The 57,671-nt window shown below is 40.6% G+C and carries 47 protein-coding genes (1 of these 47 only partly in view); 19 read left to right on the top strand and 28 right to left on the bottom strand.

Going from position 1 to position 57,671, the window contains the following annotated elements; translation table 11 throughout:
* The 5 genes from WAA15_RS11455 to WAA15_RS11435 form a co-directional block, all read right to left on the bottom strand.
* On the bottom strand, positions 1 to 1,655 hold the 5' portion of the coding sequence (locus WAA15_RS11455; RefSeq protein ID WP_337042883.1) for a RagB/SusD family nutrient uptake outer membrane protein. The gene continues 91 nt to the left of window position 1, outside the view; only the first 1,655 of its 1,746 coding nucleotides appear in the window; the start codon lies at positions 1,653 to 1,655; its stop codon lies off the left edge, out of view.
* 66 nt (positions 1,656 to 1,721) lie between these two features.
* On the bottom strand, positions 1,722 to 4,943 hold the full coding sequence (locus WAA15_RS11450) for a SusC/RagA family TonB-linked outer membrane protein (protein ID WP_337042882.1): 3,222 nt from the start codon (positions 4,941 to 4,943) through the stop codon (positions 1,722 to 1,724).
* An 802-nt stretch (positions 4,944 to 5,745) separates the two neighbouring features.
* On the bottom strand, positions 5,746 to 6,972 hold the full coding sequence (locus tag WAA15_RS11445; RefSeq protein WP_337042881.1) for a dipeptidase: 1,227 nt from the start codon (positions 6,970 to 6,972) through the stop codon (positions 5,746 to 5,748).
* Positions 6,973 to 6,999: 27 nt separating this feature from the next.
* Positions 7,000 to 8,106 carry a glycosyltransferase gene (locus WAA15_RS11440; RefSeq protein ID WP_337042880.1) on the bottom strand — a complete coding sequence of 369 codons (1,107 nt, stop codon included), beginning with the start codon at positions 8,104 to 8,106 and terminating at the stop codon, positions 7,000 to 7,002.
* Positions 8,107 to 8,178: 72 nt separating this feature from the next.
* Positions 8,179 to 9,180 carry a lysylphosphatidylglycerol synthase domain-containing protein gene (locus tag WAA15_RS11435; RefSeq protein ID WP_337042879.1) on the bottom strand — a complete coding sequence of 334 codons (1,002 nt, stop codon included), beginning with the start codon at positions 9,178 to 9,180 and terminating at the stop codon, positions 8,179 to 8,181.
* A gap of 3 nt (positions 9,181 to 9,183) precedes the next feature.
* Here WAA15_RS11435 and ruvC point away from each other — a divergent pair, with 3 nt between their 5' ends.
* Positions 9,184 to 9,744 (top strand): crossover junction endodeoxyribonuclease RuvC, encoded by a 561-nt coding sequence (gene ruvC / locus WAA15_RS11430; RefSeq protein ID WP_337042878.1) that lies wholly within the window; start codon positions 9,184 to 9,186, stop codon positions 9,742 to 9,744.
* A 49-nt stretch (positions 9,745 to 9,793) separates the two neighbouring features.
* On the opposite strand, the gene hisB is transcribed toward ruvC, so the two are convergent.
* Together hisB and WAA15_RS11420 are read right to left on the bottom strand one after the other, a co-directional pair.
* On the bottom strand, positions 9,794 to 10,909 hold the full coding sequence (gene hisB, locus WAA15_RS11425) for a bifunctional histidinol-phosphatase/imidazoleglycerol-phosphate dehydratase HisB (RefSeq protein WP_337042877.1): 1,116 nt from the start codon (positions 10,907 to 10,909) through the stop codon (positions 9,794 to 9,796).
* Between the two features lie 75 nt (positions 10,910 to 10,984).
* A complete protein-coding gene (locus WAA15_RS11420; RefSeq protein WP_337042876.1) occupies positions 10,985 to 11,947 on the bottom strand; it encodes an ABC transporter ATP-binding protein in 963 nt (320 codons plus the stop codon).
* Positions 11,948 to 12,080: 133 nt separating this feature from the next.
* Here WAA15_RS11420 and WAA15_RS11415 point away from each other — a divergent pair, with 133 nt between their 5' ends.
* Positions 12,081 to 12,788, top strand: a complete 708-nt coding sequence (locus WAA15_RS11415; protein ID WP_337042875.1) for an NUDIX hydrolase — start codon at positions 12,081 to 12,083, stop codon at positions 12,786 to 12,788.
* A 313-nt stretch (positions 12,789 to 13,101) separates the two neighbouring features.
* On the opposite strand, the gene WAA15_RS11410 is transcribed toward WAA15_RS11415, so the two are convergent.
* The 3 genes from WAA15_RS11410 to hpf all read right to left on the bottom strand — a co-directional run bounded on the left by WAA15_RS11410 (position 13,102) and on the right by hpf (position 15,649).
* Complete coding sequence (locus WAA15_RS11410) at positions 13,102 to 13,587, bottom strand: hypothetical protein (RefSeq protein ID WP_337042874.1); 486 nt, start codon at positions 13,585 to 13,587, stop codon at positions 13,102 to 13,104.
* A 106-nt stretch (positions 13,588 to 13,693) separates the two neighbouring features.
* Positions 13,694 to 15,097 carry an AAA family ATPase gene (locus WAA15_RS11405; protein ID WP_337042873.1) on the bottom strand — a complete coding sequence of 468 codons (1,404 nt, stop codon included), beginning with the start codon at positions 15,095 to 15,097 and terminating at the stop codon, positions 13,694 to 13,696.
* A 192-nt stretch (positions 15,098 to 15,289) separates the two neighbouring features.
* Positions 15,290 to 15,649, bottom strand: a complete 360-nt coding sequence (gene hpf, locus WAA15_RS11400; RefSeq protein WP_337042872.1) for a ribosome hibernation-promoting factor, HPF/YfiA family — start codon at positions 15,647 to 15,649, stop codon at positions 15,290 to 15,292.
* Between the two features lie 710 nt (positions 15,650 to 16,359).
* Between hpf and WAA15_RS11395 the strand changes: the two genes are divergently transcribed.
* Positions 16,360 to 18,816 carry a TonB-dependent receptor plug domain-containing protein gene (locus WAA15_RS11395; RefSeq protein ID WP_337042871.1) on the top strand — a complete coding sequence of 819 codons (2,457 nt, stop codon included), beginning with the start codon at positions 16,360 to 16,362 and terminating at the stop codon, positions 18,814 to 18,816.
* Positions 18,817 to 18,958: 142 nt separating this feature from the next.
* Positions 18,959 to 19,393, top strand: coding sequence for an RrF2 family transcriptional regulator (locus WAA15_RS11390; RefSeq protein ID WP_337042870.1), 435 nt, complete (start codon positions 18,959 to 18,961; stop codon positions 19,391 to 19,393).
* 85 nt (positions 19,394 to 19,478) lie between these two features.
* Here the strand turns inward: WAA15_RS11390 and WAA15_RS11385 are convergent, their stop codons facing one another.
* From WAA15_RS11385 to WAA15_RS11375, 3 genes are all read right to left on the bottom strand, one after another.
* Positions 19,479 to 19,832, bottom strand: coding sequence for a hypothetical protein (locus tag WAA15_RS11385; protein ID WP_337042869.1), 354 nt, complete (start codon positions 19,830 to 19,832; stop codon positions 19,479 to 19,481).
* A 154-nt stretch (positions 19,833 to 19,986) separates the two neighbouring features.
* Complete coding sequence (locus WAA15_RS11380) at positions 19,987 to 20,868, bottom strand: M23 family metallopeptidase (protein WP_337042868.1); 882 nt, start codon at positions 20,866 to 20,868, stop codon at positions 19,987 to 19,989.
* Between the two features lie 272 nt (positions 20,869 to 21,140).
* Positions 21,141 to 22,433 (bottom strand): Gfo/Idh/MocA family protein, encoded by a 1,293-nt coding sequence (locus WAA15_RS11375; protein ID WP_337042867.1) that lies wholly within the window; start codon positions 22,431 to 22,433, stop codon positions 21,141 to 21,143.
* An 89-nt stretch (positions 22,434 to 22,522) separates the two neighbouring features.
* Here WAA15_RS11375 and WAA15_RS11370 point away from each other — a divergent pair, with 89 nt between their 5' ends.
* The 4 genes from WAA15_RS11370 to WAA15_RS11355 all read left to right on the top strand — a co-directional run bounded on the left by WAA15_RS11370 (position 22,523) and on the right by WAA15_RS11355 (position 26,493).
* Complete coding sequence (locus tag WAA15_RS11370; RefSeq protein WP_337042866.1) at positions 22,523 to 23,830, top strand: NCS2 family permease; 1,308 nt, start codon at positions 22,523 to 22,525, stop codon at positions 23,828 to 23,830.
* Positions 23,831 to 23,842: 12 nt separating this feature from the next.
* Positions 23,843 to 24,649, top strand: coding sequence for a 5'-methylthioadenosine/adenosylhomocysteine nucleosidase (locus WAA15_RS11365; protein WP_337042865.1), 807 nt, complete (start codon positions 23,843 to 23,845; stop codon positions 24,647 to 24,649).
* Between the two features lie 15 nt (positions 24,650 to 24,664).
* Entirely contained in the window at positions 24,665 to 25,810 is a 1,146-nt protein-coding gene (locus WAA15_RS11360) for a MalY/PatB family protein (RefSeq protein WP_337042864.1), read from the top strand.
* A 119-nt stretch (positions 25,811 to 25,929) separates the two neighbouring features.
* Entirely contained in the window at positions 25,930 to 26,493 is a 564-nt protein-coding gene (locus WAA15_RS11355; protein ID WP_337042863.1) for a hypothetical protein, read from the top strand.
* Positions 26,494 to 26,594: 101 nt separating this feature from the next.
* Here the strand turns inward: WAA15_RS11355 and WAA15_RS11350 are convergent, their stop codons facing one another.
* Positions 26,595 to 28,619, bottom strand: coding sequence for an OmpA family protein (locus WAA15_RS11350; protein WP_337042862.1), 2,025 nt, complete (start codon positions 28,617 to 28,619; stop codon positions 26,595 to 26,597).
* 173 nt (positions 28,620 to 28,792) lie between these two features.
* Here WAA15_RS11350 and WAA15_RS11345 point away from each other — a divergent pair, with 173 nt between their 5' ends.
* Both WAA15_RS11345 and WAA15_RS11340 read left to right on the top strand, forming a co-directional pair.
* Positions 28,793 to 29,602 carry an MOSC domain-containing protein gene (locus tag WAA15_RS11345; RefSeq protein WP_337042861.1) on the top strand — a complete coding sequence of 270 codons (810 nt, stop codon included), beginning with the start codon at positions 28,793 to 28,795 and terminating at the stop codon, positions 29,600 to 29,602.
* Positions 29,603 to 29,631: 29 nt separating this feature from the next.
* On the top strand, positions 29,632 to 30,459 hold the full coding sequence (locus tag WAA15_RS11340; RefSeq protein ID WP_337042860.1) for a hypothetical protein: 828 nt from the start codon (positions 29,632 to 29,634) through the stop codon (positions 30,457 to 30,459).
* On the opposite strand, the gene WAA15_RS11335 is transcribed toward WAA15_RS11340, so the two are convergent.
* Together WAA15_RS11335 and WAA15_RS11330 are read right to left on the bottom strand one after the other, a co-directional pair.
* Positions 30,446 to 30,688, bottom strand: coding sequence for a hypothetical protein (locus WAA15_RS11335; protein ID WP_337042859.1), 243 nt, complete (start codon positions 30,686 to 30,688; stop codon positions 30,446 to 30,448). The genes WAA15_RS11340 and WAA15_RS11335 overlap by 14 nt on opposite strands.
* Positions 30,689 to 30,797: 109 nt before the next feature.
* The gene (locus WAA15_RS11330; protein WP_337042858.1) at positions 30,798 to 31,040 is read right to left on the bottom strand and encodes a cytochrome b5 domain-containing protein; all 243 of its coding nucleotides are present in this window, start codon (positions 31,038 to 31,040) and stop codon (positions 30,798 to 30,800) included.
* Between the two features lie 226 nt (positions 31,041 to 31,266).
* Here WAA15_RS11330 and WAA15_RS11325 point away from each other — a divergent pair, with 226 nt between their 5' ends.
* From WAA15_RS11325 to WAA15_RS11305, 5 genes are all read left to right on the top strand, one after another.
* Positions 31,267 to 31,704: a hypothetical protein gene (locus WAA15_RS11325; RefSeq protein WP_337042857.1), complete on the top strand. Its 438-nt coding sequence runs from the start codon at positions 31,267 to 31,269 to the stop codon at positions 31,702 to 31,704.
* Between the two features lie 109 nt (positions 31,705 to 31,813).
* The gene (thiL, locus tag WAA15_RS11320) at positions 31,814 to 32,836 is read left to right on the top strand and encodes a thiamine-phosphate kinase (RefSeq protein ID WP_337042856.1); all 1,023 of its coding nucleotides are present in this window, start codon (positions 31,814 to 31,816) and stop codon (positions 32,834 to 32,836) included.
* 10 nt (positions 32,837 to 32,846) lie between these two features.
* Positions 32,847 to 34,028 carry a C40 family peptidase gene (locus tag WAA15_RS11315; RefSeq protein WP_337042855.1) on the top strand — a complete coding sequence of 394 codons (1,182 nt, stop codon included), beginning with the start codon at positions 32,847 to 32,849 and terminating at the stop codon, positions 34,026 to 34,028.
* 84 nt (positions 34,029 to 34,112) lie between these two features.
* Positions 34,113 to 37,121, top strand: a complete 3,009-nt coding sequence (locus WAA15_RS11310) for a PVC-type heme-binding CxxCH protein (RefSeq protein ID WP_337042854.1) — start codon at positions 34,113 to 34,115, stop codon at positions 37,119 to 37,121.
* 66 nt (positions 37,122 to 37,187) lie between these two features.
* On the top strand, positions 37,188 to 37,472 hold the full coding sequence (locus tag WAA15_RS11305; RefSeq protein ID WP_337042853.1) for a SelT/SelW/SelH family protein: 285 nt from the start codon (positions 37,188 to 37,190) through the stop codon (positions 37,470 to 37,472).
* A gap of 19 nt (positions 37,473 to 37,491) precedes the next feature.
* Here the strand turns inward: WAA15_RS11305 and WAA15_RS11300 are convergent, their stop codons facing one another.
* The 6 genes from WAA15_RS11300 to WAA15_RS11275 form a co-directional block, all read right to left on the bottom strand.
* Positions 37,492 to 38,091: a dioxygenase family protein gene (locus WAA15_RS11300; protein WP_337042852.1), complete on the bottom strand. Its 600-nt coding sequence runs from the start codon at positions 38,089 to 38,091 to the stop codon at positions 37,492 to 37,494.
* 12 nt (positions 38,092 to 38,103) lie between these two features.
* Positions 38,104 to 38,859 (bottom strand): LytR/AlgR family response regulator transcription factor, encoded by a 756-nt coding sequence (locus tag WAA15_RS11295; protein WP_337042851.1) that lies wholly within the window; start codon positions 38,857 to 38,859, stop codon positions 38,104 to 38,106.
* A complete protein-coding gene (locus WAA15_RS11290; protein WP_337042850.1) occupies positions 38,856 to 39,923 on the bottom strand; it encodes a sensor histidine kinase in 1,068 nt (355 codons plus the stop codon). The genes WAA15_RS11295 and WAA15_RS11290 overlap by 4 nt, the downstream gene beginning before the upstream one ends.
* 306 nt (positions 39,924 to 40,229) lie before the next feature.
* A complete protein-coding gene (locus WAA15_RS11285) occupies positions 40,230 to 41,300 on the bottom strand; it encodes an SO2930 family diheme c-type cytochrome (protein ID WP_337042849.1) in 1,071 nt (356 codons plus the stop codon).
* 42 nt (positions 41,301 to 41,342) lie between these two features.
* Positions 41,343 to 42,524, bottom strand: a complete 1,182-nt coding sequence (locus WAA15_RS11280) for a parallel beta-helix domain-containing protein (RefSeq protein ID WP_337042848.1) — start codon at positions 42,522 to 42,524, stop codon at positions 41,343 to 41,345.
* Between the two features lie 195 nt (positions 42,525 to 42,719).
* Entirely contained in the window at positions 42,720 to 43,298 is a 579-nt protein-coding gene (locus WAA15_RS11275; protein WP_337042847.1) for a Crp/Fnr family transcriptional regulator, read from the bottom strand.
* Positions 43,299 to 43,409: 111 nt separating this feature from the next.
* Between WAA15_RS11275 and WAA15_RS11270 the strand changes: the two genes are divergently transcribed.
* Entirely contained in the window at positions 43,410 to 44,327 is a 918-nt protein-coding gene (locus tag WAA15_RS11270) for an alpha/beta hydrolase (RefSeq protein WP_337042846.1), read from the top strand.
* A gap of 87 nt (positions 44,328 to 44,414) precedes the next feature.
* Here the strand turns inward: WAA15_RS11270 and WAA15_RS11265 are convergent, their stop codons facing one another.
* The 6 genes from WAA15_RS11265 to WAA15_RS11240 all read right to left on the bottom strand — a co-directional run bounded on the left by WAA15_RS11265 (position 44,415) and on the right by WAA15_RS11240 (position 53,123).
* Positions 44,415 to 45,470, bottom strand: a complete 1,056-nt coding sequence (locus WAA15_RS11265; protein ID WP_337042845.1) for a 3-oxoacyl-ACP synthase III family protein — start codon at positions 45,468 to 45,470, stop codon at positions 44,415 to 44,417.
* A 232-nt stretch (positions 45,471 to 45,702) separates the two neighbouring features.
* A complete protein-coding gene (locus WAA15_RS11260; protein WP_337042844.1) occupies positions 45,703 to 48,813 on the bottom strand; it encodes an efflux RND transporter permease subunit in 3,111 nt (1,036 codons plus the stop codon).
* Positions 48,814 to 48,885: 72 nt separating this feature from the next.
* Positions 48,886 to 50,169: a carbohydrate porin gene (locus WAA15_RS11255; protein ID WP_337042843.1), complete on the bottom strand. Its 1,284-nt coding sequence runs from the start codon at positions 50,167 to 50,169 to the stop codon at positions 48,886 to 48,888.
* Positions 50,170 to 50,221: 52 nt separating this feature from the next.
* On the bottom strand, positions 50,222 to 51,325 hold the full coding sequence (locus WAA15_RS11250) for an efflux RND transporter periplasmic adaptor subunit (RefSeq protein WP_337042842.1): 1,104 nt from the start codon (positions 51,323 to 51,325) through the stop codon (positions 50,222 to 50,224).
* A 41-nt stretch (positions 51,326 to 51,366) separates the two neighbouring features.
* Positions 51,367 to 52,659, bottom strand: a complete 1,293-nt coding sequence (locus tag WAA15_RS11245; protein WP_337042841.1) for a TolC family protein — start codon at positions 52,657 to 52,659, stop codon at positions 51,367 to 51,369.
* Between the two features lie 119 nt (positions 52,660 to 52,778).
* On the bottom strand, positions 52,779 to 53,123 hold the full coding sequence (locus WAA15_RS11240) for a hypothetical protein (RefSeq protein ID WP_337042840.1): 345 nt from the start codon (positions 53,121 to 53,123) through the stop codon (positions 52,779 to 52,781).
* 368 nt (positions 53,124 to 53,491) lie between these two features.
* Between WAA15_RS11240 and WAA15_RS11235 the strand changes: the two genes are divergently transcribed.
* From WAA15_RS11235 to WAA15_RS11225, 3 genes are all read left to right on the top strand, one after another.
* Positions 53,492 to 54,946: a TonB-dependent receptor gene (locus WAA15_RS11235; RefSeq protein ID WP_337042890.1), complete on the top strand. Its 1,455-nt coding sequence runs from the start codon at positions 53,492 to 53,494 to the stop codon at positions 54,944 to 54,946.
* Positions 54,947 to 55,020: 74 nt separating this feature from the next.
* Entirely contained in the window at positions 55,021 to 56,586 is a 1,566-nt protein-coding gene (locus tag WAA15_RS11230) for a hypothetical protein (protein WP_337042839.1), read from the top strand.
* A gap of 101 nt (positions 56,587 to 56,687) precedes the next feature.
* Entirely contained in the window at positions 56,688 to 57,584 is an 897-nt protein-coding gene (locus tag WAA15_RS11225) for a DUF4349 domain-containing protein (RefSeq protein WP_337042838.1), read from the top strand.
* Positions 57,585 to 57,671 lie beyond the last annotated feature (87 nt).

Below are 57,671 nucleotides of genomic sequence, written 5' to 3'. Positions count from 1 at the left end.
TGGTAAACAGAGCCACCTAGTGTATTAGGAAGTTTTTTGCTTTCATAAGTTAAGTAAGCATTAACTTCTTGTACATCAACACCCCAACGAACTAGGTCGAAGAAGCGGTATCCTTCACCAGAAAGCTCAAGTTTACGTTCGAAACGAACAGCAGTACGAGCTTGTGCTTGGCTTGTCCAAGGAGTGTCATAAGTAGCAATTACATATTTAGCAGCCGGAGCACCATTTTTCGTTACGAAGCCAGCTGGATTAGCAGCTCTTGAACGAATCATGTTTACATATTGGCGTGCTTTTTCAAGGCTTCCTACTTCAACTTCAGCTTCAGCTGCCATTAACAATACATCAGCAAAACGGATGATAGTAAAGTTGATAGCTGTATAACCAGGAGTCCATGAGCTGTTATCTTGGTTTTTACCTATGTCAGTTCTGTAATAAGCATATTTTTTGTTTGAATACGGGCCACCGTTAGGTTGGTTACGAATCCAGTCAGCACCTGGGTGATCGATCCAGTCTAGGTAAGGGATACCACGACGACCAATTGAGTGGTCGATACGAGGGTCAAGGTTACCTGCATCTGGAGTGAATGGGTCTTTTGACAAGATACCCATGTCAGTTTTAACTTCGTTACCTGCGCTGTTATATGAACCATCTAATAATGGTAAACCTTTAGCATCTGTACGGAAAGAGTTTCCTAACTCAAAGCTTGGTTGGAAGAAACCGCAGCAGTTACCAGGGCCATTAGGACCAGTGTTGTAAGGCCAGTTAAGGTCAAACTCAGGGTTAGCATTGTTTACGCTACCTGTGTTAGCAGCAGCTTGGATAGCGAATACAGACTCAGCGTTGTTATCGTTATCAGCTCTGAAGATATCAGCATATTTTGCATTCAAGGCATATTTTTTACCGTTAGTAGTTTGCCCGTTTGCAATGATTAGGTCAAACAATGCTTTAGCATCGTTGAATTTCTTCTGGAACATATATGCTTTAGCTAATAATGAAGCAGCAGCCCATTTGTTAGCACGACCTACCGAAGTTTGTGTTTCAGGAAGGTTGTCATAAGCATATTTCAAATCAGCTTCGATTTTAGGCCAAAGGTCTTGGTCATTTTTCACTTTTTCGATACCTGAACCGTAGTCAAGAGTTTCGTCAACGTAAGGAGCGTTTTTGAAAAGTTTGTTTAGTTCAAAGTAGTAGTGACCTCTCAAGAAACGAGCTTCAGCAGAAATTCTTTTCTTATCGGCATCAGTTACATCAGCCTGAGCTGTTTTTAAAAGGTTCAATACTGAGTTAGCACGAGCTACACCTTCATAGATACCACCCCACGCATCGCTGATAACACCTTGTGTTGTAAGGTATTCGAAGCGTTGGATTGGGTTGATATCACTGAAGTCACCCGGGTCAGTACCTTTGTTAGCATCACCACCACGAATACTACCCCATACCCAGTTGGTTGGGCTGGCCATACGGTTGGCACGACCATTCAATTGCGCATATACCGCAATTAAAGCCCCCTCGATACCTTTTTTAGAAGACAATTGTGCTTGAGCCAATGAAGCCGTAGGCTTTATGTTCAAGAAATCATCATTACAGGCAAAAACCAGACCCATCGTAGTGACAGTTCCCAAGATTGCCCATTTTAAATTTTTAATTTTTTTCATGATATTTTTAATAAAATATTTTTTTTAGAATGTAAATTGAATGATTAGCAACTTAATTGTTTGACATTAGAAACCAATATTCAAACCAACGTTCCAGCCTGGTGTAATAGGCGCATTACCTAGGTCAATACCGAATTGAGTATCCGCGTTACCACCTACACCTGGGTCTAAGCCTTGGTATTTAGTAATAGTAAATAAGTTGTTAGCTGCTGCATAGATTCTCAATCTTTCCATTTTCCATTTTGAAACAAGGTTTCCTGGAAGTGTGTAACCGATTGCGATGTTTTGCATTCTTAGGTAGCTACCATCTTCAATATAGAATGAGTTAGATTGAGTGTTTGAGCTAAATCCAGAGTAACTTTCAAAGATAGGTATAGTAGCACCTAGGTTTGTTGGAGTCCAAGAATCTTTTACGCGTTCGCTGATAGCTGCACCACTAAATGTTGGGTAGAAATCAGTGAATAGTTTAGATACGTTGAAGATTTTGTTACCGATTGAGGTATATAAGTAAGTTGACAAGTCAAAGTTCTTATATGTAAAGGTAAGGTTCAAACCACCAGTAAATTTAGGAACCGGGCTACCTAAGTAAGTACGGTCAGCATCATCAATTTTGTTATCACCGTTGATATCAGCATAACGGAAACGGCCAGGAGCTTTACCATCTTGTGCAGGAGCAGCGTCAACTTCAGCTTTGTCTCTGAAAAGACCTACTACTTTGTAACCATAGAAAGATGATAGTGAGTAGCCCAATTGGTTTCTGATTGGGTTGATGTTACGGTAACCTGGGTTGATGTTAGTCAGGTAAGTAAGACCCGGAGCAATTGAAACGATTTTGTTATCAAGGAAGCTACCAGTTAAGTTGATTTCATAACCAACTTCTTTATGGATTTTACCACGGTTGATTACTTGGAAGTCGATACCTTTGTTTACCATTTTACCGATGTTAACTAGAGGCGCAGTAGCTCTGTAACCTGCAGTTTGTGTAATTGGTAACTGAGTTAACAAGTCTTTAGTATCTTTTTGCCACAATTCAAAGATAACGTCTAATTTACCATTGAAGAATGAACCATCAAAACCTAAGTTTTTAGTGATTGAAGTTTCCCATTTAGCATCTGGGTTACCGATACGTGTACGGTAGTAACCTTCAGCTACGCTTGAGTTAGTACCGTTGATATCATATACTGACTCACCGATGTTTGTACCATACAAGCTGAATTGGTTGTTAGGGTTAACGTTGTTAGAGTTACCCATTAAACCGTAACCACCACGGATTTTCAAGTCGTTGATCCAAGGTAGAGCTTTCATGAAGCTCTCAGACGAGATTCTCCACGCTGCTGAGAACGCTGGGAACACCCCGTAACGATTGTTGATACCGAAACGAGAAGAACCGTCACGACGAATCGTTGCAGATAACAAGTATTTATCGTTGAATGAATAGTTAGCACGAGCAAATAATGAATAGAAATTCACGCCTTTGTCATAACCACTATTTACAATTCTTGAACCTACTGTTGTCATGGTGATGTAATCAAGGTCAGTAGAGAATGGGTTCTGACCAGTTGCATCTATGTTACGGCCTTTACCTGTATTCAATGCTTCCTGACCAGCTAACAGGTCGATACCATGTTTACCAAATTTCTTTTTATAGTTAGCTGTGTTAGTGAATGTCCAGCCAAAGCCGAATCTTGCACCTTCACCATAACCAAATGCTGAGTTATTTTCAGAGTTTTCGTATTGTAGACGGCTATAGTTCCAGTAATATTGGTTACTGAATGTAGTACCGATATTACTACGTAGTGTTAAACCTGGAATTGGGTCGTACTCAACATAAACGTTACCAGAACCAATCATATTAAATCCACGGTTGTTTTTGATACCGTCACGAGCAGCAACTGGGTTACGTGGGTTGTTGAAACCTTTAGCAGCAGTACCAGCGTATCCGCCGAACTCATCATAAACCGGAATGATTGAAGGCATACGGAAAGCTGCAAGGAATTCGTTTTCGTCGTCAGCTACCCCTTTACCACCTTCGTCACCTTGTTGGCCTAATACTTCACGATAAGTTAACTGGAAGTTTTCACCGATACGTACATTTTTAAATACGTCGAATTCTGAGTTAGCGCGTAAGCTATAACGGTTGAATTGGTTATAAATCATAACCCCGCCTTGTTGTTGTGCAGCTAAGCCAAAATAGAAACGGCTTCTGTCACCACCACCTGAGAAACCTAAAGTATGACGGTGCATAGGAGCTACGCGAGTAATTTCTTTGTACCAGTCAGTACCTGCTTTGTTAGCTTTTACAACCTGATAGATAGGACCAGCCGCTGGGTTAACATTGTATTTTAGTTTTTCAGCTGCTAAATCAACAGTACCAATTACACCTGAACGGCCACCTACGTTGATATAGTCAGGGATAACAGGAGTTGCACCTGTACCGAACTGAGGGTGTGTTAATGGCTCGCCTGAGTTTCTTTTAGCGTTCCAAGTCCAGTCAGCGAAATCTTGTGGATTCATCATTTTCTGACCAGGGCCAGGTAATGTTGCACCATAAAGACCATCATAAGTAATGCTTAATTTTTTAGCACCTTTTTTACCTTTTTTGGTAGTATAGATGATTACACCGTTGGCAGCACGCGCACCATAGATTGAAGCTGAAGCAGCATCTTTTAGTACGGTTGTTGTTTCGATGTCATCAGGGTTAAGGAATTCAGTATTTCCCATTGGAACCCCGTCAACAACGTATAGAGGCTCGTTACCACCGAATGCACCAAAACCACGCACACGAACCTGGCTGGCAGTACCTGGCTGACCGTTGGTGATAACTGTAACCCCAGCTACTTTACCTTGTAACTGTTGCTCAACGTTACCTGATGGTACAGCTGATAAATCTTTTGTTTTTACGGTAGAAACAGAACCCGTAGTTTCACGTCTGCTGTCGATGGTATAACCAGTTACAACAACTTCATCAAGAGAAGAAGCATCGTCTTCAAGTGTAACATTGATTACGCTCTGACCTGATAAGGCCAACTCAACTGTTTTATAACCAATTGAGCTAACTACCAATCTACCTCCTGAATTAGGAACATTGATTTTGAAATTTCCTTCTGCATCTGAGATTGTTCCGGCAGTTGTTCCTTTTACAGAGACACTGGCACCAGGAATACCTTCTCCTTTTGAATCACTTACTTTACCACTAACAGATTTTTGTGCAAACGCTACTATAGACATAATCCAAAGTAGTCCACAAATCAGAGCACCCCGTATGGGCACAAAGTAGTTTTGTTTCATAGTTTTGTTTTTGTTAAAAAAAAGTAAAAAATAAATTGTAATTAAAGTTTTTATTTTTACACAATATCAAGATTTTCTTGTTTTTTCCTGATAAGTGTATCGAATACAATTATAAATGATATAACTCAGATTGTTGCAAATTTTTCTGTCTTTTTTTATAATTTTCACTATTCATAGTGACACTATTATGGCTTTATATCCAAAATAATTTTATACAAATACTACTTTCTTATTTTTTGAAATGGAAATTGTCTTTAATAAAAAAAACTAACTGAAGCCATGTGAAGTAAAATATACTGGTGTTATGTTGTATTTTCAGATTTGAAATAACCTTCATTGTTACGCTACAATTTTTCTTTAAAATATGCTAATCCCAAAGGGGTAAAAATTAATAATTTACTTTTTTGTGCGGATTCTTTCAGAATGAATCTAGTTATTTTTATGATGAAGTGACTTGAGTAATGTAAAGCTTTTTAATAGCCATGAACCAGCGGTTAACTTATAGTTTGATTGTGACAACAACTGTTTTTCGGGTTAGTTTGTAATATTGTATCAATCAGATACAATATTAAACAGTTTGGGTAATGCTTCCAAATTTTTCTACGTTTTTTTATATATTAACCCAACAGGCGTTTGTTTTATTATATTTAATATCAATAATATTATACTTTGCAAATATAAAGGTTTTACTTCGTAAAAGCCAAGTGTGGGCTTTTTTTTGCACAAAAAAATATAATATTGTACTACTTTAGGCTAAAATTGTACAATTCATATAGGTTCTGTCTTGTGTTTGCTGAAATGCTTATGGCTTGGTATTCAGTTCTTTTGCCACTTTTTCGGCGGCGGCCAGTACGCGCATGGTGTTTTCGCCCCAGATTTTACGTATATCCTTTTCCGAATATCCGCGTCGTAGTAACTCTATGGTAACGTTCTTAATTTTACTTACATCTTCACAGCCAACCACATCGCTTCCGCCGTCCATGTCCATACCTATGCCTACGTGGTCAATGCCGGCTATTTTAACTACGTGGTCTATGTGGTCAACAACGGTTTTGACAGAAGGGGCCTCCCCTGGAAATTTATATTTTAACTGGCGTAGTTCTGCATTGATTTTCTTTTTATCCTCAGGTGTTGCGTCTGCTTTCATGGCTTGCATCCGAAGTGTTTTGATCGAAATTGCTACTTCTTCGGAAGGTTTTTTGAGGAAGTCGGCAACAAAGTTAATCTGAATAACCCCGCCTTTTGAAGCCATGAGTTTTATCATGTCGTCGGTCATATTACGTTTTACATCACTTAAAGCCCGACACGATGAATGCGACGCAAAAACCGGAGCTTTACTCAGGCGCATTACATCATAAAAAGCCGAGTCTGAAATATGCGATACATCAACTACAATACCGAGCCTGTTCATTTCGGCAATACATTGCTCGCCTAGTTTGCTTACGCCTCCGTGTTCGCTACCCTGTGGGTCGCCCGATGAGTCGCTCAAATCATTATTAAATGAATGTGCCAGCGTAATGTAACGCAAGCCCAAGTCATAATATAATTTAAGGTTCGATAAATCATGACCTACCGGCCAGCCGTTTTCCATTCCTATAAATACACCTAGCTTACCTTTTTTATGGGCGACAAATCCTTCTTTGGCAGTTGTAACCAGTTCGGCGGTTTCAGGATATTTTTTTACGGCATCGTGTATGGCCTGAAATATCTTTAGTGCTTTTTGTTTGGCTTCGGCATCTCCCTCAGGAGTTCTTTTTCCTTGCGCCATGTATACGGCAAAAAACATGGCATCCATTCCGCCTTCTTTCATACGCGGGAAATCAATCTGCGTACCGTCTTCATTATAATTATGTTTAACGCCCACATCGAAACTCTCCATTTCGAGCATATTAATTGGCACATCGGCGTGTGTATCTACTGTGTAGGCGCGGGCATGAATTTTATCGGCTTTTTTTAATAAACGTTGCTCTTTTTTGCTTTGAGCCAAAACTAATACAGGTAAGCAGAGGAGTAGGAATAATTGTTTCATGAGATACAGTCTGGTGATGCTGGTAGTTTATTGAAGTTTTCGTCCTTTCCAGATATACTCATTTTTGCCCTGAGCTATGAAGCCAAAAAATGTAACGTAACAAGGATAGATGAGTTGAACCAAAGGAATGAGCCAAATTAACCTTTTTTTATTCAAAAAGCTAAGAACAAGGCTTAAAAAAAGTAATTCGGCCGAAAGTTTCAGGAGCAGAATCAAACATAGCTGTACTTTATTCATTTCATAAAAAAAATACAGCAATGGTGCCAGAATTACGGCAAAATTGGCCAAGAAAATAAACACGGCCAATGCCGTGGTAGTGTAACTACTATAATGTTTCCATTTACTGGCCCAGCGTTTGCGCTGATAATAAAACGATTTTATTGAAGTGTGGGCTTGGGTTTCAACAATTGCTGAGCAATTTTTCAGAAACCGAATTTTATCAGGATATAGGCCTGCAATCTTGTGCATCAGGAATTCGTCATCGCCGGAGGCAAGGTTTTCATTACCAGCAAACCCTCCTACCTCTTCAAATACTGTTTTCAGGTAGGCCAGATTAGCCCCGTTACACATATTGGGTTTCTTGGCAAGCATGGCACAGGCTCCTGTGCCTATCAGGCTACTGAATTCAATGGTCTGGATGTTTATCCAGAGGCGTTGTATCCAAGTGGGGGTTTCATTGGTAAATGTTACAGGTGAGCTAATCAGAAAAGCACCTGTGGTAGCCTGAAAGTCAGCTATGGTCATTAGCCAGCGTTCATTCACTCGGCAATCGCCGTCGGTAGTTACTATTAACTCTCCGTTCGCTAATTGGATTGATGACTGAATGGCCCGTTTTTTGGGTGATGTATTGTTTTCTTTAGGCGGCAGGCTATTTATCAATAATTGCAAAGAGGTAAGTTTCTGAAATTGTTGAAGCAGGGTAATGGTATTATCGGTTGAGTCATCGTCGGCCACTATCACTTCAAATTTATCCTTCGGATATTGCTGTTTTTCCAAATCCTTCAACAGACTGATGATGTTGCTGGCTTCATTCCGTACAGGAATAATAACTGAAATTCTGAGTAAGTTATCCTGATTGGCTTGTAAACGGTAAGGTTTATTACTTAACCAGATGCTTATCAGCGCGATATTCATCACGCAGTAAAATCCAACAATCAATATGAGAGTAATAACAAGCACTTATATCTTTCTATTTATAAGGTTTACTTATTTGGCCGAAACCTCGGCTTTTCTGGCAGAAAACCTCAAAGTTAAAATAAACAGGCTTCCGATTAATATAGGAACGAGTACATTCAGAAACCAGATTACAAAAGTAGCTATTGTAATAACTGAAAGTTGTATGCCAAAATAACCGAAGTAATAAACCGAGGTGATAGCCCGAAGGCTTAAATCGCCTAAAAAATTGAACGCCGCACCTACCGTCTTTGTCAGGAAAATGATACTTATCCCTGCCAATAGCACTACCAATGGCAGGTTTATCTGAAACCATTGCAAAACAAGCAGAAATTGAATACTGAATATAAGGTATCTGCCTGTGGCTATCAGAAATACATCTCTGATTTCGGGCAGGGAATATTCTTTTATTATAATCAGATATTGTTTTATGAATTGTATGAACGAATAACTGGTATTAAAAAAACTAATAGCCTGAAGTTTAAAAGCCAACAATACTCCGGTTATTAAAAGACCAGCCAGCAATGCTGCTATTATAATATGTAATACTAATGGAATGGGCTGCGCTATACCTATAAAATATATATAACCCATAGTGCCAAACAAAAGAGATACATAAAGCTGCATACTGTTGCCTAAAAAGATGGCTCCTATGCCTGCCGTGCGCTGCTTTGTTTTCAACATGAGTATTTTTCCGGCGTAGTCACCTATCATTAGAGGGGTGAAAGTAGCCAGAGCTAAACCCGCCAGTACACCCTGATAGGCTTCGCCAAAAGTGATTGGTTCAACTCTTGCGGCAAGGCGTTGCCATTTCCATGCTTCAAACGCCCAGTTGGCGGGCATTAATAACAACACGATTGGCACGTTTATATGAAAAGGCAGGTGTTTAATATAAGCTAGTGCGCTTGCCAGATTTTCGCCTTTTTCATTCAGCAAAAGATACACCGAAAACAATACACCCACAAACAGGATATTTTTTAGAATCCATAACCATGTATTAGGTATAAAGTCAAAGATTTTTGAGTTAATTTGCATATTATGAATAAAGAGAAAATCATTTTAGGGATTGACCCGGGTACGAGAATTATGGGGTACGGCATTATTGCTGTACAGGGAAATGCTATTACTTTAATTCAATATGGTGTTTTAAAACTTGACAAATATACAACACACGAACTGAAGTTAAAGAAGATTTACGAAAGAATGACACAACTGATTGAAGAGTTTTTGCCCGATGAAATGGCTATTGAAGCACCTTTTTATGGGGTTAACGTGCAGTCGATGCTGAAATTGGGTAGAGCGCAGGGAGTAGCCATTGCAGCAGCTTTAAATCGGGATGTGCCTATTATAGAGTATCTGCCCAAAAAAGTAAAGCAGTCGGTTACAGGAAACGGAAACGCCAGTAAAGAACAAGTAGCTTATATGCTTGAACACACATTAAAAATGAAACTTGATACCGAGTTTTATGATGCTACCGATGCCGTCGGGGTAGCGGTTTGCCATTATATGCACGGTAAAACAAAAGCCTTGACCGGCAATGGCTCGAAGAAGAAAGGGTGGTCGGCCTTTGTAAGTGAAAATCCTGACAGGTTAAAATAACTGCTATCAGGCTTTGGCATAAGTAAAACCAAAGCCTGATAGCAACAAATTATAAGACTCCTTTTGTACTTGGAAGGCTGTCGAGTTCTTTGAGGTCACGTTTAACTGCCATTTTTATTGACTTGGCAAACGCCTTAAAAATAGCCTCAATTTTATGGTGTTCGTTTTGGCCTTCGCACTTTATATTGAGGTTACATTTAGAAGTATCCGAAAATGATTTAAAGAAATGGTAAAACATTTCTGTGGGCATCTCTCCCACTTTCTCACGCTTAAACTCGGCATCCCATACCAGCCACGGGCGACCCGAGAAATCGATGGCTACCTGCGCCAGTGCGTCGTCCATAGGTAACAGGAACCCGTAACGCGAAATACCTTTTTTATCGCCCAGTGCTTTCAGATAGGCTTCTCCTAAAGCCAGCGCGGTATCTTCGATGGTATGGTGTTCATCAATATGTAAATCTCCGGCTACATGAATACTCAGGTCAGCCCCTGAATGCTTGGCCAGTTGGTCGAGCATGTGGTCATAAAACCCGATTCCTGTATGAATATCTGACTTCCCTTTTCCATCCAGATTGAGTTCAATTTTTATCTGGGTTTCTTTGGTATTACGTTCAATAGTAGCAATTCTCGGCGGCAATTTCAGAAACTCATAAATACTGTCCCAATCTGTTGTTACCAATGCCGTAGCATTTTCCTGTTCAGGGGTAAGTGCGGGTGTTTCGCCTATAAATATGGCCTTAGCCCCCAAGTTTACCGCCAGTTGAATATCAGTTATTCTGTCGCCAATTACATAAGAATTAGTTAAATCGTAATCTCCATTGATATATTCGGTCAGCAAACCTGTGGCAGGTTTGCGCGTAGGCAGGTTTTCATGCGGAAAACTACGGTCTATATGAATGGCCTCAAAACGAACATTTTCGTTTTCAAGTGCCTGAAGCATTTTATTATGTGCTGGCCAGAAAGTATCTTCCGGAAAAGATTCTGTTCCTAAACCGTCCTGATTCGTTACCATTACGAGTTTGTAATCTGTTTCTTCAGCAATTTTCCGAAGGTTAGAAAGGGTTTTAGGAAGAAAGAATAATTTTTCAAGAGAATCTATTTGAAAATCTGTTTTAGGCTCATCAATAATAGTACCGTCGCGGTCAATAAAAAGAATTTTCTGCATTGCTTTTAAGATAGAGTAGTTTTTTAGACAAAGTTAGAGAGGTTTTTTGAAAAGTATAGCTTCCTGATTGAGAAACTATACTTTGGGCCTGATGGCGATTCCGATTTCTTCATTTATTGGTAAGGGTTCAAAGCTGAACATCTTTAGCTCATACCCTTCTGTTTTTAATAGTACTTCGTAGTAGTTTCCTAAAAACTTGATGCCCATTACCTTAGCTCTGATGGTAGAAGTAGCAGCAACCGCAATTTGTTCGGGGCGTAAAAATGTGCCTGTTGTATTCGGCAGACCGATTTTTTGCTGTAAATCCTGTGCAATTACATTCACTTCGCCGGTAATTTCTGCCACATACTGGTTTATTGGTGCCTGATATATTTGCTGAGGGGTGGCAAGTTGCAGAATTTTGCCTTTACGCATAACGGCCAGCCTGTCGGCCATGCCGTAGGCATCGCTTACATCGTGCGTTACAAAAATGCAACTTACTTCTTCGGCTTTAATAAGGCGCAGAATCTCAATTTTTAACCTGCGTTTATTTACGGCATCTAAGTGGCTGAATGGCTCGTCGAGCAGTAATAATTTAGGTTGTTCGGCAATGGCTTTGGCAATTACGGCACGTTGCTGCTCGCCACCTGATACTTCACGGGGTAAATGAGACTGTACTTTTTCAAGGCCACTCAGTTTCAGTAATTTATCTACACGTTTATTGCGGTAGTTTTCTTCATAATAACGTAATTCATAGGCAATGTTTTCTCTTAGAGAAATATTCGGAAAAAGGCCGTAATCCTGCCTTACCAGCTTAATATCAGGATGCCCCGCAATGAGTTTTTCTGATGGTGGACTAATTCTTTTATCTTCCAGAAGTAAAGTGCCGGAATCTGGCTCGTGCAAGGCCCCTATTAAATGCAGTAAGGTGGTTTTACCAGACCCGCTTTCGCCCAGAATTGCCAGAATTTCTCCTTTCTCTAATGTAAACGTAATATGGCTAATGGCTTTTTTATCCTCGAAAGACTTAGATAAATTCTGTATTTTGAGCAATGACATTCGTTTTTTATGACAAAACTAGGACTTTTTTATAGAAAATATTCTTTTTTGTTGTGCAAGGGCATACACTTTCCTAATATTGTTATTAAATTATTTTATTAAAGCAGGCAACCCTACAAGCTCAATCGCTGAGATGTTAGAACTTTACAAACAACAAACTAAGTGTCTGGTGGCACTTGATTCGATTATTTTCGGATTTGATGGAGAAGAATTAAAATTATTGCTGGTAAAACGTGGTGTTCAGACAGACAAAGACACGTGGTCGTTGATGGGTGGATGGCTCAAGCCTTCTGAAAGTCTGGACGAAGCCGCCAACAGGATTTTATTTGAACTAACAAACCTTACAGACGTATTTCTTGAGCAGTTATGGGCCTTTGGTGACCCTAATCGTGACCCCGTTGAACGAACAGTAGCAGTTGCTTATTATGCTTTGGTAAACGTAAAAGATTACGAAACAAAGATTTCAGATACATATCATGCCAAGTGGTTTTCGATGCACGACCTACCCGATTTGCTCTTCGACCACGCCAATATGATAAAAATGGCCATTGAACGCCTGCGCTACAAAGCGGCATTCCACCCTATCGGGTTTGAGTTAATGCCCGAAACCTTTACTATTCCGCAAATTCAGAAACTATATGAAGCAATTTATGGCAGCAATTTCGACAAACGGAATTTCAGCCGGAAAATACTTTCCACGGGTTTACTTATCAAGTTGAAAGAAAAACAGAAAGGTTTTTCAAAGAAAGGTGCATTTCTGTATAAGCTAGATACAGAAAAATACCATACACATACAGACTCTTTTCTGAATTTTGTTCCTAACCCCGATGGTATGCTTTAGTTTTATCTGATATTTAGCAATATTCTTATTTTATCCTAGGTTGGTTTAAAATTCTGTATGATTTTGCCCAATATTGGCCCGAAATACAGTCGGGCTGGTTTGGTCTTTATGATGTATCAGGCATATCTGCGACGAAGCTATACCTGTAAAGCATCTCGTTTGGTTTTCTGCCTACGTTGCAGCATTTATAACAACACTAAAACTTTATTACAACACCTATATAAAAAATTACTGAGCAGTTGGTAATAAAAAAGAGGCTGATATTGCTACCAACCTCTTACCAAATTTCATTATTAAAGGCTTAATAGCCCGTTTAACTAGCAGCCGCGGCACTTCTTCTTTGATACAGAAAGTTCACGAAAATGCCCAATAACACCAGTAACCCCATTTTTTCGTTGTCGTTCACTTCGGCATTGATAGAGCCTTCATTGGCAAAAAACTTTTTGGTTTGCTGGAAATTCATTACTTCGCGGTTAGTGTCATCAATGCGCCATTGTGTACCCCAGAAATTTTTTGGTTCCATCACAAACTTTTCTCCATTTATCAGCGTAATTTCAGCTTTTTTCTTCCAATTCGAAATTACAACCTCGCCAATTAGTTGTTCGTTATCTTTTCTGTAAATATCATAGCCCGAACTCCAGAAACCTTTCTTCTTGAATGAGTATATTTTGTGTTTAAACTCTCCGGTTACTTCTGTTTTGAAGTTGTTGAACTGTACGTGTCCGACTTCTGCTTCCTTCTCTAATATTTCAATTTTATTAGTGAATATTCTTTTAAAATAGTTGAACGTATTCCTCATGGTATTCTCGTTTAATCATACAAAAATACATTTTTAGCAACACCTTGCTTCAACATTTTTAGTAATGGATACTGGCACGGATAATAGGCTTATTTCAAGGATACGCCTAGTCTTCCATTACAGGAATGTCGGCTTCTTTTATGAGACTTATATCGGCTTTGTCAGGCCCTTCCTTAACCAGTCTATTGGCTTGTTTTTCGTAAGTTTTTTCAAATATATTTCGTGCAAGCCGCCCATTTCCAAACGAAGAATCTCGGTCTTCGTATAGCTTTTTGAAGAGCTTGTATACCTTTTTTCGGGCCGCTTCGTCTACCTTCAACTGCACTTTTTGCGCCTGCAAAAGGAATATCTCCAGAATTTCTTCAGGCGTATAATCTTTAAACCCTATGTATTTGTTAAATCGTGAATGCAAGCCGGGGTTTGAGTTAATAAACTCATTCATTTTCTCTTCATAGCCAGCCACAATTACCACAAAGTCGTTGCGGTGGTCTTCCATATATTTCACAATGGTATTAACAGCCTCCGGGCCATAGGTGTCGTCTGTATTCAGGGCATAGGCTTCATCAATAAATAAAATGCCGCCCGATGATTTCTGACAAACCTCCATAGTTTTTAGCGAAGTTTGCCCAGTATAACCAGCTACAAGCCCGCTTCGGTCGGTTTCGTACAAATGCCCTTTGCTTAGTAGCCCCAGTGCCTTAAATATCTTTGCCAGTAGGCGGGCAATAGTTGTTTTTCCGGTGCCCGGATTCCCATGAAAAACCATGTGCAAAGAACGTTCAGGCACTTTAATCCCCTGCTCTTTTCTGATTTTTTCAATCTTCAGTACATTTACCAGACTACTTACCTCATCTTTTACGTTTTGTAGCCCTATCAAAGCATTTAATTCTGCCAATAGCTCGTCGAGGGTTTGCTCTGGCTGTGCAGGTATTGGCGCGGTACTATTTGTTTGTGCAGGTTTTTCCGGCTGATTTACTTTTACGTCAGGGCTTATCATTTTGGTTAGCCCATCTAGTCCTTTGAGAATTACATGAAACGGATTACTGGTATATTCTTCTTGCCGCTGCCCTGACGGTTCTTCTTGGAGTTGTTCCTGTTGTGAGTAAATATCTTTTTCGCGGTAAATCTGAGGCTCTTTTCCGTCTAACCTGTCTTTAACTACTTTATAAAATGCCGCTATGTATTCTTCTATGGTATTATCAACTCTTACTTTTCTTTCTGCTGTTCCGAAAACCACCGAATCGGGTGTGGGGCAACGTACTGATACTGTCTGGTCGTACGGAAACTCTATCACTTCAACATCGCCGTACTGGTCGCTGTCAACAAGCAAAATACGTTGAGTTGTAGCCAATAGTAACACATGGCGGGTGTTCCAGTAGCCATGCACTGAGGCATCGATATATTCATTTTCCTTGATAATAGCAGGTAAGGCTTTTAGTTCGTTACGCAGCATTAGCAGGGCAAAAGGGTTCAGGTCAATTTGTCGTTTAATTTGTCCGTAAGTTGGCATTTCAATGATTTAATTTTAGTTAAATTAAATCTATATTTCGCTACAATGCAAAACAATAAATGATGAGTTGCCAGAAAGAGGGCTATACTCGGATTTTTTTTGGATGGAAATCGAGTTGATGAACCAGTTTAGCACATAAAAAAAGCGGCAACCTGATAAGAGACTGCCGCTTTTTTGAGTAGAAGAATCTGATTAATATTCATCTTCCACGAGTTCTTCTGTTGTAGCTAATTCTGGTTTTTTGTGTTCAACAATATTTTTCTTGTCTTTAAATTTCTTAAGTTTGGTTTTTAACGCCTCAAGTACTATATCCGTGGCCTCTTCAAAGGTATCTCCTTTCTCCTCAACAAAGATTATCTGACCAGGGACATTCAGTTTAACTTCTATGTGCTTTTTATGAACTTTACTTTTTTCACCTTTTCCTAATTTCAAGAACACTTCACCGCTTGTTACTCTGTCGTAAAAGGTTTCTAATTTATTTAACTTGTTTTGAATGAAGCCGACTAATTTAGGGTCGACATCAAAATGGACTGCATGCACATGAATCTTCATAACTCCCTAATTTAAAGTTAAAAATAAATAAACTATTCAGATTCAAAAGTAAGTTTTGTAGCAGGTTTACCCCGATACCCGACTGTTGAATCTGACGTGTCAAAGAACTAATCTTTGAACTAACATAGTAAAAAAAATAATACCAGTCAAGAATAATTTAAAGAAAATTATCTGGCGGGCCAATTAGGCTCTGCTTGGCATTTATATATGCCATTACTGAGGGTGCTAAGTAATTCTTTTTCAATTACTTAGCATTTTTACTTACTCAAACAAACCGTCATAAAGTAGTAAATAACTTATTATCAGTCATTTATAAAAAATAAAGGAAAATACTGGCTCAACTTTTACTATTTCAGTATTATTTACGATTTATACCTTTTCCGAACAAATACTGATACAATTTTATATTTTTGTTCCAAACAAGACAGATACTTCATCAAATGTTGCCGTTTATGTCTTTTGCTGTGTTTAAGTGTGGCCTTTTTTGCCCAAAGTTTCTTCACAGCGCAAGTAAGGCAATACGAGTGAAGCATCTGCTCGTGGTGGTACTATTGCGATTACGATAGCTAACCATGATAACAACCAGCATCAAAAACATCATGAATTGAGCAGTTATGCACGGCATTGGAACTTACACCGTTATAATGAAAACGTAAGTAATAACACAACATAACAATCCATTTATTCACGCTATAACCTTATTTTAAATTATGAAAAAATTGCTGTCAATTTTTGCTGCTCTGACTATATTTCTGGCTTTTACTTTTGAAGACGATATTTCAAAACAGATTTATGAGCAATTCAATACCTATGCTAGTACTTACCCGCAAGAAAAAGCCTACCTGCATCTGGACAAACCTTATTATACTGCCGGAGAAACAATCTGGCTTAAAGCCTACCTTATTGAAGCCGCAACCAATACGCTTGACTCGGCCAGTGTGCCTCTTTACGTAGAACTGATAGATAATCAGTTAGGTAAAATTATTGATACGAAAATACTGAAACTGGAACAAGGCATGGCTCAAGGTGATTTTGAGCTTTCTGATAGCCTTCATGCCGGATATTATCGTTTAAGAGCTTACACTAACTGGATGCGTAACTTTGATGAAAGCCTTTTTTTTAGCAAAGACATTAAAGTGCATAAGTCGGGCGAAGCCATAGCTCCTGTGAAATACGATGCGCAGGAAATAGCCTTCCAGTTTTTTCCAGAAGGAGGCCAGATTATAGAAGGAATGGAAAACAAGGTTGCTTTTAAAGCTACCGATATGCAGGGTAATGGCGTTGATGTAAAAGGCATAATCATAAATAAAACAGGCGATACCCTACTACGCTTTGAAAGCGAGCATCTGGGTATGGGGGTATTTACTTTTAAGGCCGAACCCAATGAAACCTATACGGCTAAAGTCAAATATCGTCAGGTATTTGAAAAAGAAGTAGCTTTACCTAATATAGAAAAAGAAGGGTATATTATGGGTATAGAATCGGTTATGGACGATAAGTTTATCCGTGTATATGCAGGGCATAATTATACCAAACCTAAAGATAGTGGCTACATGGTTGTATTGGGGCAGTCGCAGGGGAAGGTTTGCTACCTAGCTAAGACACCCGTCAGCAACAAGGCTATGTTTGTGAAGATACCCAAAGAGAAGTTTCCGCAAGGAATTAGCCAGTTTACTGTTTTCGACGAAACCGGAAAACCTCGTTGCGAACGATTGATATTTATTAATAAAAATGACTTCCTGACAATTAATATTACACCAGATAAAGCATCGTACCTGCCTAAAGAGGAAGTAAAACTTAACATTGAAGCCAAAGACTCGGACGGCGACCCCATAGAAGGTAATTTTTCGGTTGTGGTTTCGGATGCCAAACAGGTATTGCAGCCCACTTACGACGATAATATTTTAAATTATTTGTTACTTAGCTCAGAAGTAAAAGGAGCGATTGAAAAACCTGACTATTATTTTGCTACACGAAGTCAGGAAATAAGCCGGCATCTGGACATTTTATTGATGACGCAAGGCTGGCGACGTTTCAGATGGGAAGATGTGCTAAAACCCGAATTACCACAGCCCAAATTTATGATTGAAAAGGGTCTTAGCTTGTCGGGCGAAATTACACGACCTAACGGAAAAATGTTTGAAAAACCCATAAGCCTTACTTTTGTCATGTTTATGGAAGATAAAACACGTAGGATTGGAATGGGCGAAGCAGCCATAGACGGAACTTTCTCGTTGAACGGTCTTGATTTTAACGGAAAAGCAAACCTGATGGTGCAGGCCGTTGCCGGAAAAGGAAACCGGAACACGAAAGTGTTTATTAATAAACTTCCGGCTCCTAAATTACAGGTAGTAACTATTCCGTTTAATCCGGTTACGTTCGATGAAAAAGATTTAGCCGATTACCTCCGACGCACCGAAGAAAACCTTGCTATCGAACGCATGATAAAAGCCCGTAAAGAGCAACTACTGCAAGAAGTAGTTGTGAAAGCTAAAAGAGAGGCCGCTATGCGTGATGGCCGCGTACTGTATTCGGATGCTTCAAATACCATTAAAATAACCCCACAAATGCAAAGTTATGGCAATGTGCTTGACCTGCTCAGAGGGCGTGTACCGGGTGTGCAGGTAATGGGCAATGCCATGGACCCCGTTGTGATTATCAGAGGGATTGGCTCATTGAGTGGCTCGTCAGAACCTACATTCCTGCTGGACGGCATGATAACAGACAAGTCTGTGATTTTATCAGTTCCGGTATCGGATGTTGATAAAATTGACATCCTGAAAGGAGCAAATGCAGCCATTTATGGGTCGAGGGGGGGCAATGGCGTTATTTCGGTATTAACCAAACGCGGAAACAGCGATTACGATTGGGGGAAAGACAAAGCTCCGGGCATAGAAATAGCCGAAATTAATGGTTATGCAGTACCAAAAGAATTTTATTCTCCCAATTATAAGGAAGCCAGTCTGGAAGATTTTCAGCCTATTAACCGGCCAGATTATCGCTCAACTATTCATTGGGCTCCTATGATACAAACCAATGCAGAGGGCAAAGCAAGCCTTACTTTTTTTAATTCCAATGCCGAAACAACCGTAAATGTATCGCTAGAAGGCTTGTCGGTAACGGGTGTGCCTACACAGGCGAAGGCTAGCTATTTTATAAAAAAATGATTAAATTAGCTGTTGATAAGGGTTTCGGTGGCTTTTAAAACTAATGGAACTATACATTTATTGCAAAACCAAGAAAAAATTTTACTTTTGTTTGATTCATGAGCAATTGAATGAAATAACAATCACTTCAGCATACTAATAAATGATTTCGAAAAAAGCAAAATATGCGCTTAAGGCTTTGAAACTGCTTTCTGAAAGATATGAATCAAAGCAACCTGTACTTATTGCTGAAATAGCCGAGAAAGAAAATATTCCGAAAAAGTTTCTGGAAGCTATCTTACTTGAACTACGCAATAACGGAATATTACATAGCCAGAAAGGAAAAGGAGGAGGGTATCAGCTAAGGCTGCCACCAGAGCAGGTTACCATTGCTAAAATTGTACGTATTGTAGACGGGCCAATTGCCCCGATGTTGTGTGTATCGTTACATTTTTATGGTAAATGTGATGATTGTGATGATGAAGTAACGTGTCGGATTCGCCCAATTATGGAGAAAGTCCGCGATGCAAATCTGGCCGTTTATGAACACACCACCTTAAAAGACCTTCTGGAAGAAACACCCCAGCTTACTCCATAATATAAAATTACAAAGGCTACTCAGGTTTATGGTCTGGATACGGTTATTCAAATCATAAACCTGATTTTTTTCCTATCTATACAATTTAATACGTTGCATTCAGAAAAGTTTTAATTGTTTTTCCCTCGCTCATGAAAGTCTCGTAACTAATGCCTAACTGCCCGATGGTTTTTCCTTCACAATTATAAATATAACAAGCCGGACAAGATACAGAAGGATTTGCAACCACCAGATAAGCCGTGTTTTTAAAGCTGTAAGAAGAAACCGTTAAAGGGCCACTCTTAGGCTTCTGGAAACTGGTTACTACGGCATTTAACCAAGGCAATTCTTCAATTGGGTTGTCCTGATAGCATTGGGCGGCTACTATATCTTTGGCATCATTATGGCAGGCCGTCAGAAAAGAACATATCAAAACAGACAGAAAAAATACTTTTTTCATACAGGTAGTTTTTAAAAATGGTTTTGATTCTTTATTGAGCGGGTAATGAGCTTGGGTAAGTTAGATACTTTTCAGGGTTTGCGCAACAAAAAGTTATTTTATGGCAGTTATTTTTGCCTGCCCGAATCAACATAATAAAGGCAGGCTTATAATTTTATGCTCTTGAGCGTTTCTTTTTCTTTTTATCTTCGGTGGGTGTGGTGTCACTTACGAGTGTGATTTTTTTAACCAACGGAGGAATTATCCTCTTAGGTGTAGTTTTTATCTCTTTCAGATTCAGACGAATAGCCAAAGGCTTTAAATCGGCTGCAATACGTGGGTCGAGCAGCGTAACGGCATTTTTAAGCCAGCCGTAAGTATTTACCGGATATGGGTTCCCTTCGTCATCGATGTGCAGATAAGTCAAATGCAGGTGCGTATCCGACCTTTTCATGTAAGCATTATAGCCTGTACGGCCGATAATAGATATTTTCTGACCAGCCTTTACCACATCGCCCGTTTTTACATATATTTCTTTCTGGTGGGCATAGTACCATAGCCCTCCGGTTACGGTATCATAAATCCAGATATAATTTCCGCCTCTGTATTCGCTACCGGGTTGCCAATCGTTTTCTGTACCTATTACCACGCCATCACTTACCGAAAGAATACTCACGTAGTCGCCGGTGCGGTCGTCTTTACAATCTTGGTCTTTATCTTTAATAAAAATATCATGTGCCGGATGGCTGCCTTTTGCATTCTGGTCGAATAAATCATATCCTTTTGCATGGTATCCACTACCCATTCTTCCGCCCACGGCTCTGTAATCGAAGCCCAACAAGGGGAAAAAAATACTTACTTGAGCAGAATCATAATTGACCGTAGGATGCGCCTGACGCAGAGTAGAAACAATTTCTTGGAAACGGCTTCTGGCTTCGGTTGGTGTGGTTTTATATTCGCGGATATCAACTAACAGAGGTTTATAAGCATTAATGGCGTTCTGATAGTCTTTAAAAGTAATGCCGGAGGTATCCTTCTGGAAAACCAGAAGGTTCAAACAAAAAGCAAAAATGTTAATCATACTTCTCAAAAATTCAATACCTGTATTTGTGGAGTTTTTGTTTTGTCTTACAAATTACGCCATTTTCCATGAATTATTGTAGAATATTTAACAAGTGGCCTTATTTGAGGCACTTTTGGCAGGTTTTATCAGATAAAATTTATTAAATGGCAAACAAGAATTTAGCCTGTAAAATACGATTGTGATAAAGATTTAGGGTATCCTCCTGCCTTTCAGCACAGCAAGAGGATACCTAGTTTACAGCCCCATCAGGCTTTTGGATAAACCCAGCCTTTTCTATACTGGCGGCTCAGGTATTTATTAGCAGCTGGGTCGTTTATAAAAATTTCTTTTTGCGCATCCCATTCTAGGCTTCTGCCAGCTTTCATGGCTGCCATACCTAGCAAGCTCATGTTGGTAGCTCTATGGCCTTTCAGAATATCAGCAAAAGGCAATTGCTTGCTTTTGATAGATTTCAGTAAATCGGCAAATACAAGGTCGATATTCTGTTGGTCGGGCAGATTCAACGTTGGGTCCTGATGAATAACTTCTTTTTTTGGGTCACGCGGGTAGAATGTCCAGCCGTTTATCCAGCCCATGTGGAAAGTCCCCTCTGTTCCATGAAAGTACACCCCTACATTTTCGCTTTTCGAGGTTGGGCGGCCATTCAGCGTGCTATGTTCCCATGTACAGGTAAAATCCTCGAAATCATAAACTACAATCTGGCTTTCAGGAGCGTTATTATTATCGGTCTTTATTTTGTCACTGGCAATTGAAAATACTTTTTTAGGCGCAATTTCTTCTGTCCACCACAATATCTGGTCAAACCAATGTGGCCCCCAGTCTCCTACCATTCCGTTGGCAAATTCCACGTGATTACGCCAGTTTCTTGGATGAATCGACCGATTATAAGGCACCAGAGGTGCAGGCCCGCACCACATATTCCAGTCCATTTCTGCCGGAGTGGGTTCGTCGGGTGTTATATTTCCTGAGCCAAATCCATACGTTACAAACGCACGTACTTCTTTTATTTTTCCTACCTTACCCGATTTCAGAAACTCCTGCCCGCTTACATTGTGCGGTGAATAGCGGCGATGAAACCCAGTAATACATATTTTTTGTGTATCTCGGGCTGTTTTTAAAATGGCTTTACCCTCGTTGATGGTATGACCGATGGGTTTCTCCAGATACACGTGCGCACCCGATTTCATGGCATCAATAGCAATTAAAGCATGCCAATGGTCGGGGGTGGCGTTAATTACTATCTCAGGTTTTTCTTTCTGCAATAATTCCTGATAGTTTTTATATAATCGGGGTTGGTCGTTACACAATTTTGCTATTTCGTCCTGACACTTCTTTAGCTGCCTGTCGTCTACGTCACAAATAGCTACAATCTGGCATTCGCCTGATTTAATGGCTTCTCTCACAATGTTGGTTCCCCACCAGCCTGAGCCAATTAAAGCAGTTTTATATTTAGCCTGTGACGCATAGGTAATAAACGGACGGGAGATTAACGCTCCAGTAGCTAGTGCAGAAGTACGAATAAAATCTTTACGATTCATGGTTCAATGATAAGTGTTTTTGAATAGATTTTCAGAAAATTAAGTTTTATCCATTTATCTTGCAAAACAATTCATAAAAGTTTAGCTCTATGCCACCGAAACCTCTACCAAAAACCGAAATTCTTGCAGGCATTTCAACCTTTCTGGCTACGATGTATATCATTGTGGTGAACCCTGCTATCCTGAGCCAGTCGGGTATGTCGTTTAATGGCGTGCTTACTGCCACAGTGCTGCTTTCTTTTTTTTGCAGCCTCATGATGGGTATTTATGCAAAAAACCCTATTGTAGTAGCTCCGGGTATGGGCATGAATGCCTTTTTTACGTTCACGGCCGTAAAAGGGATGGGTATTTCGTGGCAAGTGGCTTTAGGGGCGGTTTTCTGGGCGGGTGTATTGTTTCTTTTGTTATCGGTTTTTAATATCCGTTCACAAATTGTAAAGGCTATTCCCAAACCATTGCGCTATGCTATTTCGGCGGGTATCGGGTTGTTTATTACACTTATTGGTTTTGCCAATGCCAAGTTTATTGTAGCTAATCCGGCTACGATTGTGGGTGTTACCAACCTGCACGACCCCATCATTATTACCTTTCTGGTTGGGTTAGCCATTACCATGATTATGTTAGTGAAGCGCGTGCAAGGCGGAATTATCATTGGTATATTACTAACCACTTTGCTTGCCATTCCTGTTGGCCGATGGTGGGGCGATGCCTCGGCTGTTAATTTCGGACAGAAAACACTGGTAACATGGCAGGGAGTTTTTGCAGCCCCCGATTTTAGTTTACTATTCCAGTTAGACATCGTTAATTCTCTGAAAATAAGCCTCATACCTGTTATATTTGCTTTTGTTTTTACTGACTTGTTCGACAGCCTCTCTACTTTTGTAGGCGTAGCCGAAGCCGCCGATTTATATGACGCTGAAGGCGAACCGCGAAACATAAAACAATCTTTACTGACCGATGCCGTAGCCACTACCTTAGGTGGCTTGCTAGGCACTAGCCCGGGTACGGCATATATTGAATCGGCGGTAGGAATCAGTCAGGGCGGACGAACAGGGCTAACGGCTATTACTGCCGGAATCCTGTTTTTACCTTTTATGTTTTTATCGCCTTTGCTTAGCATTATTCCGGCCATTGCTACGGCCCCGGCCCTTATTGTTGTGGGCGTGCTTATGATAAAACCTATTGTAAAAATTAATTGGGACAAGCTAGATGACGCTATTCCGGCTTTTCTGGCTATGGTACTTATTCCTTTTACATATTCTATCACACAAGGTATTATCTGGGGCTTTCTGGCATGGACAGTTATTAAATTAGCCACCCGTCAACCGAAGGAAGTTTCGTGGATGCTTGTTATCATCGATATTTTTGCGCTTTGGGCTTTATATTTAGGTCATTAATACTTCTCAACAATGAAACAGAAATACATTTACCTATTATTCGTTCTAATTACTTGCTTTACACCTTACACTCTACTGGCGCAACGCATTGCTATTTTAGGGGCTATGCCTGAAGAAATACAGTTGTTGGAATCACAGATGACACATATAAAAACCAAAGAGATAATGGGGTTTCAGTTTAAAACCGGTATCCTGAATGGCAAAAAGGTGGTTCTTACCGAAACCGGTATTGGCAAAGTGAACGCAGCAGTAGTTACTACGCTTATTATCAAGGAGTTTCGTCCGCAATCAGTTATTTTTACGGGTATTGCCGGAGGTATCAGCGAAACACTGAAACAAGGCGATATTGTTATTGGAAACAGGCTTACTTATCATGATTATGGCAGGCTTACCAACGATGGCTTAAGCACCAACGCCACACGTAACCCTATAACAAAACAACAAAACCCGCTTTATTTTTCTTCTGACTCCGTGCTGGTTACACTTGCCCTTGCGGCCTCAAAAGAGGTTCATTTGCAAAAAATGTCGGCCGAAAGTTCACAGCCACACATTACCGTGGGAACTATTGTTACCGGAGATACCTTTGTAACATCAAGCACGGCCGTTATGAATTTCCAGAAAACCTTACAGGCCGATGCAACCGAAATGGAAGGGGCAGCTGTTGCTCAGGTATGCTGGCAATTGCACGTTCCGTTTCTGGTTATCAGAAGTATCAGCGACAAAGCCAATGAAAAAGCCTCGGTCGATTTCCAGACTTTCAAGAAAATAGCTTCTGATAATTCGGCCAGCCTTGTAAAAGAAATTCTGAAAAAAATATAACCTCCTGTAAAATTAATGATTTACGATTTTGATGAACTGATTGACCGCGCTAACACCAACAGTTTTAAGTGGGATAAATACGCTGGAAAAGACATTATTCCTTTATGGGTAGCCGATATGGATTTTAAATCGGCAACGCCTATTCTGGAAGCCTTAGAGAATGTAACCAAACAAGGTGTTATGGGCTATTGGCATGTACCTGACGAACTTGTTGAAGTAACGGTAAAGCGTCTGGCAGAACACCATCATTGGGATGTACCTAAAGAATGGATTGTATGGCTACCCGGAATGGTCCCCGGGCTTACGCTTACTTGTATGTGTGTAGGACAGGACGACGATGAAGTTATTACAACCGTGCCTATTTATGGCCCTTTTATGAAAGCCCCCCTAGCTGCCAGAAAAAAACTGGTGAAAGTGCCTTTACAACTGGAGGATAATCGCTGGACTTTCGATTTTGAAGCAATTAAAGCCGCTATTACGCCACGTACGCGCGTGTTTATGTTATGTAACCCTTATAATCCGGGGGGAACGGTATTTACAAGAGAAGAATTACAGACACTGGCCGATATATGTCTGGCTAATAATATTGTGATTTGTGCCGACGAAATACACTGTGATTTAATTCTGGATATTACCAAACAGCATATTTCAATAGCTACTTTAAGCCCCGAAATTGCCCGCCAGACAGTAACGCTTCTTTCACCAAGCAAGACTTTTAATATTGCCGGATTAGGCTGCTCGTTTGCTGTTATTCCTGACGACGAACTACGGGCAAAATATGCTGCCATGCGCTATATTCTTGAACCCATGATTTCGGCGTATGCCTTTGAAGCCGCTTTGGCGGCGTATCGTGACGGAGAAGAATGGAGGCAACAGCTACTAGCCTACTTACGAAAAAACCATGCGTATATTCTGCAAGAAATGAATACTTTTAAGGGTTTTAAGATGCTACCTCTGGACGCAACGTATCTGGCATGGATTGATGTTCGGGAGGCTGGCATTGAAAATATTGCGCAGAAACTGGAAGAAGCAGGTGTAGGGATTTCGGAAGGAGCGTTCTTTTTTGATGGAGCAGGTTTTATCAGGCTTAATTTTGGCACCCAAACCAGCCTGCTGCAAGAGGCCATAAGCAGAATGAAAAAAGTACTTGAATTGAAATAACTTATTTATCTGGGAGTAATCGGCAAGTTTATTGGTCAAAAGGCAATACTAATAATTAAACCAAATGTGTGGGCGTTATAAAGTAAATAAAATCAATAGCTCAAAACCACACTTTTCTTATGCACGAAATAGAACCTTTTTATAACTGGCAAAGATATTATCAGGCAGAAGACGACGAAAAATCTCCTTTTTACGGCCGCTCGTATGGCATAGAGTATCAGGATACCATCTATGGCTATTATATTGACCCTAACTGGGACTACATCGGTTCGGAGACTTTATACTGTAAAATACTGATGGTTGATTATATCTTGCGTTATGCTGTTATTGAGCTTTTTGGTGAATGGAATGATACTTTGCATAACGATATTATGTTCCTGAAAAGAACTGTTATCGACAAACTTAACAAACAAGGAATTAACCAGTACATACTGATAGGTGAAAATATTTTTCAGTTTCATGGCGGCGAAGAAGACTACTACGAAGAATGGTTTGAAGATATAGAGGATGGCTGGATAGCAGCCGTCAATTTCAGAGATTTCATTCTGGAAGAATTCAGGCGTTATCATCTTGACTCCTACATTAACTTTGGTGGTACGCTGCAACTTGATAACTGGCGAACCCTGAAACCAAATGTATTTTATGAGTTAATAAAAGGGCTTATTATGAGACGTTTAAATTAAGCCTATTTGTATTATTTGCCATTTATTATGCAAAACTTCGGGGCTTATTATGTGAGTATTTTACATAATAAGCCCCGAAGTTATTTATTCAGACACTTTTGTTATTCTGCACCTTCTATGCCTACAATTTTAAATTCAGTACGGCGGTTTGTCTGATGTTCTTCTTCTGTTTTGGCATTTTTTATCAGCAATTCGCTTTCGCCGTAACCTTTTGCAGTAATACGTTCTCTGTCAATACCTTTCGACACAATATAGTTTACGGCCGATTCGGCACGTTTTTGTGACAAACGCAAGTTGTAAATCTCGCTCGACCGTGAGTCAGTATGAGAACCCAATTCAATTTTAATTGTAGGGTTATCGTTCAGTAACTGCACCAGTTTATCTAGTTCAATAGCGGCATCCGGTCTGATGTCCCATTTATCCAAATCATAGTAAATATTCTCAACCCTGAATGTTTTATCAATCATAATCTGGTCGAGGGTCAGAGAGGTGTAAAAGGTAGTGTCAGTAACAGGCTTGTTCAGGAGTGCCTGCGGAATAGCCCTACCAAACATAGAGAAATCTTCACGCTTAGCCAGATAATCTTTTTTACTACCCACAATCACATAGTCGCCATCTTCCTGCACAGCAATAGGGCCAAACTTCCCATCTTTGCGTGTAGTTATTTCAGCTACGGGTGTATCTTGCCCCGTAGAAATTATTTTTACACTTACAGAATCAAGCGGGATATTCTCGTTATTGGCATTTTTGGTATAGATAGTACCCGCCAGAAAATAACGTACTGTTTTAATATCAAGCGGCTTGTTCGAGGTTTCAGGCGTATTAATCGGAATCAAAGGTGTTTTGCTAGGGTCATTTTCTGCCAGTTCGGTTTTTTGTGGTGCTTCATAGTAATAAATGTCGTCATCGCCACTACCCCCTGCCCTGTTCGATGAGAAAAAAATATCTCCTTTTTTACTCATTACCAACCCGAAGTCATCCATATTTGAATTGTAAGGCGCACCCATGTTTTCTACTGTAATTTTCCCACCTGACCGAATCGCCACAAATAAATCCAACTTGCCAAGCCCTGGGTGGCCATCAGAGGCAAAGTAAAGTTTTCCGTCTTCCGATACATACGGAAACATCTCATCGCCTGCGGTGTTTATTTCTTTACCCAGATTAACCGGATTCCCGAAACGCCCCGAGGCATCCATGTTTACTCTGTAAAGATCTATTCCTCCCAGCCCTCCCGGCCGATTTGAAGCAAAATAAATGGTTTTGCCATCACGCGAGAACGCAGGGCAACCATCCCAACTAGCAGAGTCCGAAGCACTCACATAGCGGGGTTCTGTCCAGCCGGTTCCGTCTACATAACGCGAGATATACAAATCCATATCTGGCGACAAATCTTTTCTTTTACCAGTGTTTCCTCTGGCATAAATCATGGTTTTACCGTCAGGCGAGAAAGTGGGCGTTCCTTCGTTACGTTCTTCATCAAAAATAGCCTCACTGAATTTCTCGGCTTTTCCTATTTCTGCCATGCTTCGGGCAAACTTTACTTTGTAAATTCCGACAAAAGGCAAGCCATTGGCATACATTTTACTTTTGCGGGAAGCCGTAAAAACAAGCTCGTCACCGTGTACCACAGGCGAAAACTCAGCCCCCGCCGTATTAAGTTGAGAGAAGTTTTTAAACGCAATATCGGTTTGTTTTTTCTTCAGGTCATCAATCAGTTTCAGGGTATTTACTTCACGATACGCCTTTTCGTTGTATGCCTTGATAGTACTTTTAGAATCAATAAACTGTTGTAGCTCTTTCAGTGCGAGGTCATACTTTTCGGCAGCTTTCAGGGCAAAAGCATAATGAAAATGTGCCTCAGGTATAGCCAGTTTAGCTTCAAAGGCTTTTTCGTAGTACGGAACAGCCTCGACCCAACGATTCGATAAACGAAAAGACTCCGCAATTTTGTAGTACAGATTAGCTTTTTCACTTTCGGCAATATTGGTTACCTTTGCTAAATCTTTGATAGCTAAATCATATTGGCCTTTATCGAAACTTGCTAGCCCGCGTTTATATAATTGCAATTGTGCAAAAACACCATGCGACAAGAGTAAAAAAGTAAAGATATAAAATGTTCTTTTCATGGGTTAAATGTAGGGCCTCTCTCACGCCCACGATTTTTATATGTTGTAGCTATTGCAAACAGAACAGAGATTTTAATCAATGCCTTAGAAAATTTCTCCAATTTATATGTTTGACCTAATAACTCAAACGATTTTCAAGTAGAAATGTTGTATCAGAAAAAATATAAGTAAAGATGGCCATTATTATTTCCGAAATAAATATTTACCCTATAAAATCTTTAGGTGGTATTTCGCTTACAGAAGCGCAGGTGGAAGACCGCGGCTTACAATATGACAGGCGTTGGGTACTTGCTGATAATGAGGATGTTTTTATGACCCAACGCGAACATGAACAAATGGCCCTGATTGATGTGGCTATTGAAGCCGATGGCCTGAAAGTAAGCCACAGAAAGAAAGAAATCCGACCGCTGAAAGTTCCGTTTTTGCCTCAAACTAGCGATACCCATACCATACGAATCTGGGATGATACTGTGAGTGCCGTCAGGGTAAACGACGAAGCCGATGCGTGGTTTACCGAGGTTTTAGGGAAAGAAACACGCTTGTTTTATCAGCCGGATGATTCGGTCAGGCCAACCGACCCCAGATATGCCATTACAGGCGAAGAACATACGAGCTTTGCAGATGCTTACCCGATTCTGATTATCGGACAGGCAAGTCTGGATGCCTTAAATGAGCGTCTGGACGAAAAAATCACAATGAAGCGTTTTCGTCCTAATCTGGTTTTTACGGGTGGGCAAGCACATGACGAAGACCAGTTCGGTCATTTTCGGGTAGGTAATACCAAACTTGCCGGCGTAAAACTTTGTGCGCGTTGTGTATTAACCACCATTAACCCCGAAACAGCCGAAAAAGGGAAAGAACCGCTGAAAACGCTGGCTCAATACCGCAAAAATGGCAATAAAATTCTTTTTGGGCAGAATATACTGGTATTAGAGAAAGGCAAAATTAAATTAGGCGACGAAATAGTGCTGCTACCTGCTTAAGGCATCGGCGCTCAATTATTGCTATGCTTATGAAAACATCTGTTATCAATGTTCTTCGTATATGCCATTACCTCAGCCTTGATGTTGTGATAGGGGCTGTGGCCAGTAGCTGGATGTTCTGGCAAATGCCCGACGGCCAAAGCTCGCCTAACTCGGCCACCTTGTTGATATTGGGCATCAGTACATGGATAGTTTATGTTTTTGATAGACTGCTAGACAACCTCAAAGCTACCCCAAACGATGTGCGGCATGAATTTTATTTCAGGCATCAATACTACCTTCAGGTACTGCTTATTATATTGTTTTTTATTGCTTTGGCTTTAATTCTGTTTCTGCCGTATCCGGTGCGTTGGTTTGGTGCATTTTTCTCGGTTTTGCTTATAGGATATTTCTGGCTTTTACACAAAAAACCAGCCGATTCGGCTTATCATTATTACAAAGAGATTCTCACGGCTGTATTGTACGCCCTACCTGTTTTTGGAAGTGCTTTTGCTATGAAACAGCATTTAGGCTTAGGGGCTTATATAGCTGCCCTAAATTTTGTAGGGCTTGTTCACCAGAGTATACTGGTTTTCTCGGTTTATGAGTCAAACGAGAATCCGAATGCAAAAAATCTTGCCCGAAAAATCGGCAGTACCAACAGCAGAATATGGGTGGTTTGTATAATGCTCTGGATGGGCATTTCTTATTTACTGGCAGATACCCCCTATCTAAAACAGGTATTTTTCGTTGAGTGGCTCATGGCGCTGGCCTCTATGCTTATTGTGTTTCTACCTGCTTATCTTTCGGTTAATCAACGCTATCGCTGGCTAGGCGAAATGGTGTTCTGGTTGCCGCTCTGCCTTATTTTTTTTTAAGGCGTTGCTCTATTTTTTTAGGTTTTTCAGCTTTTTTGGCTTCTTCCTCTTGCTTTTCTTTAATTTTTCTAAGTCCACGACGATACGTGTAGTAAAGGAAACCTGCCACCGAAAACATCAGAAAAAAGTAGCTGTCTTTCAACGCAACTTTTTTATAAAGGGCTTGGTCGACAAACATAATCAGGAAAGCCAGACTGGCAAAAAGTATAACTGCTTCAATAAGTTTCATGAGAAATAACTAGTTAAATTTCGTAACTGATTTTGTTAAATAAGTAGTAAATCTTATTGGGTAGGCCAAAGCCTTTTTTGCAGGAGTTATAAAAACTTTGCCCTAAAATTCAGACAATAAGTTTACCTACTGCCTTGAATTTCTGGAAAACACGCGCCGTATGCGGGGCATCTTTCAGTTCTTCGGTCAGGTCTTGCCCAGCCCAATGCTCATAATGCTTGCCTTTCCGCCAAAGTCTTGATTCGGTCACATCATAAATGACACCCTCATAGGCTACCCAGATTTCCTCTTTGTCTTGCCCGTTACGAAGTGCCAGCTGGTTTCGGGTAAATTCTTTCAAGATACTACTCATTATTTTCGGCAAAGTTCGTAAAGAATTATGAATGCAAACAATGAAAATCAACAATAATTCGTTTTCAGGCATAAATCCTTACAACCATTAGGGCAAAAAATACGTCATTATTAAGAAGAAGATTTTTTTTTCGCTTATATTTAAGCCATATTTGCCAAAGCGTACAGCTTTGCTGTGGTAACACTCACTAAAGAAATTGAACTATTAAATTCAAAAAATACATTCTATGAAAAAGATTGCCGTTCTATTGTTTGCTTGTAGTTTTTTCATCTTTTCGTGCGGAAAAACTAAAACTGTGCCTGTAACAGAAAAAATCAAGAAAAACTGGACAGCCAGCACAGTAAAAGAAGGCAGCGCAATTGTATACAGCAAAGGAGCAGCAAACAATACGAAACCCGGTTACTCAAGTTTTCAGTTGAGGCTATTGCTTGCCCCTGCAGTTACGTTAATCGAATTTGATGGGAATACTTTCTCAGGGCAATACGAAGTGGTAGGAGATACTAAGTTGGTACTCAAAAACCTAAGCCCTGTGCCGACAGGTACGGGCGGAACTATCGAGTTCACGATTGACTCTATCAATGATACTCAGTTGATACTTACACGTACTTCGGCGAGCCAGAAAACAGGTAATACCATTAATACTTATACGCTGGTAACACAATAACATTAACAGACATCACAAAGTCTTGAGAAAAGGTGGGCCTAAAAGCTCACCTTTTTTTATCTTTGCATAAAAAATAAAAAATTGCTGTAAAAAACAGCGTAAAATGGCTATGGAAAGAACAGAATTGAACACCTTAGGAGAGTTTGGCCTCATTGACCGCATAAAAGCAAAGTTTACTTTACAAAATTCGGAATCAGTTACAGGCATGGGCGATGACGCCGCCGTTATTGATGCCGGCGATAAATACCTGCTCGTATCAACCGATATGCTGCTGGAAGGAATCCATTTCGATTTGTCTTATACACCGCTTCGGCATCTGGGCTACAAGGCAGTGGCCGTGAATATATCTGATATTGCTGCCATGAATGGCATTCCTAAGCAAATAACCGTTAGTATTGGCCTCAGTAACCGAATATCGGTGGAAGCTATCGACGAATTATATGAAGGAATTAAATATGCCTGCGAGGATTACCAAGTGGATTTAATCGGAGGCGACACATCGGCTTCACGGTCGGGTCTGGTTATTTCAGTTACAGTTACGGGGTTTGTTGAGAAAGACAAAATTGTGTATCGGAACGGTGCCAAAGCCAACGATATTCTGTGCGTAACGGGCGACCTCGGCGCGGCTTATTTCGGCTTACAGGCACTTGAACGGGAGAAACAAGTATATCTGGCGAATCCTGAAATGCAACCAGAGTTGGAAGATAAATCTTTTCTGGTTGGGAGACAATTAAAACCCGAAGCCCGTACAGACATCATTCATGAACTGGCCGAACTTGGCGTAGTTCCTACCTCAATGATTGATATTTCGGATGGGCTAGCTTCTGAAATTATGCACATTAGTACACAATCGGGTGTAGGTGCCTTAATATTTGAAGACAAACTCCCCATTGAAGACATTACCATGCTGGCGGCTTCAGAAATGAATGTAAGCCCCATTACGGCAGCATTGAACGGCGGCGAAGATTATCAACTGTTATTTACAGTTAAACAAACCGACTTTGATAAAATCAAAAATGTAGCCGATGTTTCGCCGATTGGCTTTATTACAGCCGACAAAAATGTAGAACTGGTATTAAAAAGCGGAAACAAAGTAGCTATTAAAGCACAGGGCTGGAATCACTTACAATAATTATATAGTAATGTATTATTCCTTAAACACTCGTAACCCATTAATTCTGTTATCATTAATCTGCTGTTTGAGTAGTGTTGTTATTGCCCAGACACCCCAAAGTAATGCAACCACTGCTCATGCTGGCGCGCAGGCAATTATTGAACAGGTTAAAAAAAAATATGCGCCCGATAAAAGGGTGGCTATTTTTCAGGCCGAACTAGACAGCAATCGCATAGTAGGTAAAACAAACTTGCCACTAGCTAAAAAAGAATTGCTCAATCGCCTCAAAAACAATGGTTTTACTCTAATTGATGGCATCAGGGTTTTGCCTGACGAAGACGAACTGGATGGCAAAATTTATGCTTTAGTAAATGTTTCGGTAGCCAATATCCGTACACTACCTAAAGAATCGGCCGAACTGGCCACACAAACCTTGTTGGGCACTACTTTAAAGGTACTCGATAAAGACCGTTACTGGTATCTGGTACAAACACCTGATAATTACATTGGCTGGGTAGAAGGAGGCACTATTAAACGTTTTAATAAAAACGACCTTGAGCTTGCCCAGACACAAACTAAACTTATGTTTGCCAAGCCTTTTGGTTTTGCTTATGCCGAAGCCGATGAAAATACACAGACGGTATCGGACCTGACTTGGGGCGACTTGCTAGCAGTAAAAGATACACTTACCGAGTTTTATGAAATTGCCTACCCTGATAACCGGAAAGGTTTTGTGCAAAAACGTGAGGTAATTGCCTATCAGGAATGGAAAAAACTGACTACCCCTACCCCCGAAGCACTTACCAAAACGGCGTATCGTATGATTGGCTTGCCATATTTGTGGGGTGGAACCTCATGGAAAGGCGTTGATTGCAGCGGTTATATGCGCATGGTATATCAGACAAACGGCATTTTGTTGCCGCGTGATGCCTCTCAACAAGCCCTCATAGGGGAAGATGTAGCCTTTGAAAACCTGAAAGTAGGCGACCTGCTTTTCTTTGGCGAAAAAGCAACGCCGGAAAAACCCGAAAGGGTGGTACATGTAGGTATGTGGATAGGTAACAACGAGTTTATTCATTCGTCAGGGATGGTGCGGGTAAGTAGTTTTGACAAAGACTGCCCTAATTATGATGCTGGCAATGCTGCCCGATACCTGCGGGCCAAACGCATATTAGGGTCTGAGAAAGGAATAGTTTCTTTAAAAAACTGATACGAAGATATTTTTTATTTGTCAAGTTAACACTTATTACATAATTTTAGCGTATCTATTCAAGCTATAACGACAACCTGTTTCATGAAAAAATCAATTATTTTTTCGCTCTCCGTTTTATTGCTGGCAAGTGCCTGCAAACAAGGCACCAACACGCTACCTGATGAAGAGTACGCTAAACTTAGTGAAGACGACAGACGAAAAGTAGAACATGCTCTTGATGGTATTCAACTGGCCGACCCTGACCTCGAAGTAACTCTTTTTGCCTCAGAGCCCATGATGATGAACCCTACCAACATGGATATTGATGCCAAGGGTAGAGTCTGGATTTGTGAAGGCTATAATTACCGCAACAAGCTGAATCCTCAGAATCCCTATAACCCTAAAGGAGATAGAATCTTGATTCTTGAAGATACTGACAAAGACGGAAAAGCCGATAAAACCACAGTTTTTTATCAGGGCGAAGACATTAACGCAGCTCTGGGTATATCGGTGCTAGGTAATAAAGTGATTGTATCTTGCAGCCCTAATGTTTTTTTGTTTACCGATGAAAACGGCGACGATAAAGCCGACAAAAAAGAACTGATTTTTACAAATCTGAAAGGTGTTCAGCACGACCACGCCATTCATGCCTTTACTTTTGGTCCTGACGGAAAACTATATTTTAATGGTGGCAACGAAATAGAAACCCTGAGCGATAAAAACGGCGTTGAACTCAAAGACGATTTGGGTCGCCCTTTCTCGAGTTATCGGCAAGGAAAAATTTTCAGATGCAACCCCGATGGCTCAAATGTTGAAATTCTAGCCCACAATTTCAGAAATAACTATGAGGTAGCTCTTGATTCGTACGGGAGAATGTGGCAGTCTGATAACGATGACGACGGCAATAAAGGTGTGCGAATAAACTACGTAATGGATTATGGCAATTATGGCTACAAAGATGAAATAACAGGCGCAAGCTGGCAGGAACGCCGCACTAACTGGGAAAATGAAATTCCGCTACGCCACTGGCACCTGAACGACCCGGGTGTGGTTCCGAACCTGCTTCAAACAGGTGCAGGGTCTCCAACAGGTATGATTGTTTATGAGGGAGACTTACTTCCCGAAAAATACCATAATCAGGTTATCCATTGCGATGCCGGCCCTAATATTGTGCGTTCGTATGCGGTTGAAAAAAACGGAGCTGGCTTCAAAGCAACTATCAATAATATTCTTGACGGCTCAAAACGTGACCAATGGTTTCGCCCTTCTGATGTGGCAATGGCTCCTGATGGCTCTGTTTTCGTAGCCGACTGGTACGACCCCGGTGTGGGTGGCCATGCCATGGGCGACAGCGTGAGAGGGCGTATTTATCGGATAGCACCAAAGGGAGAAGACTACTCGGTGCCAACATTTGATTTTGCCACTCCTGAAGGATGCGTAAAAGCCTTACAAAACCCGAATCTGGCAGTTCGTTATCTGGCATGGACTAAACTCAATAGCTGGCAGAAAAAAGCTGAAGATGCTTTAACTGACCTTTGGGAGTCAGATAATTCACGAATGCGTGCCAGAGCTTTGTGGCTATTGGGCAATATTAAAGGCGAAGAAAAGAAATACATTGATGCCGCTTTAGCAGATAAAGATGAAGACATCAGAATAACAGGTATTCGTTTGGCTCGCGAGTTGAAGATGGTCGATATGGCTACCTTTAAAAAGCTGGCACAAGACCCTTCTCCACAAGTCCGCAGAGAAGTTGCTTTGGCAATCAGACATAATACAGACCCAGCAGCAGCCGAAATCTGGACAACACTAGCAAACCAGTATGATGGCAAAGACCGTTGGTATCTGGAGGCACTTGGTATTGCCGCCGATAACCAATGGGATAGTTTCTTTGCCAAATATATTGCTCAAACGGGCGACAAATGGAAAACAGATGCTGCTGCAAAAGATATTGTATGGCGTAGCCGCTCAACCGATAACGTGTATCGGCTGGCCGAACTAGCAACTACAACCGATGGCGATGCCAAACTACGCTATTTCCGTGCGTTTGATTTCCAGACCAACCCTGAAAAAACTAAAGTTCTTTTAGGAATGCTGAATGGCGGCAAAGCTCCTGCCGATATTATGACGCTCGTATTCAAACATCTGGATATTGAAATTGCTAAAAAAGACCCCTTATATGCCAAACTTTTGCCAACGGTCTTGAAAAGTATTCAGTCGCCATCTGATTTCCTTGATATCGTGAAACGCTATCAACTTAAAAATCAATCAGAAAGGCTGGTAAATATTGCCATGACTGACAGCATTTATGGTGGAGAAGCAGCTAAATTACAAGTTAGAATTAATGGTCTAGGAGAATTCCAGAAACTAACCAGAAGCAAAGACGAAAAAGTAGTACTACAAGCCATTGACCGCTACGGCAGTGTAGACGACAAACCCGTTACCGACTACCTGATTACTCTATTTAACAATAAAAATCTGAGCCTTGCCATACGCGAAAGAGCCATGAATGCCATGAATGGCTGGAATAGCGAGGAAATTCTGTGGGAGCTTGTAAAAGCTAATAAAGTACCCGAAGAAGTGATGCCTATTGCCAAAAGATTGATGCTAGGCACATGGCATGGCGACATCCGTACGGAAGCCATGAAGATGTTCGGGGCCGATGTAGATAAGTCTGTTGGTAGTATCAACGACCTTGTGAAAATAGCGGGCGATGCCAACAAAGGCCATGAAGTATTTAAAATGTATTGCACTACCTGCCATCTTGGTAAAGGCGAAGGCGTTAATTTTGGACCAGCCTTGTCAGAAATTGGCAGTAAGTTATCGAAAGAAGGCTTATATTCGGCTATTATGAACCCAAGTCAGGGGATTAGCTTCGGTTTTGAAGGTTTCAGAATCAAACTAAAAAATGGTACAGATGTAGATGGCATGATTCTGACTAAAACCGAGAACGAGATTACCATGAAACAGCTTGGTAACCCGAATCCGACTACATACAAACGTGCTGAAATAGCCTCAATAGAAGCACAGAAAGAGTCGTTAATGCCTAAATTCCCTCTACAAAAACAAGAACTGGTTGACCTTGTAGAGTATTTATCAACGCTGAAAAAATAAATACTTGTTTGTTGTTGTGCTACGCTTTGGCGTAGCACAACAACAAACAGTAATACTACATAGTAAATGAAACCTAAAATTACGCTCGAATACTGCCCTAAATGCCATTGGCTTTTACGCTCGGCATGGATAGCACAAGAATTACTTACTACTTTTGAAGCCGAACTTGGCGAAGTAGGGCTACGCCCAAGCGATGTTGCCGGAAGTTTTAAGGTGTTGTTGAATGAAGAAGTAATTTTCGACCGTAAACGAGAGGGGCGTTTTCCTGAAATAAAAGAATTGAAACAACTTGTTAGAGATCTCGTAGCACCGGAGAAATCACTAGGACATAGCGATAAAAAACAGGGCTGACCAATCGTATACAGCCAGCTTATTCATAGTTAGGAATATTTCTGCCTAAAATAATATCTCTCTTTCCGACCCAGACACCTTTTTCGTTTTTTGTGAGCTTAATTACCCCACTACCACCCCTGTTTTCGTCTTTCGCCATTTCAGCCTTTGTCAGAAACTTATCATCCGAAAAACGATATTCGTCAAGATAATACTCTTTTTTGTTAGGTTCTTTCACCACAGGGTGTATATGCGCCGGAATGTTTGAAGCAGGATAAGAAGCAGGCCTGATACTTGAAAACTTATATCGTCCCTGTTCGTCGGTTTTCATCCAGCCACGTAGTTTGCCATGCCGTCTAGCACAGTCTTCTCCTGTTCCTCTCGAATATTTACCTTCGTAATCGGTATGATAAACATACAGAATTACGTTAGCCGCAGGTGTTTTGCCATCATTTTTATAAATTACTCCACTGATTTCCATTGGCTCACCTGCTTCATTTCCATCTGAAATCTGTGTTGCCCAGAATAATTTTTCAGGCATTTGCTGATAAATAGCCTCACAGCATTCGCACGGGCCTCCTAACTGCTTTTGTCCTGACAGAGCCAAAGGCAGCGTAAGTAATACCAATAAAGTTTTCATAATTACAAATATTTAATGGATGAGATTTTCTTTATAATTCCGGCTCATGCGTAAAACTTTTGTGTTTTTCAGTAGCACCGAGTAGTCACCATTAAAATGCGACTGGATTTCTTTGATATAATTGATATTGACTAGCGTGGAACGATGAATGCGTACAAAAATCTTAGGATTCAGTTTCTGCTCAAATCCTGAAAGGGTTTCATACAACAAATGTTTTGATTTTTCGGTATGTAGGCATATATAATTACCTTCGGCTTCAATGTATATTAAATCGGCAGTTCTGAGTAATTGTATACGGCCACCGTCTTTTACAGTTACAATTTCAGGGTACGATGGTTGTGCAAACTGCTGAAAAAACTGGCTGTATTTATCAAAAGCCATTGCTGCATCCTGCTTACTGGTCAGTTCGAGTTGTTTCAAGGCTTTCTGGAAGGTTTTATCAAAGCGTTCGTCATCAAAAGGTTTCAGCAGGTAATCAATGGCATTGGCTTCAAAGGCTTGCAAGGCATAGTTATCAAAAGCTGTAACAAAAATGATAAGGGGTTGATACTCGCCTGCTAAACCACGTGCTAGTTCAATACCGTTTAATTCGGGCATCTGAATATCAAGAAAAACTAAATCGGGTTGATATTTTTTAATGGTTTTTAAGGCTTCTGCACCATCTGAACAGATAGCCACCACCTCGACTGATGTGTATTTCTGCAATTGTTTTTGCAGAATATTTCTTGCCACAGGCTCATCGTCGGCTATTATAACTTTGTATATCATTTTAAAAGAGGTAAAGTAATGGTAACTGTAATGCCATTTTCAGGGGTATTGGCTGCAATATCCAGACTAGCTTCAAGGCCGAAAAGGTTATTCAGCCGCTCTTGTGTGTTCATGAGACCAATACCCAACTTAAATGGCTGAAATTTTTCAATGCCGTTATCTATTACCAGTAATTTCAGCCTTTGCTGCTCGGTCTGTGCCTGAATTTCGATACACCCTTGTTTAGCAAAGGGTTCAATGCCATATTTTATGGCATTTTCGACCAATGGCTGCAAGAGCATTGGCGGCACAAAAGCCTTTTGTAAATCTTGCGGAATCAGTATTTTGTATTCGAGTCTTTCTTCAAAGCGCACTTTCAGGATGTCCAGATACAATTCTAACAACTGAATTTCATTGGCTAGAGGGACTAAGTCGTCGGTGTTCTGTTTTAAACTCAAACGCAGTAAATCGCTTAGTTTCATTAGCATTCGGGTTGCTTTTTCAAGTTCACCGTTTTGCATTAAACCAATAATATTATGATGAGTATTGAAAAGAAAATGAGGCTGTAACTGCATTTTCAGGAAGCCCAGTTTAGCGTCGGATAATTGTTTTTCCAGATTTGCTTTGTCAAGCTGTGCCTGCTGGTACTGCCTGAAAATAGTATAGGCTTTATGAGCGGCCAGAATAACCCAGTAATTGACAAACTCGTTGAAAAGCGATACTGACAAATTACGCCTAAGGATATCCTGAAACCGAGCACTCTCAATAAACGCATTTCTAAGTAAGGTTACCAATGCCGAAAAGACGATTACTGCCAGAAAACTGACGACCAGAGAAACAATTAAATTGATAAACAGATTTCTAAACAAATAAGGCGATTGCAAGGGGAGTTTCTCACCTATCCAGAACACAAAAAATGTAACCGGAATATAGAGCAGCCATTTTATTTTAAAAATCAGGGTATCGGCCCATGCCAACTGGTTTCCCCGCAAGGTGCTATAAAGGAGGTCTTGCGCAATCATCAGCAACATGACTAGTACCCAGAAAGCCGGAATCAAATAATGTTTCAGTTTATGCAGTTTCATTCTCCAGAAAGTTTACGTACTCTATTGAGGGTATAACTAAAAGCTCATTGCCGGTGAGCGGGCTTTATGCTGCTATGGCTAGACTTACTATTAACGACCATTATTTATACCCTGACGTGGACAAACCCATAGCCCATTGGCAAAAGAAGTGAAAATACGAAATAGCTTTTGCATAGACCTTTAACATTTGATGAACAAATGTACAGGGCTTTAGGTAACTGCCAAACTAATTTCTGATGAGATGATGAATGAGAATGCTAATATGTGTGAAGCAGTATATCAATGAAAAAGTCTTAAACAGACTGTTTAAGACTTTTTCATTTGTTTTATCCATTCTTTAATGAGTTCGATACCTTCTTTGTGGGTTGTTTTCCGGCCTACTTCGGGCATCATTTCACCTGGGTCGGTTGATTCAATACGATAAATGAGAATAGATTCATCGGGCTTGCCGGGTACAATATCAAATTTTCTGTTGCCAGAGCCTCGCCCTGCTGCTACCGGAGTTTTCAGGATACCAAAAGCTAGTGGGTCAGTTTCATGAATACTCAGGTTGAGGCCAGAAGTTTGGGCTGGCCCGCCCAGACGGTGGCAATGAGCGCAATTAATATCGAGCCAGATACGGGCGCGTTCGTCAATTGAGCCTGACTCCGGTTTATTCCAGATTGCAGCTTTAGGCACATTTTCGAGTGAGGGCAAGCCTTGTAATATAGCTGCTTTCTGCCAAACAGCAAGCTGGTTTTCAGTGCCTTCGGGTATCCCCCAAGCCTTATAGGTTCCATTCAGTTGTCGGGCTGATGGGCCAATGGGCGACATCTGTTCGTTTCTGTTATGGCAACCTTTGCATTGGTTTACGTTAGGAACACTATACTCGTGCTTTTTCTTTTTACCGTTCAGGTCGATGTAGCTTACTTCTTTTGTATCGCCAGCCACTTCCAGATAAGCGTCTGTTTGTTCATCGTTCCAGACATAAGCCCATGCCTTCCATCCTTCGGGTTCATGAATAAGCAGACGAGTTTCCATGATATGCCTGCCTTTGTCTGTATTTCGGAAATCGTTCGGATAGTAAAAGGTTTTTATGAGGGTAGTTCCTACCGGAAAATCAAGGACTTCTTTGTTGTTATAAATGGCTTTGGCTCCCTCCGGTAACTTTACAAACCGAAGTTTTTCGGCGTAATCGCTGAATAAGGGTGTATTAAGCGAATACGGCATTACACCCTTAGCCGGCTTTTGTTCGGCTATATTACCTTCAAAAAAATGATAGTCTGAAAGTTTTTCCTTAGGTGCTATTGCTGCATACGTTGGCTGGGTATGCTGCTCACTAAATGACGACAGAACAAAAACGCCTAAGGCTATCAAAAAAAATACTGACTTCTGCATGGATAATAATGAGCCACAGAATACCATTCTGTGATACGTTTCTTAATCAATTTTTGCCATTTTTAAACTTTCCAACGTACAATCATGCACGGAGGCATCCTTCGACACATTTTTAAAATTATGCTCCACATCCAGATTAGCAAAAGTAACATTGCCATTGTTTTTCATACAAAGCACTTTTTCAGGATTTTTATTGTCAACGATGCCATCCCATTGAATGTGAGGCACGTTTTTACCGAAGCGCAATTTAAAGCGATACATCTGCCCGAACCGCCCCTTACCAGTTGCTTTCACGTGCTGGCGTTCGTACACGTTATCATGAATATTAATAGCCACCGGATATGGGTAGTACGTAGGGTCTTTGATAGGGTTTTCGGTAGTAAAATAACTAATGATACCCGTACTTACCGACTTGTTGTTGATAATCTGATTATCGAATATTTCGACATGGTTAGCCGCCAGAATCAGGATTCCGGTTCCATCCGGCACTTTACCTACAATGTTTCCTTTAGGAGCAAAGTTAGGCAGGTTATTGTGGTGTATATTGTTTTTATACACACGCGTGTATCCTCCTTTTTTCAGAATCAAATCAGGCAGGTCGAAAACAAGAATACCTCCGGTATTTTCGGTAGCCTCATTCTCATATACATCGGCATTTAAAGAGTTTTCGATTTCAATACCCGCCACATTATGATATGCTCTTGAACGGCGTACAATAATATCTTTCGACTGCCCCACATAAATGCCTGCATCAGATGCACCGATAGCCTCACAACCCTCAATCAGTACTTTTTCGCATTGTACCGGATACAAACCATAAGAACCGTTTTCTTTTTTAGGTGCGCCCGTCCATTCAGTTTTTACATTTCTGAAAGTAATGCCTTTTACGTTCATGGTCTTTACGGCATCGCCTTTACTATCCTGCACGGTTAAATCTTCGATAATGATATTCTCGGCGTTTGAAACCCTTATGCCCTCAGCCCCTTCTGTTTGCCCTTTGAATGATAAAATGGTTTTATCTTTTCCCTTTCCTTTAATGGTAATATTTTTTTTACCTTCCATTGAGAGGCTAGCCAGAAAAGTAAACGAGCCTTCGTCAAGCTGAATAGTAGAGCCATTTTCAGCCATGATAAACTGTGTCTGAATACGTTTTTGAATGTCTTTCTGGGCAAAACTTAAAATAGTAGTCAATAGTAGCCCAAGTAAAAAGCTGATTTGTTTCATAATGATAGCGGTTGAATAAAAGGTTTTTCAAAGTAGATATATTTTATCCAGAAAATCATTTGATAAAAGTCAAATAATTAAGGATTTTAATAGGCTTTACAGGATTCTGGAAACCGTTGGAACAGCTATATTGAAGAAACGCATTTGTCTGAAAAAAATTATTATCTGACAAAAGCACATCTGCATTCACATTATTTATTTTTGCCCGCGTACGCGGCTCAGGGTTTCGAGTTTTATACCCAGAAAAGATGCCAGATATTTGAGAGGAATCCGCTTTATGAACTCAGGCTTATTCTCGAGGATATACTCGTAACGTTGTTTGGCTGAAAGCGTTTGCAGGATAATTTTCATTTCTTCGATTTGTACCAGATATTGCTCGGCCAATAAACGCCCCAAACGTTCAATTTCATGAAACTGATTGAAAAGTTTCTGCAAGTCTTCGTGTTTCAGCACAATAGTGTGCGTATCTTCCATGGCCTGTATGTTGGTGAGGCTAGGCTTTTGAGAGAAAAAACTGAAAGAAGAAATCGCAATGGAGTTTTCAAAACCAAACCACGTATTGATTTCATTGGTGTTGGCATCTTCAAAATACTCACGTACAGTGCCCGACATAATAAAATATAGTTCGTCAGATACGTTACCCTGTTTAACCAGAAAGTCTTTCTTTATGAAGTTTTTCTGTGTTAAAAAAGGCAAAATAGCTACCAGACTCTCCTGAGAAAGTGGCTGAATTTGCTGAATAAATTGTAAAAAACTATCAGGTACAGGAAGCATTTTAAAAGAAATAGCTATACAATATTAGCAGAAAAGTGTCAGAAACAATATTTTTTTTCAACTTTGTAAAATCACCATCTATCATATACTCTTATAAATAACAGATACCTAATGAAAAAATTATTTCTCATGCTATTCGCCATGAACGTTATGTCGGAACTCCATGCTCAAAACCAGACAATTCTATTGTATACCGATGCCACACCCGGCTTGAAAGGGCAGGTAATACCCGAAGACTCAAAAACTACTGATGGTATTACCCGCGTGAAAGATGTAACACAACCTGCCTTAATTGTGTATCCGGCCAAGAAAAAAACTACCGATGCCACTGTAATCATTTGTCCCGGCGGTGGATATGGCATTCTGGCCATTGACCACGAAGGCTACGATATTGCCAAATGGTTTAACGATAGAGGCATGACGGCCTTTGTACTAAAATATAGGCTGCCACAAGAAGAACTATTCGATAACGACGAAATAAGACCCTTGCAGGATGCCCAACAGGCTATCAGAATAGTGCGTAAAAATGCAGCTAAATATGGGGTCTCGCCAGATAAAATAGGTATTATGGGTTTTTCGGCAGGTGGGCATCTGGCTTCAACTGCTTCGACACACTTTAACACACAAGTAGGCGAAATTACAGACCCCTCGGTAAGCGTAAGACCCGACTTTTCGTTGTTGATATATCCCGTAATTTCATTCGGCGACAGATACGGGCATTTAGGCTCAAGAGATAACCTGATTGGAAAAAACCCTCCGGTTGATAAAATAGAACTGTACTCGAACGATAAACAAGTGAGCAAAGATACCCCTCCTACTTTTTTGATCAGTTCAACCGACGATTTTGTTCAGCCTGAGAACAGCATTGCTTATTTTCTGGCTTGTAAGAAAAATAAAGTACCCGTTGAAATGCACATTTATGAAAAAGGTGGGCATGGATATGCGCTCAAGAAAAAAGGCAGAGGCCCCGTAGAAACATGGGCAGCCCGTATGGAAGACTGGCTTAAAGACCGAAAACTGCTTAAGTAATATTATTAGAACTAATGCCTGTATAGATATATAATAAAGCCACAGTATACAACTTCTGTGGCTTTATTAGTTAGGTATAAAATTTTATTACCAACGAATAAGGGCTGAACCCCACGTGAAACCGCTACCAAACGCAGCCAGACACACAAGGTCACCGTCTTTTACTTTGCCGGCCTCCCATGCTTCGCATAGAGCAATCGGGATAGACGCTGCCGTAGTGTTCCCATATTTCATGATGTTATTATAGACTTTGTCGTCTGGTAAGCCCAGTGTTTTTTGAACAAACTGTGCAATACGCAAGTTAGCCTGATGCGGAACCAGCAAGTCGATATCGGTAGGTTTCATGCCTACTTTATTGAGGGCCTCCATAATTACCTCAGGGAACTTGGTTACGGCTGTTTTAAATACCAGTTGCCCGTTCATGTTAGGGTAATAGGTTTTATTTTCGATGAGGTTTTCGTATACGAAAATTTCGCCATAGAGAGCCTCAGGAAACCCAAACTTCTCTTTTCCTAAATGATACCCACCATGGCTACCCGGACTAATCAGTGCCAGTTCTTCGGCATAGGTGCCATCTGAGTGCAAATGTGTTGTCAGAATTCCCTTACCTTCTTCGGTAGTAGGTTGTAGCACTACTGCGCCCGCACCATCGCCAAACAATACGGCTACGTTACGCCCACGTGTGGTGAAATCAAGGCCCATTGAGTGCATTTCAGAACCAACCACCAATATATTTTTATACATACCCGATTTAATGAACTGGTCGGCTACGGATAAAGAATAGATAAAACCCGAACACTGATTTCGGATGTCGATGGCCCCCATCTCTTTATGTGAAATGCCTAGTTCGCGTTGTAAAAGCACCCCACAACCCGGAAAATAGTAGTCAGGGCTTAGGGTAGCAAATACTATAAAATCTATTTCTTCCGGTTTTATTCCTGCTCTCTCACAGGCTATTCTGGCAGCATTTGCCCCCATAGTGGTTGGGGTTTCCTCATGCTTTTTTCCATAACGCCTTTCTTTAATTCCCGAACGCTCCTGAATCCACTCATCAGTGGTGTCCATTACTTTCATTAAGTCTTGATTAGTAACTACCTGCTCAGGTACATAAAAACCAATACCCGCTATTTTTGAATTTATCATGTTTGTTGCTGTTTGAATCCTGCCACGAAATTACGAGAAAAACTATTGAATGTGCAAGATATTCTCAGAATAGTACTTTATATAAATGGTATTTAACTTTTATTGACTATTACCATCGTACAATAAAAGATATGCTTAAATCTACTATAAAAATGGCCTTAGGTACTATCAGGTGCTATAAATATGCTAAAAAAAATGCCCGACAAGGCTTTATCGGGCATTTTTCATTTTTTTATTCTAAATCCTTGAGGGTATGCACATTGTGCCGATAAAAGAATCTGTATATAATCGGGAATATCAATAAGGTAAGAACCGTAGCCGAAATCAGCCCGCCAATAACTACTATGGCTAGCGGTTTTTGTGTTTCTGAGCCAATGCCCGTCGAAATTGCTGCCGGAAGTAAGCCAATAGCAGCCATGAGGGCGGTCATTACTACCGGACGAATCCTTGATTTAACCCCTTCTTTAATGGCTTCGTCGAGGTTCATACGGGCGGCCAGATTTTTATTGAATACCGAAATCAGAATTACACCATTCTGCACGCATATCCCGAACAAGGCAATAAACCCAACCCCTGCCGAAATACCAAAGATAGTACCCGTTGTATGTAGTGCCAGAATACCGCCAATCATGGCAAATGGTACGTTTACTAACACCAGTCCGGCATCTTTTACATTACCAAACATCACAAACAGAATCACAAAAATAGCTACAAGGCATAGCGGCACCACTTGCCCCAAACGCTGGCTGGCACGTACCTGATTTTCAAACTCGCCTGTCCATTCAATACTGGCATCACGGTCAAGTTTTACTTTTTGTGCTACACGTGCCTGTGCTTCGGCTATGGTACTGCCTAAATCGCGTTCACGAACCGAGAACTTCACCCCGATAAAACGTTTGTTTTTGTCACGATACACAAAGGCTGGGCCTGTTACGGTTTCAATAGTAGCAATTTCTTTCAGCGGTACTTTTGTACCACGCGTAGTAGGTACAAGCAGGCTACTGAGGTCGTTTTCGTCTTTACGGTATTCTTGCAGGTAACGCACCCTTATATCAAATTTGCGTTCGCCTTCGTACATAATAGAAGCGGTTTTTCCGCCAATTGCCATTTCGATAACTGCCTGTGCATCGCTGGTTTGTACGCCATAAAATGCCATTCTTTTCAGATTCAGATTTACGCGCATTTCGGGCTGTCCTACGTTACGCAAAATACCAATATCTTTTATACCCGGCACATCTTTAATGGCTTCGAGTACTTCATCGGCATATTTATTTAAATCGTCCAGATTACTACCAAATATTTTTACTGCATTTGAGGCGTTCATACCTGCTACGGCTTCGGCCACGTTGTCAATAATAGGCTGCGAGTAGTTATAATTTACTCCCTGAAACTGTTTGAGCTCTTTATCCATTTCTTCAATCAGTTCGTCGGTAGTAATTTTACGCGTCCATTCTTTTTTAGGTTTCAGGTTTACCTGCATTTGCACATAGTAAAAACCCGAAGGGTCGGTTCCGTCGTTTGAACGACCTGTTTGCGAAAGTACGCCGTTTACTTCGGGGTATTTATCTAGCTTATCACGCAAGGTATGTACCATTTTTACGGTTTCGTTTAACGACATACTCATTGGCATTTTAGCTTCTACCCATAACGCACCTTCGTTTAGCTGAGGCAAGAACTCGGTTCCGAGTAAGGCTGTTGAGGCAAAAGTAACTCCCATTACCACAAAGGCAGCCAGAACACTCAGGCGTTTGTTGGCGTAAGTCCAGTTAAACCATGTGGTGATACCCTTGTTGAAGAAATTAACAATAACATTGTTTTTTTCTTTTACGTTTTTCTTCAATAGAATTGAACAAAGCACCGGAACCAGTGTAAGAGTAAATATCAAAGCCCCCAGCAAAGCAAAACCAAGTGTCCATGCCAGTGGGCTGAACATTTTTCCTTCTACTTTCTGAAAGCTGAAAATCGGCATCAGGGCTGTGATGATTATCAGTTTTGAGAAGAAAACAGCTTTTCCCATCTCTACCCCCGTTTTTTTGATAATCCCCATTTTAGAGAGTTTATTAAACCTCTCCATCCCAACTTTATGCGACAGGTGGTCGAGCGCAACAAATACCCCTTCAACCATTACTACGGCTCCATCAATGATAATTCCGAAATCGACGGCTCCCATTGACAACAGGTTGGCCGACATACCTTTTAGCCTTAAACAGAAAAACGCAAACAGCAAAGCCAACGGAATAATAATTGATACAATAACGGTTGTTCGCCAGTCGGCCATAAACAACAATACAATTACAGTTACCAGAATGATACCTTCGGCCAGATTGTGTAAAACGGTTTCAGTACAGAATTTCATGAGGTTGTCACGGTCATAGAAGGTAACCATTTTGACATCCGAAGGCAGAATTTTGTTGTTCAATTCATCGATTTTGTCTTTTACACGTTTCAAAACCTCGCTTGGGTTTTCGCCTTTGCGCATTACCACAATACCTTCCACTACGTCGTCGTCACGGTCAAGCCCTACTTGCCCAACTCTCGGGAAGTTCGATTCCGTAACCTGTGCTACATTCTTGACATAAATAGGCGTACCGTTAATGTTTTCGATAATGATATTTTCGATGTCTTCCTGTTTGGTCAATAAACCCAAGCCACGCACCACGTAGGCTTGTCCGTTTTTCTCAATTACATCACCACCCACGTTTACATTACTTTTCTCGACGGCGTTGAATACTTCAAGCGGGGTAATATCATACTTATGAAGTAATAACGGATTTACCATGATTTCATAAATCTTCTCGCGGCCACCAAAGGCAACGAGGTCGGCTACACCGGGCACAGCCCTTAATTGCCTGTCAATTACCCAGTTCTGAATCGTCAGGAGGTCTTTTGAGTCGCGATTAGGGCTTTGCAGCGTATAACGGAATATCTCACCCGTAGGGCCATAAGGCGGCTGTACGTCAGGCTCTACTCCTTCGGGTAGGCTGATAGTCCTGAGCTGATTATTTACCTGCTGGCGTGCAAAAAAATCGTCGACATCATCTTCAAAAATAATCTTCATGACCGACAACCCAAACATGGTAATGCTACGCACATTGGTTTTACGCTGCACTGAGTTCATGGCTACTTCGATGGGAACAGTCACGAAACGTTCGATTTCTTCGGCACTTCGGCCATTCCATTCGGTCACGATAATAATCTGTGTATTAGTAACATCGGGAAAGGCTTCAATAGGTGTATTCAGGTAACTTACTAAGCCTGCAATTGATAACACCCCTACGAAGAAGAAAGTAAAAAAGCGGTTCTTTAACGAAAACGCTATAATATTTTTAATGAATTTATTCATAAGAATTTTGCTTAAGGAACAGCCACGGGCTATTCGATACAATTTTTTTAGTAACTATCCAGCGTTATTCTATCAGAACTCAACATGTACCCTCACGCCAAAAACATTGGCGGGGCCACGGTCTTTGTTATAAGCAGGGTTCAGAATAAACTGGTAATCGGGCGAAATCCAGAAATGGTCTTCATGAAGATAATATCGGTAGTAAATCTCCAGAATATCCTCGGTTCCATAGTGGAGCTTGCCATCACCCACCATGAAACCCACACCACCGGCATTCAGGTATTGCTGATGTGCCTTTGAAATACCGTTGGCTACTACTGCAAAACCAAAGGTATCTTCTGTACGGTGCCATTTTGTTCCATGAAGGGCTATACCAGCACTTATCGACTGGTCGATTTCTGTAAAAGCCCACGTTTCGTTACGCCCATCGTTAATGCTGCCTCTGGCAAAAAAACCGAGGTCGTCCGAAAACTGGTGTTCAAAGTTTATCCCTATCCCTGCTTTTTCGCGGCTATATTGTCGGGTAGCAGTAATATCGGGGGTGCTTAGCTGGGTGGCCAGCTTGTAGTTTCCCATGTTGGCTCTGTTAACAAAGCCTAATAATCTTATTCTGGAATTGCCAAAAGGTTTTTCGACCTCAACCTGATGCGAAAGTGCTTTACCTAGTTTGCCATCGAGCTTAGCACCATTGGCTTCAAGTGGCACTTGCGCGGCAGCATAACGAATGGCAAACGAAGGGCTTACGTATTCGAGCATTACTCCTTGCGTGTAACCCCGAACATTGGCGGCATAATCATAGGCCCCATTACTCATAAGCGACCAGTTGAGAAACTGGGTGCGGGGGTCATGACTGAACGTATTGTTATCAAAGAAATCGGCCAGAGAAAACTTACCTATTACAAAAGATAAATACTTGGTAGGGTGTGCGCCTGCTAGCTGGTTAATGGCATTAGTAGCCTGAGTAGTTTCATGCGTAAGCGGAATATATTGTCTTATATACACCCTGCCCACATAAACCGTTGGCTTAGGGTTACCAACCCGAAAGGTTTCGCCATTCGGGAAACCGGCTACACCAGTAGCCCTGCTTAGGCCACTTCCGCCCGCTAGCTCAGGATTCAGGTAAACCTCTGTATTTTTACCTAACCTTACTCCTATGAAAAAAGTAGAAGTAACAGAAGTTTGCGCTTCTTCTTTAGTCGAAAAACTATTTTGACCTGAATAGCTGGCGTGCACCCCGGGTTGGTATTGCGTAACAACTGTTTGTTGAAAATGGAAATTAAATTTCTGATTTACAGGTGCTTGAGCAAAACTTCCGTAGCTTAGCAACAGGGCAACTCCTGATAATACCTTTTTCATGAATTGGTAAGTGTCTAGAATGAAAATCTTTGAATAATATTTTAACTAAGGCTTAGTCGTTCAGGGCATCATATACCAGCAATTGCTGATTTGAGATAATTTTTTCGCCTGCATTCAAGCCCGATTCTATATAGGCGTAGTCTCCGACAGTTTTAAAGATTTTTACCTGACGGGTTTCTATATGTTTGCGGTCTTTAAATACCATCACCCACTGTTTGCTTTTGTCAAAAATTACCGCTTTAGCCGGAATAGCCAGCATTGACTGTGGTTCTTCGTGGTATACTCTTACAATGGCAAACATTTGTGGTTTGAGGGTATAACCCGGGTTAGGCAGGCGAATACGTACTTTCATAACACGGCTTTCGGGGTCAAGCACATTAAATATCTTGTCTATTTTCCCTTTTATTTTTCTATCTGGGTCGGCCAGTGTAGTAATGTCACATTCGTAGCCTATTTTTACTTTATTAATATCTGTTTCGTAAACATCGGCTAACACCCATATATCGCTCAGGTCAGAGATAGTAAAGAAATTATCAATGTTTTCGATATTGAAATCCATTCCTTCAACTGCATTTTTTTCAATAAGGAAGCCTGAAATGGGCGATTTTATCTGATACGTAGCCTCTTTACCGAGGTCATATATCTTCATGGTTTCATGTACCCTTTTTAGCTCCGACTCAGCTTTTTGTACCTCCTGACGTGCATTTACTAAATTTCGTTCGGGTTCAAGCCCTGCTTTAAATAATTCTTCCTCTACGCCCAGATTCTTTTTGGCAATTTGCAGGTTCGATATAGCCATGCTGAGTTGGTTGTCCATTTCGGCTACCTGACGGCTGCGGATAGTAGCCAATACCTGACCTTTCTGTACGTAATCGCCTAGTTGTACGTTCAGCTTTTCGATATTGCCATCAACCCGCGGAAAAACCTTTGCTACTTTATCTTCGTTGGCTGTTACTTTTCCGCTTAGCTTTACTTCTGAAAGCAATACTTTTGAAGCTACTTCATCAAAGCCAAGTTTTGCCATCATGGTATCGGTCAGCATGAAGGCTTCTTTGGGCCCTTCTTCCTGTTTCTTATCACTTTTACAACTCTGAAAAGTCCAAAGAGAGATTCCCAGAAAGCTGATTAAATATGTTAATTTTTTTGCGTTTTTCATTTTTTTAAAAGTTTGTCTGATTCCTAATCTTTTCTATGCTTTCAAGGTAGGCTGATTACTTCTTTACCAGCCGTAAAATTGATTTCTTCAATGGCATTCATGCGGTCGTTCTGCAAACGGTTCATTTGCACGGCACTGCTTTTATATGATTCATAGAAGTCAATAAATTCTAGCATAGAAATAATCTGTTTCTCAAAATTCAGTTTTACGTTATCAAATAGCTTATCGAAATCAATCATAAAAGCCTTGTCGTAGGTTTTATAAAGCTGGTCCGCCTCTAAAGCCTTCCGGTAAGCCAATTGCACATCGGTAATGATGCGTTGTTCTTGTGTTTCTACCTGTTTTTGTGCCGACTGAATTCTGTATTGAGCTACTTTTATATTACCCTGATTTTTGTTAAAAACAGGCAGGCTCATCTGAAAAGTAGCAGCAAAATAATTAGGCACACTACTACCGGCCCGGTCGTAGGTTAAGCCCGCCTGTAAATCGGGCACCTTGAGTGCTTTCTGATACACAAGGTTTTGCTCTTCGTATTTCAGGGAGTTTTGCTGTAATTTCAGGTCTGGTCTGTTTTCAAGAGCCGTGCTAATGAGGTTATCGAGCGTAAGCGTCTGAATACTTACTGCATCAATGGCGTTTTTATCGGCCTGTGGCACAAAAAACACCTCGGTACGAGCACCAGTAATGAGGCGCAGATTAGCTTGTCGTTCTATCATTTGCACACGTAATTCTTTACGTTCTGTTTCGAGGGTAAACCTCAAGGCCCTCACACGGGTAATATCTTTGATAGGGATCACGCCTTTTTCGAGCAGTGTATTCATACCATCAAGGGTTTTTACGAGCGAAGCAATTTCCTCGTCATAAATCTTCAGTACGTTCTGCAAATAATAGAGGTCATAAAAATTATTGCGTAGTTCATATTTAAGCCCTCTTAAGGCATCGTAGTAGGCATTTTCGGCCATTTGGGTACTGGTTTCGGCCAAAGCTACACGCTTGGTACGTTTCCCTGCCAGATAAAACAGTTGTTGCAACTGCACGGCCTGCTCGGTAGTAGGAGCACCTTTTTCATCATTTAACCCCAAAATAGGCAAAATACTTCTGGTGCGGTTGTTGTAGAGCATCTGCTCATAAGAGAGCGTGGGGTTTTCCCATAATTTAGCTTGTATGATGGAGGCGCGGTTAGCTTCAATATCAAACTTATGCGCCATTAGCATGGCATTTTTCTGTAAAAATATCTCTTCAAGCTCACGCAGATGTATGCGTAGTGAGTCCCCGGCGGCTTGAGCCTGCACACAGAAAAGCCATAGAAAAACAATAGTTTGTAATTTTTTCACGGTAATGTGGTTAATTAAGACCAATAAAAACAGCATAAAGCAGGTATATGCTACACCCCCAACATCATGAGGGTAGCACTACTTTGTTTTGGATTAATAAATAAAGAGGAAGGAGCGTATCAGATAAGCCACATACAATTAAGTAAATGGATAGATTGTTTTTTAAAAAAGTTTAAGGTTTTTTGAACGAATAGCCCTGAGAAAACATTTTCTTTAGTAAAAGCATAAGCCTGTTGAGGTAGATGAAAACAGTCATCCTGCTCGTCGTTTGCCCATCTGAAAAAGTAAGTATTGGTTCTGAAATCGATGGTAACAATGTCGTCGGCACTTGGAGGGATGTTTTTTTGGCTTGCACTCAGGCTGATAGCATTAGGCAAGTAAAGCGCAACTACCTTTTGCCTATTGACAAGCAATAGTCCACTCAGGGATAAAAATAGTATAACATATATAACTCGCTTAAGCATTGTTTTTTTTAAATATAATAATAGGGAGTACTTATCATCACAAACCGAAAAAAGTGTGTATAGTAATAGCTAAATACCTGACAAATAAGCCTACTAGCCTGAAATTGGTTTATTACCATATCTCGGTCAAAACTTTACAAGTTCAAAATTAGATATTCGGAAAGTTTAAAAACGATAAGAGCTCGTTAAAATTTTATTAAAAAGTAATTTTGTCATAAAAAGTGCATTAACAAGGTATGCTCAGCCCAATTGCCGTATATACAGGCTTTTAAGATTTACACTTGGAAAAGTACAAATTTGCGGCTACCTTTGTAGAGAAGAAATCGGCTAAGGAGGGCACGAATAATATGAGTAAAAAAGCATCAACAATGGAAACCATTTACGAGAAAAATCTGGGCACAAAACAAAAAGCATTGCGCATAAACCTGAACAAACAAATTTACGGTTGCTTTGCTGAAATAGGTGCAGGGCAAGATGTAGCCGCCAATTTTTTTAAAGCAGGTGGGGCATCAAATACAATTGCCAAAACGATGTCGGCCTATGATATGACTTTCTCTGATGCCATTTATGGCGTAATGGAAAACGGACGCTATGTGTGTGAGCCACGCCTCATGAGTATGCTAGACCATGAGTATGGCTTATTGATAGAAAGATTGGACGAAAAAAGAGGCGAAACATCTACATTTTTTGCTTTTTCGGATACCGTAGCAGCCTTAAACTACCACAAAACTAATGATGCACACGGCTGGATGGGTGTAAGGTTTCAGCTAAAACCCAAAGGGCCTTACAACGATATTGTTATTCACGTAAAAATGCTTGATAACGATAACGTATTGCAGCATCAGGCATTGGGTACACTTGGCGTAAACCTTATGTATGGCTGTTATTTTTATAATCAGGACCCTGAAATTCTGCTTTTGTCTTTGATGGACGACCTCTCTAAAGACAGAATCCAGATTGACATGATTCGCTTTGAAGGCCCTGATTTCAAGCACGTTGATAACCGCCTGATGAGCTTACGACTAGTAACCTACGGATTTTCAGACATTGCTCTTTTTGGCCCTGACGGCAAAAATCTGCAACCATCTGAAGTACTTTTCCGCAAGCATGCCCTTGTGTTACGTGGGCGTTTTCGCCCGTTGGTAAACGTGCATCTGGATATGCTCGAAACAGGCCGAAAGCAGTTTATGCGAGAACCTGACGTGGAAAAAGAGAAAGTAGTGGTGCTTTCGGAAATTACCTTGCAGGGGCTAAAACAGAATGAGGCAGAAATTGATGAGAAGGACTTTCTGGACAGGGTAGATATTTTGTGTTCGATGGGCCAGATGGTGATGATTTCAAACTATCAGGAATATTACAAACTGGTGGCGTATCTGTCTAAAATCACGAAACTTAAAATGGGGCTTATTATTGGGTTTCCGAATCTGGAATACATTTTTGAAGAGCAACATTATAAAGACCTGCCAGGAGGAATTCTGGAATCGTTTGCCACCTTGTTCAGCAGAAACCTGAAACTTTTTGTGTATCCGACCTACCAGCACAACAATATCATGAACTGTATGCGCTTTACACCGCCTATGCACCTGATTGATTTATACCGGTATCTGATAGCCAATAACAAGATAGAAGATATACATCATTACAACGAAAAGAATCTGTCTATCGACACCAACAAAACCCTTGAACTGATAAAACAGGGCGAGGAAGGATGGGAAGAAAACGTTCCTGACGAAGTAATAAAAATGATAAAAGACCGTTGTTTGTTTGGCTTCCCATGTGTAGTTGTTCCGGGTATGGGCAAGCAGGAAACAAGCACCAAATAGAAGTAGGGTTGGTAAACTGTTAAGCCTTTTTTTAACTTTCTCGCCAATTTTTTTAACAAACCTGTATGATTAAAATGAGAACTAACATACTGATTTTTAGTTTATTAGTATTTTTTCAGCAACTATTCGCACAAGACTCACCAAAAATTGTTCTACCTGCTGGCACTGACTGGACTCAATTGAAAGAGGGAGTTCCGGTTGCGTTTACGCTCAGGCTTGAGGGTAAAAACTGCCAGAAGGCTCAATTCTCGATTCAACAAGGAAAAGTAGAGGGCATGGAGCTGGATTCGGCAGGCCGGTTCTACTGGAAACCTTCGTTTGATTTTGTAGACCGTTTGTCGGGCTACAAGTCTCAACAGGTAATTTTTGAGGCTCGATGCGACTCGGCCGAAGAAGCTAGCTCGGCAAAGGTCGAGTTTAAAGTGCTGCACGTAAACCGCCCACCTGTGGTAAAAGACCTTAAGCCTTTTTATGTACAGTACAATACTACTAACATCTATAAAATAGACCGCTATTTTGTATTTGATGAAGACAATGACCCTATTGTGGTTGTTCCTTCAATGGAAACACTGCCCGAGGGCATGAAGATGTCGTCGCAGGGGGAAGTATCCTGGACACCCTCTTTTACACAATTCAAGCAAATAAAAACACAACCTATTTATATAGAATTTTATGTGGAAGACCAGCCCTCAAAGGCTCAGGTAAAAGGGCGTTTAAAAGTAGAAGCCACACAGATAGACCTGCCACCTGAAATTGTGGTAGTACCACGTGAAAGCAATTTTACATTGAAAGAGAACCAGACTGTCAGCCTTCGTTTCTACTTGTCAGACCCTAATGGTGATGATGACATCCAAGACTTTGATTTTCTGACAGATAACCCCCAAATTACGAAAAACATGCTGGTGAAAAACACGCCTAATCAGTATGAGTTTATTTTCAAGCCCAGTTACGATTTTGTAAAAGACCCACTCGATACGCTAGGCTTTAACATTGACTTTTTTGTGCTTGATAAAACCAAAAAGCGCGATGTTAAGACCATACACTTTGTGGTAAAAAATGCCATTAATGAGGCCGAAACTGACCAGAAATTGTACAATTTGTACCGAGGCACTTTACAAAGAGGCTGGGAGTTAATGGAGCAGATGAAAGAAAAGGAAACCGAACTGAAAAAACTTTATTCTCAGGCCAAAAAGGGCAAGAAGAATCGCTCCATTGTTAATGCTTCTTTAGGAGCTACTACGAGTTTATCGTCCTTCCTGATTCCGAAAGACCGCCCCGAACAGCAAAGGCTAGCTTCGACCTTAGGCGGCACAACAGTACTGACAATCAGCACGCTTGAAGCCACAGAGGTAATCGGGAAATCGATGAAAGATTTGATTGACCGCCTGAATTATATCATTGAGAAGAAAAATGAGATTCAGAACAAAGGAGACATCTTTGCCCGTGATTTTTCGCTGAAATCGTCGCGCCGTGGCCCCGATTTCCTGAGGAAAGTTGATGATTTTATGAGTAGCATGAGCTTAAAAGGCTTGGTAGTACTCGATTTGGATGCTGCTTGGGAGCCTAAAAACAAGCCTACTGACAATAATATTAAGAAAACTTTTAAGGATTTTAACCCCGAACAACCTACTTCGTTCTAATCCTTAAACTATTCTTAAAATATTCTTAAAAATTTCTTAAAGAAAATATACTTTATTCTTAATCGCATACGTTTTTGAGTTAAATCAAAACTCGAAAACCTATGCGATTTATTTTTTCTCCTAAAACTATCCTATTCGGCGTAGTGGGTGGTTTAGTTATTTCTTGTACACAGTATAAAAGTGAAGAGAGTTATAAAGCACCCGAAACAATAGCTGATACCTCTGCTTTTTTGCCTGACGAAACACCTGCTTCTTCATTAAAACGAAAATTTATCCGTACAGCTGAACTGAAATTTCAGGTAAATGATGTAAGAAAAGCCTCAGAACAAATTGAAGCCCTTACGGCTAACTATGGGGGTTTTATTACGCAAAGTAGTTTACAAACCAACAGGCTCGACCAGAAAACCATACAGGTAAGCATTGATTCTTTAATGGAAGTAAGTTCTATTAATATAGTTAGTGATATTACCATACGAATACCCAACGAGCATCTGGAAAGTTTGCTAAAAGATTTAAACGGTATGATACAATACCTCGACTACCGTAATATAAAAGCTGACGACGTAAGCCTACAATTACTGTCAAACAGCATAGCCAGTAAAAGACTGGAAAACTTCTCCAGACATAACCAGCAAGCCAATGGCAAACGCAAAGGGAATATTCTGGCAGCAACAGAGGCGGAAGAAAAAATGCTCGAACACCAGTTACAAGCCGATTCACACAAGATTGATAACCTGAGTTTACAAGACAAGATTGATTATAGTACAATTGTGCTTAATCTGTATCAGAAAGAATCTTTGCACAAAATTATGCTTCAGAATCGCCAGAGCATTCATTACTATAAAGCTAACTTCTTTTTACGTGTCTGGGACTCTATTAAAATCGGCTGGGATTTTCTGGAAGAAACCATCGTAATTTTAATAAGGCTGTGGTTCATTCTGATTCCCGGAGCAATCATCCTGTTCTATTGGCTAACAAAAAGCAAAAGAGCTAAATAGCAATAGCTTATTCTTACGGGTACACTCATCCTTCATCTATGCCAGATGAAGGATTTTTTATGCTCCTCTCCTACCTATCCGGCTATT

Source organism: Emticicia sp. 17c (assembly GCF_037153985.1).
In the GTDB taxonomy this organism is placed as follows: Bacteria; Bacteroidota; Bacteroidia; order Cytophagales; family Spirosomataceae; genus Emticicia.
The sequence above is the reverse complement of the archived record's forward strand: the minus strand, read 5'-3'. Positions and strand labels throughout refer to the sequence as shown.

Excerpts from the sequence above, each read along its gene's own strand:
- WAA15_RS11450 (WP_337042882.1), bottom strand. The coding sequence starts at position 4,943 with ATGAAACAAAACTACTTTGTGCCCATACGGGGTGCTCTGATTTGTGGA.
- WAA15_RS11445 (WP_337042881.1), bottom strand. The coding sequence starts at position 6,972 with ATGAAACAATTATTCCTACTCCTCTGCTTACCTGTATTAGTTTTGGCT.
- WAA15_RS11440 (WP_337042880.1), bottom strand. The coding sequence starts at position 8,106 with ATGAATATCGCGCTGATAAGCATCTGGTTAAGTAATAAACCTTACCGT.
- WAA15_RS11435 (WP_337042879.1), bottom strand. The coding sequence starts at position 9,180 with ATGCAAATTAACTCAAAAATCTTTGACTTTATACCTAATACATGGTTA.
- ruvC (WP_337042878.1), top strand. The coding sequence starts at position 9,184 with ATGAATAAAGAGAAAATCATTTTAGGGATTGACCCGGGTACGAGAATT.
- hisB (WP_337042877.1), bottom strand. The coding sequence starts at position 10,909 with ATGCAGAAAATTCTTTTTATTGACCGCGACGGTACTATTATTGATGAG.
- WAA15_RS11420 (WP_337042876.1), bottom strand. The coding sequence starts at position 11,947 with ATGTCATTGCTCAAAATACAGAATTTATCTAAGTCTTTCGAGGATAAA.
- WAA15_RS11415 (WP_337042875.1), top strand. The coding sequence starts at position 12,081 with ATGTTAGAACTTTACAAACAACAAACTAAGTGTCTGGTGGCACTTGAT.
- WAA15_RS11410 (WP_337042874.1), bottom strand. The coding sequence starts at position 13,587 with ATGAGGAATACGTTCAACTATTTTAAAAGAATATTCACTAATAAAATT.
- WAA15_RS11405 (WP_337042873.1), bottom strand. The coding sequence starts at position 15,097 with ATGCCAACTTACGGACAAATTAAACGACAAATTGACCTGAACCCTTTT.
- hpf (WP_337042872.1), bottom strand. The coding sequence starts at position 15,649 with ATGAAGATTCATGTGCATGCAGTCCATTTTGATGTCGACCCTAAATTA.
- WAA15_RS11395 (WP_337042871.1), top strand. The coding sequence starts at position 16,360 with ATGAAAAAATTGCTGTCAATTTTTGCTGCTCTGACTATATTTCTGGCT.
- WAA15_RS11390 (WP_337042870.1), top strand. The coding sequence starts at position 18,959 with ATGATTTCGAAAAAAGCAAAATATGCGCTTAAGGCTTTGAAACTGCTT.
- WAA15_RS11385 (WP_337042869.1), bottom strand. The coding sequence starts at position 19,832 with ATGAAAAAAGTATTTTTTCTGTCTGTTTTGATATGTTCTTTTCTGACG.
- WAA15_RS11375 (WP_337042867.1), bottom strand. The coding sequence starts at position 22,433 with ATGAATCGTAAAGATTTTATTCGTACTTCTGCACTAGCTACTGGAGCG.
- WAA15_RS11370 (WP_337042866.1), top strand. The coding sequence starts at position 22,523 with ATGCCACCGAAACCTCTACCAAAAACCGAAATTCTTGCAGGCATTTCA.
- WAA15_RS11365 (WP_337042865.1), top strand. The coding sequence starts at position 23,843 with ATGAAACAGAAATACATTTACCTATTATTCGTTCTAATTACTTGCTTT.
- WAA15_RS11360 (WP_337042864.1), top strand. The coding sequence starts at position 24,665 with ATGATTTACGATTTTGATGAACTGATTGACCGCGCTAACACCAACAGT.
- WAA15_RS11355 (WP_337042863.1), top strand. The coding sequence starts at position 25,930 with ATGCACGAAATAGAACCTTTTTATAACTGGCAAAGATATTATCAGGCA.
- WAA15_RS11350 (WP_337042862.1), bottom strand. The coding sequence starts at position 28,619 with ATGAAAAGAACATTTTATATCTTTACTTTTTTACTCTTGTCGCATGGT.
- WAA15_RS11345 (WP_337042861.1), top strand. The coding sequence starts at position 28,793 with ATGGCCATTATTATTTCCGAAATAAATATTTACCCTATAAAATCTTTA.
- WAA15_RS11340 (WP_337042860.1), top strand. The coding sequence starts at position 29,632 with ATGAAAACATCTGTTATCAATGTTCTTCGTATATGCCATTACCTCAGC.
- WAA15_RS11335 (WP_337042859.1), bottom strand. The coding sequence starts at position 30,688 with ATGAAACTTATTGAAGCAGTTATACTTTTTGCCAGTCTGGCTTTCCTG.
- WAA15_RS11330 (WP_337042858.1), bottom strand. The coding sequence starts at position 31,040 with ATGAGTAGTATCTTGAAAGAATTTACCCGAAACCAGCTGGCACTTCGT.
- WAA15_RS11325 (WP_337042857.1), top strand. The coding sequence starts at position 31,267 with ATGAAAAAGATTGCCGTTCTATTGTTTGCTTGTAGTTTTTTCATCTTT.
- thiL (WP_337042856.1), top strand. The coding sequence starts at position 31,814 with ATGGAAAGAACAGAATTGAACACCTTAGGAGAGTTTGGCCTCATTGAC.
- WAA15_RS11315 (WP_337042855.1), top strand. The coding sequence starts at position 32,847 with ATGTATTATTCCTTAAACACTCGTAACCCATTAATTCTGTTATCATTA.
- WAA15_RS11310 (WP_337042854.1), top strand. The coding sequence starts at position 34,113 with ATGAAAAAATCAATTATTTTTTCGCTCTCCGTTTTATTGCTGGCAAGT.
- WAA15_RS11305 (WP_337042853.1), top strand. The coding sequence starts at position 37,188 with ATGAAACCTAAAATTACGCTCGAATACTGCCCTAAATGCCATTGGCTT.
- WAA15_RS11300 (WP_337042852.1), bottom strand. The coding sequence starts at position 38,091 with ATGAAAACTTTATTGGTATTACTTACGCTGCCTTTGGCTCTGTCAGGA.
- WAA15_RS11295 (WP_337042851.1), bottom strand. The coding sequence starts at position 38,859 with ATGATATACAAAGTTATAATAGCCGACGATGAGCCTGTGGCAAGAAAT.
- WAA15_RS11290 (WP_337042850.1), bottom strand. The coding sequence starts at position 39,923 with ATGAAACTGCATAAACTGAAACATTATTTGATTCCGGCTTTCTGGGTA.
- WAA15_RS11285 (WP_337042849.1), bottom strand. The coding sequence starts at position 41,300 with ATGCAGAAGTCAGTATTTTTTTTGATAGCCTTAGGCGTTTTTGTTCTG.
- WAA15_RS11280 (WP_337042848.1), bottom strand. The coding sequence starts at position 42,524 with ATGAAACAAATCAGCTTTTTACTTGGGCTACTATTGACTACTATTTTA.
- WAA15_RS11275 (WP_337042847.1), bottom strand. The coding sequence starts at position 43,298 with ATGCTTCCTGTACCTGATAGTTTTTTACAATTTATTCAGCAAATTCAG.
- WAA15_RS11270 (WP_337042846.1), top strand. The coding sequence starts at position 43,410 with ATGAAAAAATTATTTCTCATGCTATTCGCCATGAACGTTATGTCGGAA.
- WAA15_RS11265 (WP_337042845.1), bottom strand. The coding sequence starts at position 45,470 with ATGATAAATTCAAAAATAGCGGGTATTGGTTTTTATGTACCTGAGCAG.
- WAA15_RS11260 (WP_337042844.1), bottom strand. The coding sequence starts at position 48,813 with ATGAATAAATTCATTAAAAATATTATAGCGTTTTCGTTAAAGAACCGC.
- WAA15_RS11255 (WP_337042843.1), bottom strand. The coding sequence starts at position 50,169 with ATGAAAAAGGTATTATCAGGAGTTGCCCTGTTGCTAAGCTACGGAAGT.
- WAA15_RS11250 (WP_337042842.1), bottom strand. The coding sequence starts at position 51,325 with ATGAAAAACGCAAAAAAATTAACATATTTAATCAGCTTTCTGGGAATC.
- WAA15_RS11240 (WP_337042840.1), bottom strand. The coding sequence starts at position 53,123 with ATGCTTAAGCGAGTTATATATGTTATACTATTTTTATCCCTGAGTGGA.
- WAA15_RS11235 (WP_337042890.1), top strand. The coding sequence starts at position 53,492 with ATGGAAACCATTTACGAGAAAAATCTGGGCACAAAACAAAAAGCATTG.
- WAA15_RS11230 (WP_337042839.1), top strand. The coding sequence starts at position 55,021 with ATGAGAACTAACATACTGATTTTTAGTTTATTAGTATTTTTTCAGCAA.
- WAA15_RS11225 (WP_337042838.1), top strand. The coding sequence starts at position 56,688 with ATGCGATTTATTTTTTCTCCTAAAACTATCCTATTCGGCGTAGTGGGT.